Annotated in this window: 53 protein-coding genes and 2 pseudogenes (2 of these 55 running past the window's edge); 27 read left to right on the forward strand and 28 right to left on the reverse strand. The window is 66.7% G+C overall.

Annotated elements, in window-relative coordinates:
* The 4 genes in view from arnD to arnB are tightly spaced (at most 14 nt apart) and all read right to left on the reverse strand, a layout consistent with a single transcriptional unit that may run on beyond the window.
* On the reverse strand, positions 1-122 hold the start of the coding sequence (gene arnD / locus APT59_RS21345) for a 4-deoxy-4-formamido-L-arabinose-phosphoundecaprenol deformylase (RefSeq protein WP_059316968.1). The gene continues 760 nt to the left of window position 1, outside the view; 122 of the gene's 882 nt are visible here — the first part of the coding sequence; the start codon lies at positions 120-122; its stop codon lies beyond the left edge, outside the window.
* 11 nt (positions 123-133) lie between these two features.
* A complete protein-coding gene (gene arnA / locus APT59_RS21350; RefSeq protein ID WP_059316673.1) occupies positions 134-2,113 on the reverse strand; it encodes a bifunctional UDP-4-amino-4-deoxy-L-arabinose formyltransferase/UDP-glucuronic acid oxidase ArnA in 1,980 nt (659 codons plus the stop codon).
* Between the two features lie 14 nt (positions 2,114-2,127).
* A complete protein-coding gene (gene arnC, locus APT59_RS21355) occupies positions 2,128-3,117 on the reverse strand; it encodes an undecaprenyl-phosphate 4-deoxy-4-formamido-L-arabinose transferase (RefSeq protein ID WP_059316674.1) in 990 nt (329 codons plus the stop codon).
* Positions 3,114-4,262, reverse strand: coding sequence for a UDP-4-amino-4-deoxy-L-arabinose aminotransferase (arnB, locus tag APT59_RS21360; RefSeq protein ID WP_156429012.1), 1,149 nt, complete (start codon positions 4,260-4,262; stop codon positions 3,114-3,116). The genes arnC and arnB overlap by 4 nt, the downstream gene beginning before the upstream one ends.
* Positions 4,263-4,505: 243 nt before the next feature.
* On the opposite strand from arnB, the gene APT59_RS21365 reads away from it, so the two are divergent.
* The 5 genes from APT59_RS21365 to APT59_RS21385 all read left to right on the forward strand — a co-directional run bounded on the left by APT59_RS21365 (position 4,506) and on the right by APT59_RS21385 (position 8,840).
* Complete coding sequence (locus APT59_RS21365) at positions 4,506-4,835, forward strand: hypothetical protein (protein WP_237140551.1); 330 nt, start codon at positions 4,506-4,508, stop codon at positions 4,833-4,835.
* Positions 4,832-5,122, forward strand: a complete 291-nt coding sequence (gene zapA / locus APT59_RS21370; RefSeq protein WP_059316677.1) for a cell division protein ZapA — start codon at positions 4,832-4,834, stop codon at positions 5,120-5,122. Before APT59_RS21365 ends, zapA begins: the two co-directional genes overlap by 4 nt.
* A gap of 998 nt (positions 5,123-6,120) precedes the next feature.
* The gene (locus APT59_RS21375) at positions 6,121-6,678 is read left to right on the forward strand and encodes a chorismate mutase (RefSeq protein ID WP_059316678.1); all 558 of its coding nucleotides are present in this window, start codon (positions 6,121-6,123) and stop codon (positions 6,676-6,678) included.
* A gap of 93 nt (positions 6,679-6,771) precedes the next feature.
* Positions 6,772-7,449, forward strand: coding sequence for a response regulator transcription factor (locus tag APT59_RS21380; protein WP_059316679.1), 678 nt, complete (start codon positions 6,772-6,774; stop codon positions 7,447-7,449).
* Entirely contained in the window at positions 7,446-8,840 is a 1,395-nt protein-coding gene (locus tag APT59_RS21385; protein ID WP_059316680.1) for a sensor histidine kinase, read from the forward strand. The genes APT59_RS21380 and APT59_RS21385 overlap by 4 nt, the downstream gene beginning before the upstream one ends.
* A gap of 274 nt (positions 8,841-9,114) precedes the next feature.
* Here the strand turns inward: APT59_RS21385 and APT59_RS21390 are convergent, their stop codons facing one another.
* From APT59_RS21390 to APT59_RS21405, 4 genes are read right to left on the reverse strand one after another with little or no spacing between them, the layout of a single operon-like run.
* Positions 9,115-10,347, reverse strand: coding sequence for a thiolase family protein (locus APT59_RS21390; RefSeq protein WP_082696402.1), 1,233 nt, complete (start codon positions 10,345-10,347; stop codon positions 9,115-9,117).
* Positions 10,348-10,370: 23 nt separating this feature from the next.
* Positions 10,371-10,919, reverse strand: coding sequence for a DUF3237 domain-containing protein (locus APT59_RS21395; protein ID WP_059316682.1), 549 nt, complete (start codon positions 10,917-10,919; stop codon positions 10,371-10,373).
* Positions 10,912-12,144 (reverse strand): 3-(3-hydroxy-phenyl)propionate transporter MhpT, encoded by a 1,233-nt coding sequence (gene mhpT, locus APT59_RS21400; protein ID WP_082696403.1) that lies wholly within the window; start codon positions 12,142-12,144, stop codon positions 10,912-10,914. Before mhpT ends, APT59_RS21395 begins: the two co-directional genes overlap by 8 nt.
* A gap of 10 nt (positions 12,145-12,154) precedes the next feature.
* On the reverse strand, positions 12,155-13,615 hold the full coding sequence (locus tag APT59_RS21405) for an alginate export family protein (protein ID WP_082696404.1): 1,461 nt from the start codon (positions 13,613-13,615) through the stop codon (positions 12,155-12,157).
* A 391-nt stretch (positions 13,616-14,006) separates the two neighbouring features.
* On the opposite strand from APT59_RS21405, the gene APT59_RS21410 reads away from it, so the two are divergent.
* A complete protein-coding gene (locus APT59_RS21410; RefSeq protein ID WP_017639258.1) occupies positions 14,007-14,339 on the forward strand; it encodes an I78 family peptidase inhibitor in 333 nt (110 codons plus the stop codon).
* A 52-nt stretch (positions 14,340-14,391) separates the two neighbouring features.
* Here APT59_RS21410 and APT59_RS21415 read toward each other — a convergent pair whose 3' ends face one another.
* The gene (locus APT59_RS21415) at positions 14,392-15,039 is read right to left on the reverse strand and encodes an HAD-IA family hydrolase (protein ID WP_059316684.1); all 648 of its coding nucleotides are present in this window, start codon (positions 15,037-15,039) and stop codon (positions 14,392-14,394) included.
* Between the two features lie 97 nt (positions 15,040-15,136).
* On the opposite strand from APT59_RS21415, the gene APT59_RS21420 reads away from it, so the two are divergent.
* Positions 15,137-16,033, forward strand: coding sequence for an alpha/beta hydrolase (locus tag APT59_RS21420; RefSeq protein ID WP_059316685.1), 897 nt, complete (start codon positions 15,137-15,139; stop codon positions 16,031-16,033).
* On the opposite strand, the gene APT59_RS21425 is transcribed toward APT59_RS21420, so the two are convergent.
* Both APT59_RS21425 and APT59_RS21430 read right to left on the reverse strand, forming a co-directional pair.
* Complete coding sequence (locus APT59_RS21425) at positions 16,030-16,518, reverse strand: GNAT family N-acetyltransferase (protein ID WP_059316686.1); 489 nt, start codon at positions 16,516-16,518, stop codon at positions 16,030-16,032. The genes APT59_RS21420 and APT59_RS21425 overlap by 4 nt on opposite strands.
* A 37-nt stretch (positions 16,519-16,555) precedes the next feature.
* Positions 16,556-17,146 (reverse strand): TetR/AcrR family transcriptional regulator, encoded by a 591-nt coding sequence (locus APT59_RS21430; protein WP_059316687.1) that lies wholly within the window; start codon positions 17,144-17,146, stop codon positions 16,556-16,558.
* A gap of 76 nt (positions 17,147-17,222) precedes the next feature.
* Here APT59_RS21430 and APT59_RS21435 point away from each other — a divergent pair, with 76 nt between their 5' ends.
* From APT59_RS21435 to APT59_RS21450, 4 genes are all read left to right on the forward strand, one after another.
* A complete protein-coding gene (locus APT59_RS21435; RefSeq protein ID WP_059316688.1) occupies positions 17,223-17,858 on the forward strand; it encodes a glutathione S-transferase family protein in 636 nt (211 codons plus the stop codon).
* A 217-nt stretch (positions 17,859-18,075) separates the two neighbouring features.
* Positions 18,076-20,769, forward strand: a complete 2,694-nt coding sequence (gene mgtA, locus APT59_RS21440; RefSeq protein ID WP_059316689.1) for a magnesium-translocating P-type ATPase — start codon at positions 18,076-18,078, stop codon at positions 20,767-20,769.
* A 124-nt stretch (positions 20,770-20,893) separates the two neighbouring features.
* Positions 20,894-21,652, forward strand: coding sequence for an SDR family oxidoreductase (locus APT59_RS21445; protein ID WP_059316690.1), 759 nt, complete (start codon positions 20,894-20,896; stop codon positions 21,650-21,652).
* A 51-nt stretch (positions 21,653-21,703) separates the two neighbouring features.
* Positions 21,704-22,237 carry a DUF924 family protein gene (locus APT59_RS21450; RefSeq protein WP_059316691.1) on the forward strand — a complete coding sequence of 178 codons (534 nt, stop codon included), beginning with the start codon at positions 21,704-21,706 and terminating at the stop codon, positions 22,235-22,237.
* A gap of 70 nt (positions 22,238-22,307) precedes the next feature.
* Here APT59_RS21450 and APT59_RS21455 read toward each other — a convergent pair whose 3' ends face one another.
* Entirely contained in the window at positions 22,308-22,973 is a 666-nt protein-coding gene (locus APT59_RS21455) for a nucleoside/nucleotide kinase family protein (protein ID WP_059316692.1), read from the reverse strand.
* Positions 22,974-23,242: 269 nt separating this feature from the next.
* On the opposite strand from APT59_RS21455, the gene APT59_RS21460 reads away from it, so the two are divergent.
* A complete protein-coding gene (locus APT59_RS21460) occupies positions 23,243-24,703 on the forward strand; it encodes a YdgA family protein (protein ID WP_059316693.1) in 1,461 nt (486 codons plus the stop codon).
* Positions 24,704-24,757: 54 nt separating this feature from the next.
* On the opposite strand, the gene APT59_RS21465 is transcribed toward APT59_RS21460, so the two are convergent.
* The 5 genes from APT59_RS21465 to APT59_RS21485 all read right to left on the reverse strand — a co-directional run bounded on the left by APT59_RS21465 (position 24,758) and on the right by APT59_RS21485 (position 28,076).
* The gene (locus tag APT59_RS21465) at positions 24,758-26,719 is read right to left on the reverse strand and encodes a DUF4105 domain-containing protein (protein ID WP_059316694.1); all 1,962 of its coding nucleotides are present in this window, start codon (positions 26,717-26,719) and stop codon (positions 24,758-24,760) included.
* Positions 26,716-27,036, reverse strand: coding sequence for a DUF2388 domain-containing protein (locus APT59_RS21470; protein WP_059316695.1), 321 nt, complete (start codon positions 27,034-27,036; stop codon positions 26,716-26,718). Before APT59_RS21470 ends, APT59_RS21465 begins: the two co-directional genes overlap by 4 nt.
* Before the next feature lie 34 nt (positions 27,037-27,070).
* Positions 27,071-27,370, reverse strand: coding sequence for a DUF2388 domain-containing protein (locus tag APT59_RS21475; RefSeq protein ID WP_059316696.1), 300 nt, complete (start codon positions 27,368-27,370; stop codon positions 27,071-27,073).
* A gap of 102 nt (positions 27,371-27,472) precedes the next feature.
* Complete coding sequence (locus tag APT59_RS21480) at positions 27,473-27,793, reverse strand: DUF2388 domain-containing protein (RefSeq protein WP_059316697.1); 321 nt, start codon at positions 27,791-27,793, stop codon at positions 27,473-27,475.
* Between the two features lie 73 nt (positions 27,794-27,866).
* Entirely contained in the window at positions 27,867-28,076 is a 210-nt protein-coding gene (locus APT59_RS21485) for a DUF1127 domain-containing protein (RefSeq protein ID WP_059316698.1), read from the reverse strand.
* A 261-nt stretch (positions 28,077-28,337) separates the two neighbouring features.
* Between APT59_RS21485 and argC the strand changes: the two genes are divergently transcribed.
* The gene (gene argC, locus APT59_RS21490; protein ID WP_059316699.1) at positions 28,338-29,291 is read left to right on the forward strand and encodes an N-acetyl-gamma-glutamyl-phosphate reductase; all 954 of its coding nucleotides are present in this window, start codon (positions 28,338-28,340) and stop codon (positions 29,289-29,291) included.
* A gap of 189 nt (positions 29,292-29,480) precedes the next feature.
* On the opposite strand, the gene yihA is transcribed toward argC, so the two are convergent.
* Positions 29,481-30,119, reverse strand: coding sequence for a ribosome biogenesis GTP-binding protein YihA/YsxC (gene yihA / locus APT59_RS21495; protein WP_059316700.1), 639 nt, complete (start codon positions 30,117-30,119; stop codon positions 29,481-29,483).
* Between the two features lie 202 nt (positions 30,120-30,321).
* On the opposite strand from yihA, the gene APT59_RS21500 reads away from it, so the two are divergent.
* The 3 genes from APT59_RS21500 (at position 30,322) to APT59_RS21510 (ending at position 33,709) form a co-directional block, all read left to right on the forward strand.
* On the forward strand, positions 30,322-30,951 hold the full coding sequence (locus APT59_RS21500; protein ID WP_017639243.1) for a thiol:disulfide interchange protein DsbA/DsbL: 630 nt from the start codon (positions 30,322-30,324) through the stop codon (positions 30,949-30,951).
* 177 nt (positions 30,952-31,128) lie between these two features.
* On the forward strand, positions 31,129-32,898 hold the full coding sequence (locus APT59_RS21505; protein WP_059316701.1) for a GGDEF domain-containing protein: 1,770 nt from the start codon (positions 31,129-31,131) through the stop codon (positions 32,896-32,898).
* A 25-nt stretch (positions 32,899-32,923) separates the two neighbouring features.
* Positions 32,924-33,709 (forward strand): N-acetylmuramoyl-L-alanine amidase, encoded by a 786-nt coding sequence (locus APT59_RS21510; protein WP_059316702.1) that lies wholly within the window; start codon positions 32,924-32,926, stop codon positions 33,707-33,709.
* Positions 33,710-33,724: 15 nt separating this feature from the next.
* On the opposite strand, the gene APT59_RS21515 is transcribed toward APT59_RS21510, so the two are convergent.
* The gene (locus APT59_RS21515; RefSeq protein WP_017639240.1) at positions 33,725-34,822 is read right to left on the reverse strand and encodes a GlxA family transcriptional regulator; all 1,098 of its coding nucleotides are present in this window, start codon (positions 34,820-34,822) and stop codon (positions 33,725-33,727) included.
* A 465-nt stretch (positions 34,823-35,287) separates the two neighbouring features.
* Here APT59_RS21515 and choX point away from each other — a divergent pair, with 465 nt between their 5' ends.
* The 4 genes from choX to choV all read left to right on the forward strand — a co-directional run bounded on the left by choX (position 35,288) and on the right by choV (position 39,631).
* Positions 35,288-36,229 carry a choline ABC transporter substrate-binding protein gene (gene choX, locus APT59_RS21520; protein ID WP_059316703.1) on the forward strand — a complete coding sequence of 314 codons (942 nt, stop codon included), beginning with the start codon at positions 35,288-35,290 and terminating at the stop codon, positions 36,227-36,229.
* A gap of 268 nt (positions 36,230-36,497) precedes the next feature.
* Complete coding sequence (locus APT59_RS21525; protein ID WP_059316704.1) at positions 36,498-37,436, forward strand: choline ABC transporter substrate-binding protein; 939 nt, start codon at positions 36,498-36,500, stop codon at positions 37,434-37,436.
* Between the two features lie 116 nt (positions 37,437-37,552).
* Positions 37,553-38,395 (forward strand): choline ABC transporter permease subunit, encoded by an 843-nt coding sequence (choW, locus tag APT59_RS21530; protein WP_059316705.1) that lies wholly within the window; start codon positions 37,553-37,555, stop codon positions 38,393-38,395.
* A gap of 3 nt (positions 38,396-38,398) precedes the next feature.
* The gene (choV, locus tag APT59_RS21535) at positions 38,399-39,631 is read left to right on the forward strand and encodes a choline ABC transporter ATP-binding protein (RefSeq protein WP_059316706.1); all 1,233 of its coding nucleotides are present in this window, start codon (positions 38,399-38,401) and stop codon (positions 39,629-39,631) included.
* A 312-nt stretch (positions 39,632-39,943) separates the two neighbouring features.
* On the opposite strand, the gene APT59_RS21540 is transcribed toward choV, so the two are convergent.
* The 6 genes from APT59_RS21540 to glyA all read right to left on the reverse strand — a co-directional run bounded on the left by APT59_RS21540 (position 39,944) and on the right by glyA (position 47,459).
* A complete protein-coding gene (locus APT59_RS21540) occupies positions 39,944-40,801 on the reverse strand; it encodes a formyltetrahydrofolate deformylase (RefSeq protein WP_059316707.1) in 858 nt (285 codons plus the stop codon).
* 100 nt (positions 40,802-40,901) lie between these two features.
* Positions 40,902-41,531: a sarcosine oxidase subunit gamma gene (locus APT59_RS21545; RefSeq protein WP_059316708.1), complete on the reverse strand. Its 630-nt coding sequence runs from the start codon at positions 41,529-41,531 to the stop codon at positions 40,902-40,904.
* Between the two features lie 16 nt (positions 41,532-41,547).
* The gene (locus APT59_RS21550) at positions 41,548-44,568 is read right to left on the reverse strand and encodes a sarcosine oxidase subunit alpha (RefSeq protein WP_059316709.1); all 3,021 of its coding nucleotides are present in this window, start codon (positions 44,566-44,568) and stop codon (positions 41,548-41,550) included.
* Positions 44,565-44,864, reverse strand: coding sequence for a sarcosine oxidase subunit delta (locus APT59_RS21555; protein ID WP_059316710.1), 300 nt, complete (start codon positions 44,862-44,864; stop codon positions 44,565-44,567). Before APT59_RS21555 ends, APT59_RS21550 begins: the two co-directional genes overlap by 4 nt.
* A gap of 11 nt (positions 44,865-44,875) precedes the next feature.
* Positions 44,876-46,126 (reverse strand): sarcosine oxidase subunit beta family protein, encoded by a 1,251-nt coding sequence (locus tag APT59_RS21560; RefSeq protein ID WP_059316711.1) that lies wholly within the window; start codon positions 46,124-46,126, stop codon positions 44,876-44,878.
* Positions 46,127-46,205: 79 nt separating this feature from the next.
* The gene (gene glyA / locus APT59_RS21565) at positions 46,206-47,459 is read right to left on the reverse strand and encodes a serine hydroxymethyltransferase (RefSeq protein WP_059316712.1); all 1,254 of its coding nucleotides are present in this window, start codon (positions 47,457-47,459) and stop codon (positions 46,206-46,208) included.
* 306 nt (positions 47,460-47,765) lie between these two features.
* Here glyA and APT59_RS23075 point away from each other — a divergent pair.
* The 3 genes and pseudogenes from APT59_RS23075 to APT59_RS21575 form a co-directional block, all read left to right on the forward strand.
* Positions 47,766-48,398, forward strand: a pseudogene (locus tag APT59_RS23075) (PAS domain-containing protein); the annotation flags it as partial.
* Positions 48,399-48,557: 159 nt separating this feature from the next.
* A pseudogene (locus APT59_RS23080) lies at positions 48,558-49,034 on the forward strand (methyl-accepting chemotaxis protein); the annotation flags it as partial.
* A gap of 92 nt (positions 49,035-49,126) precedes the next feature.
* Positions 49,127-49,555 (forward strand): universal stress protein, encoded by a 429-nt coding sequence (locus APT59_RS21575; protein ID WP_059316714.1) that lies wholly within the window; start codon positions 49,127-49,129, stop codon positions 49,553-49,555.
* 57 nt (positions 49,556-49,612) lie between these two features.
* Here APT59_RS21575 and APT59_RS21580 read toward each other — a convergent pair whose 3' ends face one another.
* On the reverse strand, positions 49,613-50,392 hold the full coding sequence (locus APT59_RS21580) for an exodeoxyribonuclease III (RefSeq protein ID WP_007160046.1): 780 nt from the start codon (positions 50,390-50,392) through the stop codon (positions 49,613-49,615).
* Between the two features lie 80 nt (positions 50,393-50,472).
* Here APT59_RS21580 and pyrE point away from each other — a divergent pair, with 80 nt between their 5' ends.
* The 4 genes from pyrE to APT59_RS21600 all read left to right on the forward strand — a co-directional run bounded on the left by pyrE (position 50,473) and on the right by APT59_RS21600 (position 53,541).
* Complete coding sequence (pyrE, locus tag APT59_RS21585) at positions 50,473-51,114, forward strand: orotate phosphoribosyltransferase (RefSeq protein ID WP_059316715.1); 642 nt, start codon at positions 50,473-50,475, stop codon at positions 51,112-51,114.
* Between the two features lie 25 nt (positions 51,115-51,139).
* Positions 51,140-51,736: a hypothetical protein gene (locus APT59_RS21590; RefSeq protein ID WP_059316716.1), complete on the forward strand. Its 597-nt coding sequence runs from the start codon at positions 51,140-51,142 to the stop codon at positions 51,734-51,736.
* 272 nt (positions 51,737-52,008) lie between these two features.
* The gene (locus tag APT59_RS21595) at positions 52,009-52,674 is read left to right on the forward strand and encodes a GntR family transcriptional regulator (RefSeq protein ID WP_059316717.1); all 666 of its coding nucleotides are present in this window, start codon (positions 52,009-52,011) and stop codon (positions 52,672-52,674) included.
* 15 nt (positions 52,675-52,689) lie between these two features.
* Positions 52,690-53,541: an urea carboxylase-associated family protein gene (locus APT59_RS21600; RefSeq protein ID WP_059316718.1), complete on the forward strand. Its 852-nt coding sequence runs from the start codon at positions 52,690-52,692 to the stop codon at positions 53,539-53,541.
* Positions 53,542-53,601: 60 nt separating this feature from the next.
* Here APT59_RS21600 and argB read toward each other — a convergent pair whose 3' ends face one another.
* Together argB and algC are read right to left on the reverse strand one after the other, a co-directional pair.
* Positions 53,602-54,504, reverse strand: a complete 903-nt coding sequence (argB, locus tag APT59_RS21605; RefSeq protein WP_059316719.1) for an acetylglutamate kinase — start codon at positions 54,502-54,504, stop codon at positions 53,602-53,604.
* A 74-nt stretch (positions 54,505-54,578) separates the two neighbouring features.
* Positions 54,579-55,081, reverse strand: partial view of a phosphomannomutase/phosphoglucomutase gene (algC, locus tag APT59_RS22645; protein WP_217266002.1) — the 3' end only. Its footprint extends 892 nt past the window's final position; the window shows 503 of its 1,395 coding nt (coding positions 893-1,395); its start codon lies off the right edge, out of view; its stop codon occupies positions 54,579-54,581.

A 55,081-nucleotide genomic window follows, 5' to 3' on the forward strand; every position in this document is an offset into this window, starting at 1 on the left:
GGTCCGACGCTGAAGAAGAAGGTGGCCTTGACCCCGGCCTCGTCCAGCAGGTCGAGCAGCCGCGGTACCCCTTCGCGGGTGCCGCGATAGGTGTCCACGTCGATGCGCAGGCTGGCCGGGATCAAGGTGTTCATCAGGCCTCCCGCTGCGCCATGGCTTCGCGCAGGAAGAAGTCCAGCGTCTTGCCGACGGTGGCGGCCATGGCGGTGCTCGGCTGCCAGTCGATCAGGCGGCGGGCGTTCTCCACGCTGGGCTTGCGGTGGGCCACGTCCTGGTAACCGTCGCCATAGAAGCTCTTGCTCTCCACCTCGCGGAAGCCGGCGAAGGGCGGGAACTCGTGGCGCAGCGGATGGGCCTCGAACTGGGCCAGCAGCTCCTCGGCCAGCTCGCGAATGCTCGCTTCGTTGTCCGGGTTGCCGATGTTGATGATCTGGCCGTCACAGCGACCGCCCTGGTTCTCGATGATGCGGAACAGCGCCTCGATGCCGTCGTCGACGTCGGTGAAGCAGCGCTTCTGGGCGCCGCCGTCCACCAGCTTGATCGGGGTGCCTTCCACCAGGTTGAGGATCAGTTGGGTGATGGCTCGGGAGCTGCCGATGCGCGCCGAGTCCAGGCGATCCAGGCGCGGGCCCATCCAGTTGAACGGGCGGAACAGGGTGAATTTCAGGCCCTTGGCGCCATAGGCCCAGATGACCCGGTCGAGCAGCTGCTTAGAGACCGAGTAGATCCAGCGCTGCTTGTTGATCGGGCCGACCACCAGGTTGGAGCGGTCTTCGTCGAAGCGCTCGTCCTGGCACATGCCGTACACCTCGGAGGTGGACGGGAAGATCACGCGCTTTCCGTACTTCACGCAGTGGCGAACGATCTTGAGGTTTTCCTCGAAGTCCAGTTCGAACACGCGCAGCGGATTGCGGGTGTATTCGATGGGGGTGGCGATGGCCACCAGCGGCAGCACCACGTCGCACTTCTTGATGTGGTATTCCAGCCACTCGGTGTGGATGGAGATGTCGCCTTCCACATAGTGGAAATTCGGATCGACCTTGAGCCGCTCGATGGCGTCGGAGCCGATGTCCAGGCCATAGACCTCATACTCGCCGTCGGCCAGCAGGCGCTCGGAGAGGTGGTTGCCGATGAAACCGTTGACGCCCAGGATCAGCACCCGGGTACGGCGCTTGGCGCGGCGATCCTGGCGGTGCAGGCGGGCACCGGCCACCAGGCCGGCTTCGCGGGCCAGTTGCGGACCGGACAGATAGAGGCCGTTGTCGCCCAGCTGGCCGGCCTGGATTTCCAGGACGCCCTCGCCACAGGCGATGCGCAGGGGCTCCAGGCTCAGTACGCTGCCGGGGGCCTGGCCATGGGCTTCCTGGCGCGCCAGCGCGCTCCAGACGATCAGCTTGCGATCACCGATCCAGCCGAAGGCGCCCGGATAGGGTTGGGTCACGGCGCGCACCAGGTTGTTCAGCTCCACGGCCGGACGGCTCCACTCCAGCTCGCCATCGGCGGCGCTGCGGCGGCCATAGGTCGTGGCCTGGCTCTCGTCCTGCTCGCGCTCGGTCAGGCGGCCTTCGGCCAGGGCCGGCAGGGCGTCGCGCAAGAGCGTCTGGCTGGCTTCGCGCAGCTTGGCGTGCAGGGTCAGGGCGGTGTCGTCGGCGGCGATGGCGACGCGCTGCTGGGCGACGATGGCGCCGGCGTCGGCGCGCTGGACCATGCGGTGCAGGGTCACGCCGGTCTCGGTCTCGCCGTTGACCAGCACCCAGTTGGCCGGGGCGCGACCGCGATAGCGCGGCAGCAGCGAGCCGTGCAGGTTGTAGGCGCCGCGCGTGGCGCAGGCCAGGACGTCGTTGGACAGCAGGTTGCGGTAGTAGAAGGAGAAGATGAAATCCGGCTCCAGGGCGCGGATGCGCTCGACCCAGATCGGGTGGTTGACGTCTTCCGGGGCATGCACCGGGATACCGTGGCGGGCGCAGAGCTGGGCCACCGAACCAAAGAAGCGGTTCTCGCTCGGGTCATCCGGGTGGGTGAAGACGGCGGCGATGGGATAGCCGGCCTGGATCAGCGCGGCGAGGCCGGCGCAGCCGATGTCGTGGTAGGCGAAGACGATGGCGGTTTTCATCAGGGGCTTTCCTGTTACTGGACCTGGCGCAGCGGCGCCGGCGAAGGAGAAAGGGTGGCGGCGCGGATCACTTGTTCCACGTGGAACCGGGGCCGGGCACGGACGTCGTGGTACACCCGGCCGAGGTACTCGCCAAGCAGACCGAGGCCGACGAACTGGGCGCCGGTAAAGATGAACAGCACGGCGAACAGCGAGAACACGCCATCGGCCGCCCACTCGGCGCCGTGGGTGACGCGCAGGACCAGCAGCAGTGCGGCGAATAGGAAGCCGAAGACGGCCAGGCCGCCGCCGAACAGGCTGAGCATGCGCAGCGGGGTGGTGGTCATGCAGGTCAGCAGGTCGAACATCAGGTTGATCAGCTTGAGGAAGCCGTACTTGGAATCCCCGTGTTCGCGCTCGGCGTGGCCCACCTCGATCTCGGTGGTGTGGCGGGCGAAACTGTTGGCCAGGATCGGGATGAAGGTGCTGCGCTCGTGGCAGGCCAGCATCGACTGCACCACCTGGCGGCGGTAGGCGCGCAGCATGCAGCCGTAGTCGCGCATGGCGACGCCGGTAGAGCGCTGCACGGCGCGATTGATCAGCCGCGACGGCAGGGTGCGCAGGTAGGAATCCTGGCGCTGCTGGCGCACGGTGCCGACCACGTCGTAGCCCTGGGCGGCGGTGTGCACCAGGCGCGGGATCTCTTCCGGCGGGTTCTGCAGATCGGCGTCCAGGGTGATGATCAGATCGCCCCTGGCCTGCTCGAAGCCGGCGAGGATCGCCGAGTGCTGGCCGTAGTTGCGATTGAGCAGCACCGCCACGACGGGACTGTCCGGCTCGCTGGCGGCCTGCTGCAGCAGTTCGGCGCTGCGGTCGCGGCTGCCGTCGTCGACCAGGATGATCTCCACCTGGCAATCCAGCAGGCGGCAGGCGGCGCGGGTGCGGCGCAGCAGTTCCGGCAGGCTGGCTTCTTCGTTGTAGACGGGAATCACCACGGATACCCGGTCGATGGCATAGGGCTTCATGCGCCTTTCTCCAGCAGGTCTTCGATGGCGCCAACCACGCGGTCGACGTCGGCGAGGGTCATGTCGGGAAACAGCGGGATGGAGCACAGCCGTGCCGAATTCCATTCGCTGTTGGGCAGCGCCAGCGCCGGCCAGCGCTCGCGGTACCAGGGGTGCAGGTGGGTGGCGGTGAAATGGATGCCGGTGCCGATGCCGCGCGCCTTGAGGCCGGCCATGAAGGCTTCGCGCTCCAGCCCGCAACGCTCGGGGCAGATGCGCAGGATGTAGAGGTGCCAGGCGTGGGTCTGGGCGTAGTCGGGCAGCGCCAGAGGGGCGACCGGCAGATGCGCCAGGCGCTGGGTGTAGGCCTGGGCCAGCAGCCGCCGGCGGCTGTTGATGTCGCCCAGGCGATCCAGCTGCACCAGGGCCAGGGCGGCGTGGATGTCCGAGAGGTTGTACTTGAAGCCGGGCTCCTGCACCTGAGCCTGGGGCTTGCGGCCCAGGGCGTGGCGGTCGAAGGCATCCACCGCCAGGCCATGGAATTTCAGCCGACGCACGCGCTCGGCCAGGGTGGCGTCGTCGGTCACCAGCATGCCGCCTTCGGCGCAGGTCAGATTCTTGATGGCGTGAAAGCTGAAGATGGCGGTGCCGCGCTGGCCGATGGACTCGCCCTGGTAGCGGGTGCCAGCGGCGTGGGCGGCGTCTTCGATCAGCGCCACGCCATGCTCGCGGGCCAGGGCGCGCAGCGGGGTCAGGTCGCAGCTGGCACCGGCGTAATGCACCGGCACGATGGCCTTGGTGCGCGGGGTGATGGCGGCGGCCACCTGCTCGGCAGAGACCATCAGGGTGTCGCGGTCGACGTCGACGAACACCGGGGTGGCGCCGATCAGGGTGATCATGTTGGCGGTAGAAACCCAGGTCAGCGAGGGGGTGATCACCTCGTCGCCCGGGCCGATGTCCAGCGCCAGCAGGGTCACGTGCATGGCGGCGGTGGCCGAGCACAGGGCCACGGCATGGGCGGCGCCCACGGAATCGGCGAAACGCTCTTCCAGCAGGTTGGCCTGGGGGCCGGTGGTGATCCAGCCCGAGGTCAGCACCTTGCTCACCGCGGCCACTTCCTCGGCGCCGATGCTGGGACGGGAGAACGGCAGGAATGGCTCGTCCAGCAAACGCGAGGCGGGGCTCTGGGACAGATCGGTCATGGCGGCTCATCCGAAGCGAGGGGCGCCGGAACAGGACAGCCGACGCGATGAGCCCAGGCTAAGGCGCCTTGCCTTACGGCCCCCTTAGCGCAACCTGACAACTGCCTGACAGCCCGTCAGTTGCCTGGCCACCCCCGTGAACCCCTTGGCAAAACAAGGGCTTAGCCCGTGATGAATGGGGTGCCGGTGGTCGGCGAGAGGCCTAGAATGCACACCCTGCCCCCACCGGCAGCCCTGAACCTGACACGAGAGACGACCGCGCCCATGCTGGACAAGACCCTGAGCGAACTGGAAACCGCGATCCGCGACCTGCTGCAACGCAACCAGCGCCTGACCGCCCGCACCCACGAGCTGGAGCAGGCCCTGCAAGCCGCGCGCGAGGAAAACGACACCCTGCAACTGAGTCTGATGGAGCAGGAAGAACACGGCGCCAGCACCCGTCAGCGAGTGGAAGGCCTGCTGGCCCTGCTGTCGGCTCAGTCGGTCGAGCACCAGGCCGCGGCCGAGGTCGAGCAGCGCCACGTGGCCGTCGAGTGAAGACCGCCAACGCGGGCGCCGACGACGAGGTGGAGGTGCTCGGTCGCCGCTACCGCTTCAAGGTGGCCGAAGGTGACCGCGCCGCCCTGCAACAGGCCGCCGCCCGCCTGCGCGACGAACTGGTCGCCATCCAGGGCGACCGCCGCCGCGGCGATGCCATCGAACTGCTGGTGCTGGCCGCCTTGCGCCTGAGCCTGGACACCGCCGCCGATGCCGGCGCCCTGAACGCCCTCGACGCCCGCCTTCAGGCCCTGACCGCCGAGGTACGGGCGGCGCAGGAGGCTTAAGGCCTCTCCCCTCCCCTGATACGCTGATCCGCTCTCTCCTGAGGTGAGGGAAGGACGCCAGTCGCAGCCACGCCTTATGCTCGAATCCGCCTTGTTGGGCTTCGACGTTAGCGCCGTCTCAACCCAAGCTACGAGGAGTTCGTAGGTTGGGTTGAGCGCAGCGAAGCCCAACACTGGTGAGCACCTATGCTCAGGCACCCGCCCGGAAAACGCTGCGCGGTTTTCCACCCTACGCCTCCCTCACCTCCCACGCCGATCCGCTCCCTCTCCTGGGGTAAGGGAAGGACGCCAGTCGCGGTCACGCCCTGTGCTCAAATCCGCTTTGTTGGGCTTCGACGATAGCGCCGTCTCAACCCAACCTACGAGGAGTTCGTAGGTGGGGTTGAGCGTAGCGAAGCCCAACACTGGTGAGCACCTATGCGCAGGCACCCGCGTGTAAAACGCTGCGCGGTTTTCCACCCTACGCCTCCTCACCTCCCACGCCGATCCGCTCCCTCTCCTGGGGTGAGGGAAAGACACCGGTCGCGGCCACGCCCTGTGCTCGAATCCGCCTTGTTGGGCTTCGACGATAGCGCCGTCTCAACCCAACCTACGAGGAGTTCGTAGGTTGGGTTGAGCGCAGCGAAGCCCAACACTGGTGAGCACCTATGCACGGGCGCCCGCGCGGAAAACGCTGCGCGGTTTTCCACCCTACGCCTCCCTCACCTCCCACGCCGATCCGCTCCCTCTCCCGCCGGGAGAGGGCTGGGGTGAGGGAAGCCCGGTCGCGTTCCAGAACACCCGCCAGGTGGAGATGCGTAGGTGACGGCACTCGCGCACCTGAGCCTGATACGCACGCTACCTACCTCGGTTGGGAGCTGGAGGCTATCCAGGGTACTCCGCGCCGCACGAGCTGCTCTAGAATGCAGGTTTCAGGCCCACCCATCCTGGGTGACGAAACCACACCTTCACGTGCCCCCTGTAAATTTCACTCCCCGCGCCTGTTCCTGGAGATCGCCATGCGTCATCTACGTGTGCTCAGCCTGTCCTTGCTCTCTCTCGCCCTGAGTGGCCCATTGCACGCTGCGGCCAACCCCCTGCCGACGTTGATCGATGCCGTCAGCCAACGCCTGGCGATAGCCGACCAGGTCGCCCGCAGCAAGCTCGATACGGGCAAACCCGTGCTCGACGAGACTCGCGAGCAGCAGGTACTGCAGTCGGTGCAACGCGCGGCAGCCGCCCGGGGAGTTCCGACCGCCACGGCCCGGACCTTCTTCAGCATCCAGATGGAAGCCAACAAGCTGATCCAATACGGCCTGCTGGATGCCTGGCGGCGCCAGCACCATATTCCGCCGCCAGACAAACCGGACCTGAGCAAACTTCGCAGCCGCCTGGACGAGCTGCAGGGACGCCTGCTCGACGGCCTGGCCGCCACCGCGCCCCTGCGCCAGGACAAGGACTGCCAGGCCAAGGTCGATCAGGCGTTGACCCGCTACCAGCTCCAGCACTGGCAGGACAGCCTGCATCGCCTGGCCCAGGTGCGCGCCCTGGGCGACTTCTGCAACCTACCGGACTGAACGCGCCAGCGGGCAGCGGCGCGGTCTGCGACAGACCTCGGCGGCGGACGCTACACTCTGCGGCAGACCGTACTCACCGCTTGAGGAATGCCCATGCACATCCTGCTCGTCGAAGACGACGCCACCCTGGCCGACGGCATCCGCCGGGTCCTGGAAGGGCATGGCATGCAGGTCGATCTGCTGCGTAACGGCGCCGAGGCCGATGCCTGGCTGCGCACTACCCGCTTCGCCGTGGTGGTGCTGGACATCGGCCTGCCTGGCGGCCTGGACGGCTTCGAGGTGGTGCGGCGGCTGCGCCAGCGGGGCAGTGACCAGCCGGTGCTGCTGCTCACCGCCCGCGACGCCATCGACGACCGGGTGCACGGCTTCGAGGTGGGCGCCGACGACTATCTGGTCAAGCCCTTCGCCGTGCCCGAACTGGTGGCACGTATCAAGGCGCTGGTCCGCCGCGCCGGTGGCCAGAACAGCGCCGACCTCACCCTTGGCGCCCTGCGCCTGGACACCGCTGCTCACCAGACACGCGTCGGCGACACGCCGCTGGATCTCTCGGCACGCGAGTGGGCCGTACTCGAACACCTGCTGCGCCAGGCCGGCAAGGTGGTCTCCAAGCAGCAGATCATCGACGCCCTGGCGCCCTGGGGTAGCGAGGACCTGACCCACAACGCCGTGGAGGTCTATGTCTCGCGTCTGCGCTTGAAGCTGGCCGACTCGGGCGTCGGCATCCGCACCGTGCGCGGCTTCGGCTATCGCCTGGAGGAAGCCGCGCCATGACCGCCACCGCGCCCAGCCTGCGTCGGCGGCTGCTCAAGTGGCTGGTGCTGCCCGTACTGCTGGTCAACCTCGGCGGCGCAGTGGTCAGCTACCAGTTCGCCCGCAAGCCGGCGTTCAGCGCCCTGGACGGCGATCTCACCGACGCGGCGATCCTGCTGGTCGAGCAGCTGGAAATGGACGGCAATGGCCGCCTGTGGCTGCCGGCGGAGGCCGACTACCTGCTGCGGCACAACAGCCACGATCATGTCTGGCTGGCGGTGAGGAGCCTGGACGGTCAGCTGCTGTTCGGCGACGCCGCCATGCCGGTCCAGGAGATCACCGACGAGATGCGCGACGGCCACACCACCGCCCTGCGCACCCACATCAATGACCGCTCGGTGTTCATGGTCGGCCGGCTAGGCAACGTGGCGGGGCAGCCGGTGGTGGCCAGCGTGGCCCAGACCCTGAGTCGCCACACCGCCGCCCTGCAGCGCATGGTGCTGACCCTGGTGGCGGTGCAGATCCTGGTCGCCCTGCTGATCGCCGCCCAGCTGCTGTGGGCGGTACGTCGCGGCCTGAAGCCGCTGGAACGGCTGGAGCGCCAGCTCGACAGCCGCCACTACGATGACCTTGCCCCGCTGCGCGAAGAAGGGGCACCCCGCGAGCTGGGCACCTTCGTCACCGCGCTCAACGGTCTGCTGCTGCGCATCCGCGAGGGCGCGCGCAACCAGCGCGCCTTTCTCGACGACATGGCCCATCAGCTGCGCACCCCGCTGGCCGGCATCAGCACCCTGACCCAGTGGCTGCGCCAGCGGCACGCCGGCGATGCCGAGAGCGCCGCGGCCCTGGCGCAACTCCAGGCTGCCACCGAGCGCATGACCCGCCAGACCAACCAGTTGCTGACCCTGGCCCGCGCCGCCACCGCGCGCCTGGAGAGTCCGCCGCGCGAACCCCTGCGGCTGGACGAACTCATCGGCGAAGCCATGCCCAGCCAGCTGTCCCAGGCCGATTGCCACGGCATCGACCTGGGCTATGAACTGGAGCCGCAGACGGTACTGGGCAACGTCTTCCAGCTGCGCGACCTGCTCGACAACCTGGTGGACAACGCCCTGAGATATACCCCGCAGGGCGGTCAGGTCACGGTTCGGCTGCACGGTCAGGCCGGGGCGACGGTGCTGGAAGTGGAAGACGACGGCCCGGGCATCCCCGAGGCGGAACGCGAACGCATCTTCGAGCGCTTCTATCGCCTCGACCGCGGCATCCACGGCACGGGTCTGGGGCTGGCCATCGTCCGCGACATCGCCACCGCCCACGACGCCGGCATCGAACTGGCGACCGCGACCGGCGGCCAGGGTCTGCGGGTGGCCATCCATTTCCCGCCCCTGGCCTTGCCGCCAGCGGAGGCTTCGTAGGTTGGGTTGAAAGCTACCCTCTCCCCAACCCTCTCCCCAACACATCTGAGCCTATGCCCTCACCCCAACCCTCTCCCCGAGGGAGAGGGGGCTGTCCGGCACATCCTGCACCTTCGTAGGTTGGGCTGAGCGCAGCGAAGCCCAACACGCCGGAGCCTATCCCTCACCCCAGCCCTCTCCCCGCGGGAGAGGAGGCAATCCGGCACACCCTGCACCTCCGTAGGTTGGGCTGAGCCCCGCGAAGCTCAACACGCCCCGGCCAACCCCCTGCACCTCAAAGCCCCCGCCACCCCGGATTCTCCAGCAGCACCGCCATACCTTGCCCACCACCAATGCACACCGCCGCAATGCCATACCTGAGCCCCTCGGTACGCAGCTGGCGCGCCAGGGTGATGGCCAGACGCAGACCGGTGGCGGCCAGCGGATGGCCGAGGGCGATGGCGCCGCCGTGGACATTGAGATGCGCCGGATCCAGCTCCAAGGCGCGCTGTACCGCCAGCAGCTGGGCGCCCTGGGCTTCGTTGATCTCCAAGCGGTCGATGGCGTCCAGCGTCAGGCCGGCACGGTCGAGCAGGCCCTGGATGGCTGGCACCGGACCGCTGCCCATGAGGTCCGGCGGCACTCCGACCACGCAGCTACCCCGGACCCAGGCCAGTGCCCGTTCCGGTGCGGCGACCGCACCGCGCGTCAGCAGCACGGCGGCAGCGCCATCGGCCACCGCGCAGCTGTTGCCGGCGGTCTGGACCCCGCCCGTATGCACCGGCGTCAGCCGTGCCAGGGCTTCCCGCGAGGTTTCCCGTGGATGGCTGTCATGCTCGACCACCGCGCAGCCCCGCGGCAGGCGCAACTCCCGCGGCGCCAGGCCCTCGGCCTCGAAGCGCGCCGCCGCCACTGGCACGATCTCTTCCGCGAACCAGCCCTGACGTTGGGCGGCCAGAGCCCGCTCGAAACTGCGCAGGGCCCAGGCATCGACGTCTTCCCGCGTGACGCCATGGCGCTGCGCCAGCCGCTCGGCGGTGGCGATCATGTCCATCCCCGCCGCCGGGTCCTTGAGCGCCTCCCAGAGAAAGTCGTGGAATTCCACCGGCGCACCGAGGCGAAAGCCGCTGCGGTGGGTATAGGCGGCGATGGGATTGCGAGTCATGGACTCGGCCGCCACGCACAGCACCTGGCTGGCCTGGCCGCTCTGCAACTGATCGCCGGCCTGGCGCAGGAGTTCGAGGCCGGTGCCGCAGACCCGCTGCACCTGCAGCGCCGGCACCGCCTCGGGTACCCCGGCATAGAGGCCGATGTGGCGTGGCAGCAGATAGGCATCGAAGCTGGCCTGGGCCACCGACCCGGCCAGCACGGAATCCACCGCCCCAGCGTCGTGACCGCGCGCCAGCAGTGCGCGGGCCACGGCGATGCCCAGGTCGGTGGGCGATACCTGCCCCAGGGCGCCATTCAGATCGGTCCAGGGCGTGCGCACGCCATCCAGCAGCAGGACATCGTCGTAGAGCGCACTCATTCCGGTAGCCATCGGGTACTCCTCTATTGCAGCAGATAGGCGTCGTAGACCACCGCCTTGCCCAGGCGCATGGCGCTGCCCACGCCCAGGGCGCGGTTGAGCCAGGCATAGGCCGGGGCGGCGGTCTCGAAGGTCAGGGTGACGCGAAAGAAATAGCGCCGCGGGTCCACTGGTTTGCCTGCCGCCACCTCGCGCATCACCTCCGGCGGGCCATAGCGATAACCCTTGGTCTGCAGATAGATCAGGGCGCCGTCGTCGGTCTGGAGCAGATAGCGGGTGTCGATGATGGCCAGGCCATCGGCGGTCACCACCTGCCAGTCGGCGCCATCGTTGAGGATCCGTCCGTGCAGGCGCTGGCCGTCGAAGCGGCCACCGGTAATGGGGATGATGCGCCGCTTGCCCAGGTCGCTGGTCTGGCCCAGCTCCCACACCGGGGCGTCGAGGGCTACTTCGAAGCGCGCCAGGGGTTCGAGCTGCAGCGGCGGCGGCGTGGCGGTGGCCGGATCGCCGTCCGCCGTGGCCGCGCGGGCCAGGCCGGTCAGCAGCAGCATGACCAGCAGCAGGCTACGCATGACCGGGAGCCTCCACGCGGGCGGTAGCGGCCGGCGCCGGTGCCCGGCGTTGCAGCAGGGCCAGCACCGCGCCCGCCGCCACCAGTACCGCCGGGGTGGTGGCCACCACCAGGGTCGCCGCACCGCCGCCGACGGCCAACACCTGGCCGGCCAGCAAGGGGCCGGCCATGGCGCCCAGGCGCCCCACCGCCACCGCCGCACCGGTCCCGGTGGCCCGTACCGCCGCCGGATAGAGTTGCGGTGCCAGGGCATAGAGCACCAGTTGGCCGCCGACCACGAACAACCCGGCGGCGAAGCCGGCCAGGGCCACCAGCGGATAGTCCTTCGCCAGGCCCAGTCCGGCCAGGCCCAGCAGGATGCCCAGGTAGATGGCCAGCACCGTCAGGCGTGGCCGCCAGCGATCCATGAGCAGGCCGAACAGCACCGAGCCGATGCCGCCGCCCAGGTTGAAGAGAATCTGCACCCCCACCGCCTGGCCGCGGCTGAAGCCCTGGCCCACCAGCAGCGAGGGCAACCAGTTGAGCAGCATGTACATCACCGTGAGGGTGAAGAAGTAGCCCAGCCACAGCAGCAGGGTGGTCGACAGCGGCACCGCTCCCAGCCAGGCTCCGCGCCTGCTGCCTGCCTGAGCCGCTTCGTGGCCGCGGAGAAAACCGGCGGTCTCCGCCAGGTAACGTCCAAGCAGGGGCGCCACCAGCAGCGGCGCCAGACCGCCGACATAGAACACCGTCTGCCAGCGGCCGACATCCAGCAGCCCCACCACCGCCGCCAGGGCACCGCCCAGGGGCACGCCGCAGTACATCAGGCTGACCGCCGTGGCGCGGGCACGCTCGTCCACCGACTCGGCGGACAGGGCGATCAGGTTGGGCAGGGCACCGCCCAGGCCGATGCCGGTGAGCAGCCGCGCCAGCAAGAGGCTTTCCAGACTCCAGACATGGGCGGTGGCCACCGAAAAGACACCAAAGATCAGCACGCAGGCGATCAGCACCTTCTTGCGGCCGATACGGTCGGCACACCAGCCGCCAATGAAGGCGCCAGGCAGGAGGCCAAGGATGCTGGCGCTGAACACCAGGCCCATCTGCCCTGGCTGGAAGCCGAAGGTCTTGGCCATGGCCGGGGCGGCGATGCCCATGGCCTGGAGGTCCATGCCCTCCAGCAGGGCGACGATGAAGCACAGCATGAGGGTCAGGCGGGCCCCGGAGGGGGCGTTGGCGAACAGACGCATGGCGGATTCCTCAGAAACGGAAGGTGGTGGCGGCCGACAGGTAGCTCGTACTGTCGCCATCGGCCTGGCGGATCGCAGCGCCGGCCTGGAAGTAGCTGTATTCCAGGTCCAGGGTCAGGTAGGGCAAGGGGCGCCAGCGCAGGTTGTTGCGCCAGAGGTTGCCGGTCTTGCGCGCGCTGCTGGCGGCGGAGCCCGGCACCGTCACCATGCCCGGCAGATAGACGCCGTCGTTGGTGTTCTGCCGCCAGACGGCGAACAGCCCGCTCTCCAGCTGCAGCGTGGGTTGGGGCGCAAGGGTCAACAGCGGACCGACCAGGTAGAGGTTGGCCAAGGTGGTGAGGCCGGAGTTGCCGTAGACGCCGTTCTTCGGATACAGCGGATCGAAGGTACCGGCCCGGTCATCGCCGGGCCGGTCGTCACCGCTGGCGGCATCCAGGCGCATGGCCAGGCGCGGCTTCCAGGCGCCGGCAAGTCGGTAGCCGGTCTCGCTGCTCACCGCCCAGGCGCGGATCTGGGCACCATCGAGATGCCCTCCCTGCCCCATCAGATCCCAGCTCCAATCCCAGCCGTCGGCCTTGCCGAACAGCCGCACGCCGCCGGTGTAGCGCTGCTCCGCGCCGCTCAGGCCGTTCAGGCTGCGCTGATCCTTCTCCTGGCCGAAGCCATAGACGTCCAGCTGCAGCGATCCTGCCAGCGGCAGGGTGCCGTAGAGGCCATAGAACTTGACCGCGTTGTCGGAGCCGTCGTCGAAACTGTCCTCGCCGGTCACCACCGGCCGCAGGGCGAAGGCATCCAGGCGATAGCCGCCTGGCTGGTTCCAGGACAGGCGTAGGCCGTCGAAATTGATGCGGATGTTGGGGCCGTCGCGGTAGGTGACCAGGACCTGCTCGCCATAGCCCAGCTCCTGGCGGCCGATCCGGGTCATCAGTTTGCCGCCGGCCAGCGGCGTGTTGAGGTCGATGAAGGCCTGGTGCAGCTCGGTGCGACTCTGGTCGAAGGGGCCATAGATCGCCTTGTTCCAGGTCCGGGTGTTCTCCAGCTGGACGAAGGTACGCACCGCATCGTCGAACAGGTGCAGGTCGGCGTGCAGCTGCAGACGCTGCTGGATGTAGTGGTCGGTGTTCACCCCGCGCCGACCAAAGACCGGATCACGAAAGGTATCGAAGCGATAGCGCGCCTCGCCACCGGTCTGCAGCCAGGCCGACTCACTCAGGCGCTGGTAGCGCAGGCCATCGAAGGGATCGGTGCGCTTGGCGGGATCGTCGAGGAAGCGGTAGTCCTCGATCCAGCGCGGCGGACCGGGCGGTAGCGGCCGTTCCACCTCCAATCTGTTGAGCGGCTTTGGCGGTTGCTCCAGATTGAGCGAGGGTGCGGCGGCAATGCCTTGGCTGAAAAGCAAAGAAGCGAGAGAGGCAAATGCAAGGCACGAGCGGGCCCGTGCGCAGGCCTGGGGCGAGCGCGATGTCGACATGGTGTGAGTCCTGACGAAGGAAGCGGAAGCGCCTTGGGGCGCGAGGATCAGGGCCTAGCGGGCGCGGATCGGCTGATCGTCAGGAGGGAAAGCGGCGGGATAGCGAGCTGACATGGCGGGTGTTCCTTTCTTGTTGTTGTCATCACCGTAAGAGGCCGTATGGCCCTGGTTCGATGATGGTCGATGCCAAAAATGGATCAAGCCGTGCCACCCGAATTTGGCCGATTACCGAACGTTATATTTGTTAACTTTATCCCTGGGAGATGACTGGTCACCTGCGCCTATCAACGTCGCCTGACTCGCGATTTGTAACAATGCCCACCCCAGAGGGGTCCATGCAGAGGCCCGTACGGGTTAAGGTTCCTTCCCCCACGATCGAAAAGGCGAACTCATGAGCTCCAAGTCCCCTCTCCTGCTGGCCAGTGCCGCCCTCTTCACCCTGCTGGCCGGTTGCAGCTCGCATGAAACCCAGGACAGCCCGGCGGCCTCCTCGACCACGAGCGGCGCCGTCAGCAGCAGTGGCCGTTGCAACTCCGATGCGGTCCAGGACCTGGTTGGCAAGGCCCTCTCCCCGGCCCTGGCCGAGGAAGGCCGTCAGCGCGCCGGTGCCCAGGTCGTCCGCGTGGTCCGTCCGCAGGACCCCATGACCATGGACTTCAATTCCCAGCGCCTGACCATCACCACCAGCGCCAGTCTGGTAGTGCAGACCGCCACCTGCGGCTGATCCCCGCGCCCCTCGACCTGCCGGCCCAGGCCGCGCAGGTCGGCACACTCCACTAGAGGCCGAAACCCTGGCGCAGGGCTGCCACGCTGTGGAAGTGAAAGGCCGGGCGCTGGCGCTCCAGTTCTTCCCGGCTGCCGAAGCCATAGCCCAGGGCCACCGCCGCCACGCCGTTTTCACGTGCGGCGATCAGGTCGTGCTCGCGATCGCCCAGCATCAGGCAACTTTCCGGCGCCAGCCCTTCGGTTTCCAGCACGAAACGCAGCAGCTCGGTCTTGTCGGCGCGGGTGCCATCCAACTCGCTGCCATGCAGGGCGGTGAAGAACTCCGTCAGGGCGAAGTGCCTGAGGATCTCCACGGCGAACACCCGCGGCTTGGCCGTCACCAGATAGAGTCGCCGCCCGGCCGCCTGCAGATCGGCCAGCACGTCGCGGATGCCCGCGTAGACCTCGTTCTCATAGAGGCCGGTGGCGCGGAAATACACCCGATACGCCTCTACCGCGCGCCAGGCCCGCGCCTGGTCGAAGCCGTAGTGGGTCATGAAGCTCTGCAGCAGCGGCGGGCCAATAAAGACCTCCAGCCTGCGCAGATCGGGCTCCTCGATCCCCTCGGCGCGCAGCGCCACCTGGATCGCCCGCGTGATGCCCAGGCGCGAATCGGTCAGGGTGCCATCGAGATCGAACAGCAGATGGGGGTGATGCATGGGGTGTCCTGGCAACGGGAAATCCTGGCCAGTATGGCGAGCGGGAACAGAGATCGGTAGGCTCGACCGCTCTACTGGAAATGAGTCTTGTTCGCTGATGTCGCTTTCGCCACGTTTCGCCCGTCAGAGCGCCTGGCTGGCCCTGCCGCTGCTGCTCGCCCTCGCCGCTCCCGGCCAGGCCCGCCCCATTGATCAGCCCATGGACGCCCAGGTGCTCCAGCAACCGGGCCACGGCTATGCCTTCAGCGAGCTCAAGCTGGATTCCGTCGATGGCGCCCGCCACTACCAGGTATGGATCGCCCGACCCGCCACTCCGGCACCGGCTGCCGGCTATCCGGTGCTCTATCTGCTCGACGGCAACGCTGCCCTAGGCGGCCTGAACGCCGAGTTGCTCGACACCCTGGCCAAGCGGCCTAATCCGCCCGTGCTGGTCGCGGTGGGTTACACGGGCGGTAAGCGCATCGACGGCCCCGGACGGGCCTACGATTACACGCCGTCAGCGCCTACCAGCGAACGCTTTCGCGAGATGGCCACTGGCGGCGCCGACGTCTTTCTCGCCTGGCTGCTGGAGCGCCTGGAGCCGGCAGTTGGCCGTCAGGTGCCGTTGGATCCCGGCCAGCGCGCGCTCTGGGGTCACTCCCTGGGCGGGCTGTTCGTCCTCCACGCCCTGCTCACCCGGCCGGACGCCTTCGCCCAGGGCTACGCCGTGAGCCCCTCGCTGTGGTGGAGCCCTACCGTGCTGCCCCAGAGTGACGAGCAGCTCAAGGAGCGCTTCAGGGCACACCCGGCCCACCTGGTGCTGCTGCAGGGCGGCGCCGAACGCGAGCTGCCCGCGCATTTCCAGAGCGAGGTCCCCGCCGACGCCACCCGGCGCCTGGCCGATCGCCTCGACCAGATCCCTGGCATCCAGGTGCGCTACGAGGTCCTTGAAGGCCTTGGCCACGGACCCATGCTGCCGGCCTCGCTGAAAGCCGTGCTGAGCGAGTGGCGCTAGTCCGCCAGCCAGCGATACATAACCAGGCAATCCACCAGCCCCAGGCTGGCATGGCGATAGGCCCTGGGCAGGGTGCCGACGATCTCGAAGCCATGCTTTTGCCAGAGCCGCACCGCTACCTGATTGCTGGCCACCACCGAGTTGAATTGCATGGCCTGGAAGCCGAGTTCGCGGCCCACCTGCAAGGAGTGCTCGCAAAGGGCGCCGGCCACGCCCTGGCCGCGGGCGGCGGGGGCGACCATGTAACCGCAGTTGCAGACATGATCGCCCGGGCCCATGGCATTGGCCTTGAGGTAGTAGCTGCCGAGAATCTGGCCATCGCGTTCGGCGACGAAGGTTGCCCGGGGCAATTCCACCCAGAGCCGCCAGGCGTCGTCGCGGCTCATGTCCGGATCGTAGGCGTAGGTTTCCCGGGCCTGGGCAACCTGCTGGATCAGCGGCCAGACCTGGTCGAAATCGGCGGCTTCGAGGGGACGAATCTGCATGGGTGACTCCGGCGGACAAGAGAGGCGCCAGTGTCGCCTAGCCGGCCGCCGCTGCCAAATCCTCGCCCGCGTCCAATAGCCCCTGACCGCCCTGGCGACAGGCCGCCAGCAATTCCTCGGCGAGCCCCTCGTCATCCAGCGCCCGCGCCAGGGCCACGCCGCCGATCAGGGTGGTGGCCAGTTGCAGCGCCTGGGTACGCCGTTGCGCCGGCGGCCCTGGTAGATCCTGTTCCAGACGGGCGACGAAGCGCGCGAAGAAACGGGTATAGCTGCTACGGATGGCGGCCTCCCGATGGGTGACGTCGGCCGCCAGAAAGGCCAGGGGACAGCGTAGCGACTCGCCCTCGGCGTGCGCGCGACTCAGGTAATGCTCGACCAGCTGGCCAAGGCCCTCGCCACCCAGGCTGTCGAGCCGGGCGCTGCCTACCTGGGCGGCATGGGCGATAGCCTGGTCATAGAGCTCGGTCTTGGTGCGGAAGTGGTGGTAGAAGGCACCTCGGGTGAGACCGGCGTCGGTCATCAGTTCGTCGAGCCCGACGGCGTCGAAGCCCTTCAGCGCGAACAGGCGGGCGGCGCTGTCGAGGATGCGCTGGCGGGTCTGCGCGCGCTGATCAAGGGGCCAGGCCATGAAAACTCCAGATTATGTTCTTGAACATAAGGTCCCCTTTGCCAGCATCAGGCCTTCTTTGCAAGGAGCCTGATCCATGACGCCCTATCTCTTCGGTCCCGCCTTCAGCACCCTGGTACGCAGCGTACGCCTTCATGCCCTGGAAGGAGGCCTTGAACTACCCTGCGGCCTGGCCCCCGGTAGTCAGGCCGTCGCCTGGCGCAGCGAGGCCCATCTGGCACTGCATCCCTTCGGCCAGGTCCCCGTACTGCTGCATGGCGAGCAGCGGGTCTTCGAGACCCTCGCCATCTGCCGGTATCTCGACCGTCAGCTGCTACCGCCCCGTGAGGCGGTCGACGACCCGGAGCAGGACGCCTGGGCCAGTGCCCTGCTGACCACCGTGGACACCCGCCTGATCCGCCACTATCTGCTGCGCGTGGCCGGCCCTCGTCCTCGTCCCTACCAGACGCCGGAAGAACAGCAGCGGGCCGTGGCCGAGGTCGACGCGACCCTGGCGGTGCTCGATCGCCAGCTGGGTGACAGGGGCTTTCTCTGCGGTTCCCGCTTCGGCCTGAACGATGCCCTGCTGGCACCGATGCTGGACTACCTGGAGCGCCTGCCGGAGCCGCGCTGGCTGGCTACCTGGCCGCGCCTGGACGCCTACCTCGCCCGCCTGCGCGCGCGGCCATCCGGCCAGGCGATCCTGGTGGCAACCGACTTCGCCCTGCGTTAAGCCAGTCTTAACCCACCTCTGGTGCAATCGCCCCGCGCCACCGGCCTGCCCGGTGCGCACCCCCTTTCCAGACGGAGGCCACCGCGCCTGATGAACCCCGACCCTAGTCCGTTACTCAGCGCCAGGTAGCCCCGTACGGCCGCCTGGCTTGCCAGGCGGCCGCGACTCTCGCGTGCCGCAGCCCGCTTATCGTGGCCCCGGCCACGGGGAGTTCGCCATGTTCAAAACCCTGACCCAACCCCTGCTGGAGTTCTTCAGCCAGCGCCTCGACCACCGCCTGTTCCGCCGCCCCGTCCTCTGGCAACACCTGCCCACGGGCCACGGCCGCAGCGAACCCCAGGCCGACTTCAGCCGCCGCCTGCACGAGGCCGCCAGCCTCGCCGAAGGCGACCTGTTGCGCCGCCATCGCAGCAGCCCCCTGGGCCTGTCCGCGGCCGAGGCCGCCGAGCGCCGCGGCAGCGACGGCTACAACGAGGTCGAGCAGGACCAGAAGCTCAGCGCCTGGCGTCACCTCTGGCTGAGCTATCGCAATCCCTTCAACCTGCTGCTGACCCTGCTGGCCATCGTCTCGGCGCTTACCGACGACCTGCCCGGCGCCACCGTGATCGGCACCATGGTGCTGGTGTCCACGGTGCTGCGTTTCGTCCAGGAATCGCGCTCCAACCGCGCCGCCGAGCGGCTCAAGGCGCTGGTCAGCACCACCGCCACGGTACTGCGGCCGGAGGCCGGCAATCCCTTCGGCGTCGAGGTACCGATCCGCGAACTGGTGCCGGGCGACGTGGTGCGCCTGGCCGCCGGCGACATGATCCCGGCAGACCTGCGCCTGCTCAGCGCCCGCGACCTCTTCGTCGGCCAGGCCGCCCTCACCGGCGAATCCCTGCCGGTGGAAAAGCGCGCCCTCACCCTGACCGCCGCCGGCAGCGCGCTGGAGCTGGACAACCTCTGCTTCATGGGCACCAACGTGGTCAGCGGCGCTGCCACCGCCGTGGTCATCGGCACCGGTGTCGGTACCTATTTCGGTAGCCTGGCCGAGCGGGTGACCCGCGTCACCGAGGAACCCAACGCCTTCCAGCAGGGGGTCAACAAGGTCAGCTGGCTGCTGATCCGCTTCATGCTGGTGATGGCCCCGCTGGTGCTGCTGATCAACGGCCTGACCAAGGGTGACTGGCTGGAAGCGGCACTGTTCGCCCTCTCGGTGGCGGTCGGCCTGACCCCCGAGATGCTGCCGATGATCGTCACCTCCACCCTGGCCAAGGGTGCGGTGGTGCTGGCCCGGCAGAAGGTGGTGGTCAAGCGCCTGGACGCCATCCAGAACTTCGGTGCCATGCAGGTGCTGTGCACCGACAAGACCGGCACCCTGACCCAGGACCGCATCGTCCTGGAACGCCATACCGATGCCCGCGGCCGGCCCAGCGATGCCGTGCTGGAGTACGCCTATCTCAACAGCCACTACCAGACCGGGCTGAAGAACCTGCTCGACGTGGCGGTGCTGCAGCACGCTGAACTGCGTGGCCTGAGCCTGGCCTATCGCAAGGTGGACGAACTGCCCTTCGACTTCGAGCGCCGGCGCATGTCGGTGGTGGTGGCCGACGGTCAGCGCCATCTGCTGGTGTGCAAGGGCGCCCTGGAGGAGATGCTCGCCGCCTGCACCCGGGTCCGCGAAGACGGCGTCGACCTGCCACTCACCGCCGAGCGCCTGGCGCACATCCGCACGCTCACCGCCGAACTCAATGACGAAGGCCTGCGCGTGGTGGCCGTGGGAATTCGCGAACTGCCCGGCGCCAGCCTCGACTACAGCGTCGCCGACGAGCGCGATCTGGTGTTGATCGGCTACATCGCCTTTCTCGATCCGCCCAAGGAGACCGCGGTGGCCGCCCTGCGCGCCCTCGCCGCCCAGGGCGTCGCGGTCAAGGTGCTCACCGGCGACAACGAGCGCGTGACCCGGCGTGTCTGCCAAGAGGTCGGCCTGGAGGTGGACGGCCTGCTCACCGGCGCCGAGATCGAGACGCTGGACGACCGCGCCCTCACCGCGCGGCTGGCCACCACCACGGTCTTCGCCCGCCTCACCCCGGCGCACAAGGAGCGCCTGGTCCGGCTGCTGCGTGACCAGGGCCTGGTGGTGGGCTTTCTCGGCGACGGCATCAACGACGCCCCGGCGCTGCGTGCGGCCGACATCGGCATCTCGGTGGATTCGGCGGTGGACATCGCCAAGGAAGCCGCCGACATCATCCTGCTGGAGAAGAGCCTGCTGGTGCTGGAAGAAGGCGTGCTGCAAGGCCGCAAGACCTTCGCCAACATGCTCAAGTACATCAAGATGACCGCCAGCTCCAACTTCGGCAACGTCTTCAGCGTGCTGGCGGCGAGTGCCTTCCTGCCCTTTCTGCCGATGCTGCCGCTGCACCTGCTGGTGCAGAACCTGCTGTACGACCTGTCGCAGACCGCCATTCCCTTCGACCACGTCGATGACGACCTGCTGACCCGCCCGCAGCGCTGGAAGGTGGAGGACATCGGCCGCTTCATGCTGTTCTTCGGCCCGCTGAGCTCCATCTTCGACATCCTGACCTTTTTGGTCATGTGGCACGTCTTCGGCGCCAACACCCCAGCCCACGAGACGCTGTTCCAGACCGGCTGGTTCGTCGAAGGCCTGTTGTCCCAGACCCTGGTGGTGCACCTGATCCGCACCCGCCGCCTGCCCTTCGTGCAGAGCCGCGCCGCGGCCCCGCTGCTGATCATGACCGGCGTCATCGTCGCCATCGGCCTGCTGCTGCCTTTCTCGCCGCTGGCCGGCTACTTCCGCCTGCAGCCGTTACCGCTGGGCTACTTCCCCTGCCTGGTGCTCCTGCTGGCAGGCTACGCCCTGGTGGTCCAGGGCATGAAGGGCTGGTTCATCCGGCGCTACGGCTGGCAGTAGGGGACGCGGCCAAGGCTCCCACCCGCGCCCTCTCCTGCGGGGAGAGAGCTGGGCAAGGGGCGCCCACCACCCCGGCGCGCGACCTGCTAGCCTTGAGGCACCCTTTCCGCCCCAAGGATCGCCCATGACCACCACCCGCCCCATCGCCCTCGTCACCGGTGCCTCCCAGGGTATCGGCCGCGCCGTCGCCCTCGGCCTGCTCGCGGACGGTTTCCGCGTGGTCCTCGCAGCGCGCCGCGCCGAGCCCTTGGAAGCCCTGGTGGAAGAAGCCCGGCAGCAGGGTGGCGAAGCCCTGGCGGTCCCCTGCGACGTCACCGACGCCGCCAGCGTCGAGGCGCTCTTCGCCCGGATTCGGGACACCTATGGCCGTCTCGATCTGCTGTTCAACAACGCCGGCGTCGGCGCCCCGGCGGTGCCCATCGACGAGCTGGAACTGGATGCCTGGCACCGGGCAGTCAACACCAACCTCACCGGCGTCTTCCTCTGCAGCCGCGCCGCCTTCGCCCTGATGCGCGAGCAGTCGCCGCGTGGCGGGCGGATCATCAACAACGGCTCCATCTCGGCCCATACCCCGCGTCCCTTCAGCGCGCCCTATACCGCCACCAAGCACGCCGTGGCCGGTCTGACCAAGGCCCTGGCCCTGGATGGCCGCGCCTTCGACATCGCCTGCGGCCAGATCGACATCGGCAACGCCGCTACCGAGATGACCGAGCGCATGGCCAACGGCGTGCTCCAGGCCGACGGCAGTACCGCCGTGGAACCGCGCATGGACGTCAGGCACGTCGCCGACGCCGTCCGCTACATGGCCAGCCTGCCGCTGGACGCCAACGTCCAGACGCTGACGGTGATGGCGACCAAGATGCCCTACGTCGGTCGCGGCTGAGCGGTTCCACGTGGAACCCGATCAGGCCAACTCTTACCCGAGGAGTGCGACATGACCCCAGCGGACATGGTCACCTTCTGGCGCACCGCCGGGCGCCACCAATGGTTCAACGGTGGCGCCGCCTTCGACGCCAGCTGCCGTGCACGTTTCCAGGCAGCGCACCTTGCCGCCAGTCGCCGCGAGTTCGATGACTGGGCCACCAGCGCCGAAGGCGCCCTGGCCCTGTGCCTGTTGCTCGATCAGATCCCGCGCAACATCTTTCGTCACAGCGGCCATGCCTTCGCCACCGACGGCCTGGCCCTGAGCCATGCCCGGCAGGCGATCGAGGCCGGTCTGGACCTGCAGGTCGAACCCGAACTGCGAGCCTTCTGCTACCTGCCGTTCGAGCACTCCGAGGTGCTGGCCGACCAGCAGCGCTCGCTCGAATTGTTCGCGGCCCTGGGCATCGAGCACTACCTTCGCTACGCAAAGGCGCATCTGGAGGTGATCGTCCGCTTCGGTCGCTTTCCCCATCGCAATCGGGCGCTGGGCCGCATCAATACGCCGGACGAACAGGCCTGGCTGGATGCTGGTGGCGGTTTCTAACCAGGCCCTTACGGACGAGGCCCGCAACCCTGTCGGTCGGCAGGGAAGCAGACCTTTCGTCCTTGCCGGACTATAGGGCCGCCGCCCCGTCGCGCCACTCCACCACCAGATCCGCCCGTGCCCGATCGCCGTCGATCAGCTGTGCATTGGGCTCGTCGGTGCTGGCCACCCAGGCTTCGGCGTCTGCCCGGCTCCGGCCGAAGTGCATGTGCCGGGCGACCAGGCGTTCGCGACGCTCCTCGGGGTCGACGCGAACGTACCAGCACTCGTCGAACACCTCGGCGACATCGCTCCAGGGCGCCTGGGTCAGCAACAGGTAATTGCCCTCGCTGATCACCAGCTGGGTCTCGGCCGGCACTGGAATGGCGTTGGCGATAGGCTCCTCGATCTCGCGATTGAACAGCGGCGCATAGACGATTTCCCCGGCTACCGGCGTCTTGAGTCGCTTCAGCAGGGCGCGATAGCCCCGGGCGTCGAAGGTGTCCGGCGCCCCTTTGCGCTGAGCGCGTCCCAGGCGGGCCAACTCACGATTAGCCAGATGGTAGCCGTCCATGGGCACCACCACGGCGCGCTCGCCCAGCGCCGCCGCCAGCAGCTCGGCCACGGTCGACTTGCCCGCACCCGGGGTGCCGGCGATGCCCAGCAGGCGGCGTCCGCCCTGGGCCAGCAGCGCCTCGGCGCGGGCCAGGAGTTCGGCGGGTAGTTGCAAGCCCGCTACCGGACGCTGACTGCTCATGCTGGCACCCCCGGCAGCAAGACGGTAGCGAAGACAGGCAGGCATGGGAGAGCAGTCATGGCGGATGTTCCGGCAATGGGGATCGCGGCACGCTAGCACCCACCGGAGCGGCCGTCGACTCGGGGGATGCGCCGGCGGAAAGCGATCACAGTCGGCACCCCATTCGACCGGATGGCCGAGTGCCCCCTCGGCATCCGCCCAAGGCTCTCGTACACTCCGCCTCCACTCGGCGCGGGTTGCTGCGCTACCTACAAAGGGATTTGGTCTCCATGAAGAAGCCGCTACTTACCACCCTCGCCGGACTGGTCCTGGTCGCCGTCGGCACCGCCGTGGGGGGCGCCTGGTACACCGGCACCCGGCTGGAAAGCGAATTGCGCCAGGCCGCGAGCCAGGCCCAGGTGGCCCTGCAGGCGCAACTGCCCGAGTACCCCTTGCAGCTCCAGCTGGTCGAGCTGCAGCGCGGTGTGTTCAGCAGCACCGCCACCTTCAGCCTGACGGTGCAGGCCGAGGATCGACCGCCGGTGGAGGTGCTGCGGCTGCAGGACGACATCCAGCATGGCCCCTTCCCGCTGACCCGCCTCAAGTCCCTGCAGCTGGCGCCGGTCATGGCGGTCAACCGCTTCACCCTGGCGCGCACGCCGGTCACGGCCGATCTCTTCACCCTGGCCAAGGGCGCCGAACCCGTACAGCTCGACGCCACCCTGGGCTACGACCGCGGGGTGGACGGCGGCCTGACCCTGGCCGCCCTGCACCTGGACCAGCCCCAGGGCGCGGTGGCCTTCTCCGGCCTGAACGCTACCTTCCACACCGACATGGAGGCCAGCCGGCTACGCCTGGACAGTTCAGTGGGGCAATTCAGCCTCAACGTCCGCACCCCCGACGGCTGGGCCAAGCTAGAGACCGAAGGCTTCGCCCTGACCGGCGACAATCGCCGCAATGCCGATGGCTTCTGGCTAGGCCCAGGCCAGCTGCGGCTGACACGCCTGTTGCTGGCCATGCCCGGCAAGCCGGCGGTCGAACTGCAGGATCTGCAGCTGCGTGGCGATACCCAGCAACAGGGCCAGCAGCTGTCCGGGACAATCGACGCCAGCCTCGGCCGGCTCGACGTCGCCGGCCAGACCCTGGGCAAGGCGACCCTGAGCGGGCGCTACACCAACCTCGACAGCCCCGCCCTGGCCCAGCTCAACGCCTTGCTGCAGCACCTGCAGCTGGATGCCGAAGAGGGTCTCGATCCCACCACCCAGGCCACGCTGCGGCAGCACCTCAATGATGTGCTCGCGGCTCGGCCGCACCTGGTGGTGGATGATCTGCGCCTCCACACCCCCAGCGGCAGCAGCCATCTGCGCCTGGACCTGACCCTGGACAAGCCGACGACCTTCGATCTGCCACCGGAGCAGCTCACTGCCCAGCTGCTGTCTCGGCTTGATGCTCGCCTGTCGGTCGCACGCGGTAGCCTGGTGGATGGCGTCCTCTTTCAGGCCGGTGCTCAGCGCACGCAGCCGGCGATGCAGCAACAGGCCCAGGCCACTGCCGAAGCCCTGGCCGGCATCGGCCTGAACAGCGGCCTGCTCAAGGCCGAAGGCGACGACCTGGTGGCTACCCTGGCCTATGCCGCGGGCCGCTTGACGCTCAACGGCCAGGAGGTGCCACCGGAACAGCTGCTGGCCCTGCTGGAGCGCCCGCAGCCGGCGGCCCCGACGCCACCCCAGGGCAAGACACCGAAGCGATAAGCGCGGCAGGTAGGTTGGGTTGAGCGCAGCGAAGCCCAACAGGCCCCAACCGCCCTACTTCAGCTCCAGCCCACCGCTGGCCTTGTTCAGCTCGCGCAAGTGCTTGCCGAGCAGATCCAGGTTGGCTTCGGTCAGGTCCAGGCCGTCGCGGGCCTCCGGCGAGAGCAGCTGCCGGACCTCGTTGTTGAGCGTATCCCTGAGGCTGCGCAGATGGGCCTGGCGCTTCTGGCTCTCGGCAGTCAGCTGTTCCCACTCGCCCGGTTGCGGCAGGCCGTAGCCGTCGGTGCCCAGCAGCTCGGCCGGGCGGCTCAGGTAGCCGCTGTCCTTGAGGATCTGCTCCAGGGCGCCACCGGCCTTGCCGAAGCGCGCCTTGTCCACGGCATCCTGACCCAGGTAGCGATCCTTGAGCTCGGTCTGCGCCTGCAGCAGCGCCCGGCGATAGGCCGCTTGCTCCAGCAGCAGCAAGGCGGCGCTGGCGCGCAGGTCGGCGCGCTGGAATTGCTCGCGACGCTGCTGCGGGGTCTGCGCCAGCCAGGCCTCGACGTCCGCCTGGGGCAGGTTCAGGCGCTCCCTGGCCACCTTGAACATGGCCTGGAAGCGTTCGCGGAAGCTGTCGAAGCGATAGCCCAGCCGCAGCGCCTCGCGCGGATCATCCAGCACCGAGGTGTCCACCAGGTCCTTGAACCTGAGCGCATCCATGAGTCCGGTGGGGGTGATGACATCGAGCTGGGCATCGGCCAGACGCGGCACGCCGTCGTGCAACAGCTTGAAGGTTTCCACCGCGCAGTTGTTAGTGACGAAGTAGTACTGGCCGTCATAGCTCCAGTGCACCTGGGCGGTGCGTTCGAGAAAATCGGCGATCTCCGGGCGGGTCAGCTTGAGCGGCACCGATTGCAGGCCGCGCAGCTCCACCTTGGTGTACTCGTCCACCACCTGGGCCAGCGGCAGCACGAACAGCCGCGAGGGGTAGGAGCCGGTCAGGCCACGCCAGCTGGAGAGCTGGACGTCGTTGACGAAGGCCCGGAACGACAGCACCAGGTGGTATTGCAGGTCCAGCCGGCAATCCGGGCCGCGTGGCCGACCGGGGGCGCAGACCACCAAGCGCAGCATGCTGTGGCCCCAGCGGCTCATGACTTTTTCGTTGCCCTCGGCCAGCAGGTAGTCGACCGCATAGACCCGCTCCGGATCGAGCCAACCCAGGGGCGCCTCGCCGAAGTCGTTGCCGGCGTTGAGATAGGGATAGCGACCCGGACAGGCATCGTGCGCCGGTGACCAGCCGAAGTGCTCGGCGAAGTAGCGCTGCAGCGCCGGCCGGCGACAGGCGTAGCTGGGATCGAGCAGGAAATACTCCATGTTCACCGCCACGAATTCCTTCGGGTTGGTGACTTCATAGAGATCGGGACTGCGCGCGATAAAGAGGTTCTTCGACTCGCGATTGCCGTGCTTGCGCGTCTTCACCTGCCAGCCGGCCAGGTCCAGCAACCGTGGATCATCGGACAGGGTATAGCTGCGCCCGGCCTGGCCCTGGCATTTCACCGGCAACTGGTCGGAAGTCAGCCCCAGGCCGCCGCAGGACAGGATCAGCTGGCGCTGCTCGGGCGTCCAGACGCGCTCGCGGTCATAGAAGTGGGTCAGCTCATGCAGCACCGTGGCCAGCAGCTCGCGGTGCTGGGTGCCATGGGGTCGACCGGTCTGGATGCGGGTGTCGCTGCCGTCCACCAGACTGGGCAGCAGGCGGCGATTGAGCAGCAGATTGCGCCGATCCGCCTCGCCATAGGCTTCTTTCAGCAGCTCGCTGCTCCAGCGCACCGGAATGCGTTCGTCGAGCGCCGCCTTGAATTTGGGTGGCAGCAACGCCTGGGCCTCATCCAGCAACTGCTGGGTGGCCTGGATCTGCGCGGGCGTCAGGCCCTGGGTGTCGAGTTCGAGGTGCAGGGCGGCCTGAGCCCCACCGAGGGCCAGGCCGGCCGCGAGGCCAGCCAGCCACTGCCGCAGCCGGCCGGCGCGGTTCTTCACAGCGCCAGGATGGCCTGAGCCAGCTGCAGGTCGTTGGCCTGACGCGCGGCCGGGAACTGGTCGCGCAGGCTGCGGAAGGCTTCTTCCAGCTGCACGCCGCGGATGTCGCCGTCGGTGGCGACAAAGCTGGCGGCATCGCCACGGGCAGCCTGGACCACCTTGGCGTCACGGATGGAGGTGGTGGTGTCGGAAGTGAAGTCGATGCTGCGCTGCAGCGCCCGCACCACGATGTTACTGGTGGCCACCAGGGTCTGGGCCTGAGCCAGGCTCGAAACGCCCAAGGTCAGGGCAGCGGCGATAAGCAGGGAACGGCGCATGGATACTCCAGGGATGTCACGGAATTGAAACGGACTACTGACTCAGAATGGCCTGGGCGAGTTCCCGGTCGGAAGCGTGCAACCCAGGATCGGCCGCGCGCAGGGCTCTTAAGGTTTCTTCCAGCTGAGCGCCGCGCAGGGCGCCGTCGGTGGCGACGAAAGCCGCGGCATCGTCACGGGCCGCCAGGACCAGTTTGTTCTGGAAGGGGCCGGTGGTGAGCTGGCTGGTGCCGTAGATGGTCTTGACCAGACCTTCGGTGGTGGAGTCGAACGCCAGAACCGGCGTGGCAAGACAGAGCCCGAGCAACAGCCCGGCAGAACGGCGGAAATACATGGATGACGACCCTCCGGTGGCAGATGGTCGCCAAGGCTAACGCAGCCCCCCGCTCCGGGCTAGCAGACAGGCGGCGCAGGGGGTATTTCGTGGTGTTGCGGTCTAGATCGCCAGGATCGCCTGAGCCAGCTGGTCGTCGCTGGCCTGACGCAGTTCTGGCGCCTGGCTGCGCAGGTGGTCCAGCGCCGCTTCCAAACGTACACCGCGGATGTCACCGGAGCTGCCGACGAAGCTGGCCGCATCGTCGCGGGCGTCCAGCACCAGCTTGTCGTTCTTGAAGGACCCGGTGATGGACGACGTCGTATCAGAGGTCGCATCGATGGCGTTGACGATGATGTCGGTGGTGACATAGAAGCTCGACGCCGACGCGGCGGTGGACAGGCAGAACAGCGCCGCAGCGGCGCTCAGGTGCAAGGTTTTCATGGGTGGCTCCCGTCTGGATATGCCTGAGTGAGACTACTGCCAGCCGGCGGAAGTCTCACCTCGCCGCATAATTTCACTCCTGCCAGAAGGACTTGCTTCCTTCCCGATACTGATCGGCCAGGTTCAAGCCCAGATCGCCCAGCGCTCGGGGATCCAGCCGCTGCAGTTGGCGACGGCCGATCGATCGTCGCCGCCAGCGGGCGAAGAGCTGCAACAGTCGGCGAAAGCCGCGACAGCAGACCAGAGACCGCACGGGGGCAGAACTGAAGGTCAGGGGATCCATGGCGCATTCCGGTGTAGTGGCAGGAAGACTCCAGCTTCGCCGCCACAGGCAGAGCAGACCACTTACAGCTATGGAACACTGTATCCGTACAAAACTTGCCAATTTGGATCTGTACCTCTATCAATCAGGGAGAGGACGCTGGCGCGTCCGGCTGCGCTGGTCTGACAGGCCCTGGCTGTAACCCTGACCTCCGGCGTATGCCTGCTGTGCCCGAGTCGCTACAATCGATGCTTTCAGCGCCCATCCGCGAGAGGCACCGCCATGAGCTTCAAAGTTTTCGTCGACGGCCAGGAAGGCACCACCGGCCTGCGCCTGCTGGACTATCTGACCGGCCGTTCGGATATCGAGCTGCTGCGCATCGACGAGAGCAAGCGCAAGGACCCGGCCGAGCGTGCGCGCTTCCTCAATGCCGCCGATGTGGCCTTCCTCTGCCTGCCCGATGCCGCCTCCCGGGAAGCGGTCAGCCTGGTGACCAATCCGAACACCTGCATCATCGACGCCAGCACCGCCTTCCGCACCGACAGCGGCTGGACCTACGGCCTGCCCGAACTCGCTCCCGGGCAACGCGAGGCGCTGCGCGCCAGCAAGCGCATCGCCAACCCGGGCTGCCACGCCAGCGCCTTCATCCTGCTGGCTCGCCCGCTGGTGGATGCCGGCCTGCTGGCCCCGGAAACCCCGCTGTCGGCCTTTTCCCTGACCGGCTACAGCGGCGGCGGCAAGCAGATGATCGCCGCCTACGAAGCCGGCGGCGATGCACGCCTGCAGAGCCCGCGTCCCTATGCCATGGGCCAGGGCCACAAGCACCTGCCGGAAATGCGCGTGCAGAGCGGCCTGGCCGCCGCGCCGGTGTTCAGCCCCATCGTCGGTCCCTTCCTCAAGGGCCTGGCAGTCACTATCCCCCTGCACGCCAGCCAGTTGCGTCCCGGCACCACGGCGGCCGACCTGCAGGCGGCGCTGGCCCGGCACTATGATGGCGAAGCCTTCATTCGCGTGGCGTCGGTAGCGGCCGAGGAGGAACTGGACAATGGCTTCTTCGACGTCCAGGCCAGCAACGACACCAACCGCGCCGATCTTTTCGTCTATGGCAATGCCGAGCGGATGACGCTGGTAGCGCGCCTCGACAACCTGGGCAAGGGCGCGGCCGGTGCCGCCGTTCAGTGCATGAACGTACACCTAGGGGTCGACGAGGGCCTGGGACTCGCCAGCGGCCGCTAGTCAGGGCGCCGGCTTTCTTCCCGGGTAGGGCGAACCTTTCTCAAGGCGCCCCGTCTGAATTGCTGAACGGTTCGGATAACCGTTCAGCTCCTTTGCTGTTTAGTGTTGGCAGATGCTGGACCCCTGCTTTGGCGGTCCAGTCTTGAACTCCGGACTTCTCCCCTCCCCCGATGGAAGTCCGGAGTTTTTTTATGCCTCGGCGACGGGCTCGTCGAGCCCCAGCCAGCCGGCCAGCACCCGCTGCGCATCTTCCACGCCCTGGCGCTTGGGCGCCGAGAACAGCTGGATACTGGCGGTATCGCCCCAGCCCTGACGTATTTCACGTTGCACCTTGAGCAGGGCATTCTTCTGCGCGCCGAAGGCCAGCTTGTCGGCCTTGGTCAGCAGGATGTGCAGCGGCATGGAGCTGGCCTGGGCCCAGTCCAGCATCAGGCGGTCGAACTCGGTCAGCGGATGGCGGATGTCCATCATCAGCACCACGCCACTGAGCGAATTGCGGCTGCTCAGATAGGCCTCCAGGTGCTCCTGCCAGTGCTGCTTGAGCGGGATCGGTACCTTGGCGTAGCCATAGCCGGGCAGGTCCACCAGGCGCCGCTCCTCGTCGAGGCTGAAGAAGTTGAGCAGCTGGGTGCGCCCCGGCGTCTTGGAGGTACGCGCCAGGTTGGCATGGGTCAGGGTGTTGAGCGCGCTGGACTTGCCGGCGTTGGAGCGACCGGCGAAGGCCACTTCCAGGCCGCTGTCGAACGGGCACTGATCGACCTTGGCGGCGCTGATGAGAAAGGACGCCTGCTGGCACAGACCGACGATGGGATTCTTGAAGCTGGACATGGGGGTACTCGCGAGCGCGCGGCAAAGCCAGCAGTATATCGGATGCGCCGGACGAGAGCCTTGCCCGCCGGCAACCTGAACGAAGCCTGAACATGGCCGGCCTCGGCCGCTCTGGCGACTAGGCGCGGCGATGCACCCGGCTACAATGCCCGCAATCCGTCATGCCCGGTTGGTGGGCGTGCCTTCTTCCAGGAGTAGTCCCATGCGCAACCTGCTTTTCTCCGCCGTGTTCGCCGCCGCCAGTCTGTTCGGCGCGGCCGCCCATGCCGACGACATCCAGGCCGGCAAGCAGTACACCGAACTGAGCAGTCCGGTTCCGGTGTCCGAGCCCGGCAAGATCGAAGTGGTTGAGCTGTTCTGGTACGGCTGCCCGCACTGCTACGCCTTCGAACCCACCCTCAACGCCTGGTCCAAGAAGCTGCCCGACGACGTTACCTTCAAGCGCGTGCCGGCCATGTTCGGTGGCGTCTGGAACGTCCACGGTCAGCTGTTCGTGACCCTGGAAGCCATGGGCGTGGAAGCCAAGGTGCATGACGCCGTCTTCGCCGCCATCCACAAGGAACACAAGAAGCTCGCCACCCCCGAAGAGATGGCCGACTTCCTCGCCACCCAGGGCGTGGATCGCGACAAGTTCCTTAGCACCTACAATTCCTTCGCCGTGAAGGGTCAGGTGGAAAAGGACAAGAAACTGGCCATGGCCTATCAGATCACCGGCGTGCCGACCATGGTGGTCAATGGCAAGTACCGCTTCGACCTGGGCTCCTCGGGTGGTCCGGACGAGACCCTGAAGGTCGCCGACTTCCTGATCCAGAAAGAACGCGCCGCCAAGTAATACCCCGCCGCCGCCGCGTCCTGCGGCGGCGGCTCCTCAGTTCGTCCCTCTCAAGCGGCCTCCGGTCGTCCTGCTCAAACTTTCGCCGAAACCGCCGATACCCTAGCGACTATCAAGTGGGCTGGCCGCCTTGTCGCGCCTGCCTGCTGGCCACCCTCAAGCCTCTGGAGCAGGCGGATGGAGCGCGCGGACGTCGAACGCTGGAAAAGCAAATACCTGGAAAGCCTCGAGAACCTCGAACGCCTGGAAAGCCGGTGGGAAAACCGCCTGGATCTGGTGCGTCGTGGTCTCGTGCGCAGCAGCCTGGCCGCCGAAGGCAACGACGCGGCGGTGGACGCCTGCCTGGTGGAATTGCGTGACATCCTCCGCCGTGACGACAGCGACGCCGACCTCGCCAAGCTGATTCCGCGCCTGGAGCGCACCGTACTCGATTCCGAGCAGCGTCGGGAACTGCGTGCACGCCAAGTGGCCGACGCCTTCGCCGAACTCTGCCGCCTGTTGCAGACCCTGGAGCTGCCGCGCGATCTGCGCAAGGCCCTCAAGAGCTTCGCCAAGCGCGCCCAGGCCGCTGCCGGCCAACCGGGCGAACTGCCCGCGCTGCTGGGAGAGTTCAGCCGTCTGCAGCAACAGGCCCTGAACCAGCTGCACCCCGAGCAGCCCGCCCGCGCCGGCTTCCTGCAGCGGCTGCTGGGCGGTCGGGGCGAGTCCGCGGAAGAAGCGCCACGGGCGCCGAGTCCGATAGCGGAAGAGCCCCCGGCAGCAGCGACGCCAGAAGCCCTGGCAACGCCCGAACACTTGCCGCCGGTCGAGGTTGTGCCCGCTGCACCGTCTGCAACCGCCATCGAGCCCCTGGCGACCCAGGCCGATCCGGCCTATGCCCTGCCTCCCGTTCCCGAGCCGGGCTACAGCGCCATCGCCCCGCACCTGGAAGCCACCCTGCTACGGCTGCTCGACGATCTGGCCCTGCCCGATAGCCACAAGCCCCAGGCCGAACACCTGCGCCAGCGGATCCAGGGCAGCCTGAACTGGTACGAACTCGTCCCGGTGCTCGACGACCTGTCGGTGCTGGTGCTGGCCCTCAACCATTCCGGGCAGAGCGAATTCCAGCTCTACCTGCGCCGCCTCAACGAACGTCTCGCCGCCTTTCAGAGCGGCCTGCAGGACGTCCACGAGCAGCGTCAGGACGGCCAGACCCAGGAGCGCGCCTTTGGCGAAGTCCTGCGCGGTCAGGTCAACGACCTGCAGAGCGAGGTGCAGGACGCCACCGACCTGGACAGCCTCAAGCTGTCTCTGGATAGTCGCCTGGAAGGCCTGCTGGCCAGCCTGGCCGAGCAGCAGACCCAGCGCGAGACTCGTGAACAGGAGGCCAGCGACCAGCTCAGCGCCCTCACCGAGCGCGTCGCCGGCATGGAACGCGAAGCCAAGCAGTATCGCGGCCACCTGGAAGAACAGCGGCTGAAGGCCCTCTGCGACCCGCTCACGGGGCTGCCCAACCGCGCCGCCTGGAGCGAGCGCCTGGACCTGGAGGTAGCCCGCTGGCAACGCCATGGCGGCGACCTGCTCATGGCCGTGCTCGACGTCGATCTGTTCAAGCGCATCAACGACGGATACGGCCACCTGGCTGGCGACAAGGTGCTCAAGATCATCGCCAACGAATTGCAACGCCGCCTGCGCAAGACCGACTTCATCGCCCGCTTCGGGGGCGAGGAGTTCGTCGTGCTACTGGGCGCCACGCCCCTTGCCGGCGGGGTCACCCTGATCGAGCAACTCCGCGCCGCGGTCGCGGCCTGCCCCTTCCATTTCAAGGGTGAACGGGTGGTGGTCACCCTGTCCGCCGGTCTTGCCGCCTTTGCGCCAGGCGAGGATGCCGATACCGTATTCGAACGTGCCGACCAGGCGCTCTACCGCGCCAAGCGCGCCGGACGCGATCGCCTGGACGTGGCCTGACCCTTCCGCCGTTCGCGAGGTAACCGTGCGAAATCCCTTCAAGCTCCTTCCCTGGCTGCTCTGCGGCCTGCTCCTGGCCGGCTGCTCCAGCGGTCCGCGCATCAATGACGACTACACCGCTCGCGACCAGGACAGCCGGGTGCAATACATCGTGCTGCACTACACCGCGGCCGGCTCGCAGCAATCGCTCAAGCTGCTGACCCAGGCCGGCGTCAGTGCCCACTACCTGATCGACACCGATGGCACCATCTATCGCCTGGTGGACGAAAATCGCCGCGCCTGGCACGCCGGCGTCAGCGAATGGGAGGGGCGGACCTGGCTCAACTCCACCTCCATCGGCATCGAGATGGTCAACCTGGGCTTTCGCGACACCCCGGCCGGACGCCAGTGGTATCCCTTCAGCGAAGCCCAGATCAAGGCACTGATTCCGCTGCTCAAGGACATCGAACAACGCCATGGACTGGATCGCCGCGCTATCGTCGGGCACAGCGACATCGCTCCTGGGCGCAAGCAGGATCCGGGTCCGCTGTTTCCCTGGGCTCGTCTGGCCGCGGCGGGCCTGATCAACTGGCCGGATCAGAACGTGGTCGCTCAGCGCCAGGCCAGCCTGGGCGGCGTGTTGCCGCCTCCGGCCTGGTTCCAGGATCAACTGGCACGAATTGGTTACGCGGTACCCCGCACTGGCGTGCTCGACCAGGGCACCCGCGATGTCATCGGCGCCTTCCAGATGAAGTACCGGCCAGGCCGTTTCGACGGCCAGCCGGATCTGCAGACGGCGGCGTTGCTGCTCAGCCTGCCCAGCGGTCGCTAGGCGCTGTGAGGCGGCTTACAGCCGCACGCTGGCAAAGGTGGATTCGCCCTGGGCCTGGCTCAGGGCGGCCAGTGCCGAAGACGCCGGCATCAGCGACAGCTCCTGGGACAGCGGCATCAGCGCGATGGGCTGCTGGATGGTCGGTCCCTGACGCTCGTCGCGCGGCGGAATGCCGAAGTACTCGCGGTAGCACTTGGAGAAGTGCGGGGTGGAGACGAAGCCGCACACCGAGGCCACCTCGATGATCGACAGGGTGGTCTGCTTGAGCAGCTGCCGGGCGCGGATCAGGCGCAGCTTGAGGTAGTAGCGCGACGGCGAGCAGTGCAGGTACTTCTGGAACAGGCGCTCCAGCTGGCGCCGGGACACATCCACATAGACCGCCAGCTCGTCGAGATCGATGGGCTCTTCGAGATTAGCCTCCATCAGCGCCACGATCTCCTGCAGCTTGGGCTGGTTGGTGCCCAGCATGTGCTTGAGCGGGACGCGCTGGTGATCCTGCTCGTTGCGGATGCGCTCGTAGATGAACATTTCCGAGATCGCCGCCGACAGCTCACGACCATGCTCGCGACCGATCAGGTGCAGCATCATGTCCATCGGCGCCGTGCCGCCCGAAGCGGTGCAGCGGTTGCGGTCGATGGTGAACAGGCGGGTGCTGAGCACCACGCGCGGATAGGCTTCCTGCAGCGCTGCCAGGGTTTCCCAGTGCACGCTGCAATCGTAACCGTCGAGCAGGCCGGCGCGGGCCAGGGCCCAGCTGCCAGTACAGACCGCGCCCAGTTTGCGACCTTGACGCGCCTGGCTCTGCAGCCAGGTGCAGTGTTCGCGAGACACGCTGCGCTGGATGCCCACGCCGCCACAGACGATCACCATGTCCATTGCCGGGGCGGCGCTCACGGCGCTGTCCGGGGTGATCTGCAAGCCGTCGCTCGCCCGCACCGGCCGACCGTCCAGGCTCAGGGTGCACCAGCGATAGAGTTCCCGTCCTGACAGCTGATTGGCCATGCGCAGCGGCTCCACGACCGAAGCCAGGGAGATGAGCGTGAAATTATCCAGTAGCAGAAAGCCGATGGACTGGATCGCACGGGCCTGTGACGAGGTGGGAATGGGCGACATGGTTTGAATCTCCTTCACGCAGGCTAAGGCCCTTGGCTGGGCTCTAATGAGGTGCGGCAGACGACTGTGGGCGAAGAATGTGTCGCGGACGCATAAGTCATGTCGCAATTCCCATGCCGAAAATAGGTGAACCCAGTGACGACGAGGCTGTCTGGGCCGAATAACCCATTCAGCAGCAGCCAATAGCCTTGATTAGATAGGTTTTTTAATTACGACCCTTCTGATCCGAGACCGACCTCTGGGCAGTAGCACTTCGCCGCATGTATTCCATTGGTAACACCAGGACGTAACCGGCCCGCGCCAAAATGTGGCATGGCGACTCAGTGGGCACAGTCGTAGGTCAGCCGATCGACCGTTTGTCGCCCCTCTGGTGACACATGGCGAAAAGCCAGTAAAGCCCGGGCTAGACGGACCGGTACGTGCAACGGTCAGGCCCCTCACCGTCGCGATCCGTTGGAGTCCAGGATGAAGATCTCCCAAGCGCTGTGGCTGTCCGGCCTGTTGCTGTGCTCGGCTGCGCAGGCAACAAGCGAACCCGAAAGCTGCCATGAGGTACGTCTGGCCGATGTCGGCTGGTCGGATCTCAATGTCACCAACGCCATGACCCGCTATCTGCTCAGCGCCTTGGGTTACGAGACCGAGGTGCTGCGACTTTCCCTGCCGCAGACCTACGAAGCCCTGGCCAGGAACGAGGCCGATGTCTTCCTTGGCAACTGGATGCCCGCCCAGACCAAACTCAGCCAGGCCTATATCGATGGCGGCACGCTCGAACGCCTGCACGCCAACCTGGAAGGTGCTCGCTACACCCTGGCCGTGCCCCAGTACGTCTATGACGCCGGGGTGAAGAACGTCGCCGATATCGCCCGCTACGCTAATCGCTTCGGCCACACCCTCTACGGCATCGAGCCGGGCAACGATGGCAATGCCCTGCTCAAGAAGATGATCGCCAACAACGCCTTTGGCCTGGGCGGCTTCACCCTCGACGAATCCAGCGAACAGGGCATGCTGGCCCAGGTGCGGATGAAAGAGCTGCTGGACCGGCAGTGGATCGTCTTTCTCGGCTGGGAACCGCACCCGATGAACATCCGGCACAAGCTGGCCTATCTCGATGGCGGTGACGACTACTTCGGCCCCCATCAGGGCGGTGCCACGGTCTACACGGTGGTGCGCAAGGGCTATGCCCAGCAGTGCCCCAACGTGGCCCGGCTGCTGGGCAACCTGGTGTTTTCCCTGGACATGGAAAACCAGCTGATGGACAGGGTGCTCAACGAAAAGGACAACCCGCGCCGCGCCGCGCGCCTTTGGCTACAGCGCAATCCCGAGCAGCTCGAAACCTGGCTCAAGGGCGTTGTCACCCGCGGCGGAACTCCTGGCAACCTGGCGATCAAGGCCAGTCTGGCCCAGTGACCATCCACCTTGGAACGCTCGCCAACACCTCTGGCCTGGGTTTTACCGCACGAGCCCGTGTAGCCGGCGGACCAACCGATGCGCTCTGCCGCAACCGCCGCGAAAGCGCCCTGGACCCCATGCTGGATACGACATTTCCGCTTCTGGTTACGACGCCGCGTACACTGGTAGCGACGCAGGCGGTAGGCGCGCCTGGGGGGATGAGTTACAGATAAATACACGTGGGGCGCACCGAAAGGTACCCCACCAAACGCAAGGAGATGTGTCCATGAAAGGTTGTTCCCGTTGGCTCTGGAGTGCCGCCCTGCTGGCGCCACTTTTTGTTCAGGCAGCCGAGCCGGCCTCTTGTGCCAAGGTACGCTTCGCGGATGTCGGCTGGACCGACATCACGGTAACCACGGCCGTGACCAGCGAGGTGCTGCACGCCCTGGGCTACCAGACCACGACCAACATGATCTCCGTACCGGTCACCTATAAGTCCTTGCAGAACAAGGACATAGACGTCTTTCTCGGCAACTGGATGCCGAGCATGGCAGCGGACATCAAGCCCTATGCGGACAATGGCAGCGTCGAGACCGTACGCGCCAACCTGGAGGGCGCCAAGTACACCCTGGCCGTCCCCCAGTACGTCTATGACGCCGGGGTCAAGAGCTTCGCCGACATCGCCAAGAATGCCGACAAGTTCGACGGCAAGATCTACGGCATAGAGCCGGGCAACGACGGCAACCGCCTGATCCAGGGCATGATCGACAAGAATGCCTTCGACCTGGGCAAGTTCAAGCTGGTGGAGTCCAGCGAGGCCGGGATGCTGTCGCAGATCCAGCGCGCCGAGCGACGCAAGCAGTGGGTGGTATTCCTCGGCTGGGAACCCCATCCGATGAACACCCGCTTCAAGATGGCCTACCTCCAGGGCGGCGACGACGTCTTCGGCCCCAACTACGGCGGCGCCACCATCTACACCAATGTGCGCAAGGGCTACGTCCAGGAATGCTCCAACGTGGGCAAGCTGCTGACCAACCTGTCCTTTACCCTGGACATGGAAAACCAGCTGATGGACAAGGTCCTCAACGAAAAACAATCCGCGAGCGCGGCCGCCAAGGTGTGGCTCAAGGCGCATCCGCAGGTGCTCGACCAGTGGCTGGCCGGCGTGACCACACGCGACGGCAAGCCTGCGCTAGAAGCGGCCAAAGCCGCCTTGGCACCCTGACGGAACAATAACATTCGACTGTCCCGCGCCACTTCGGGCGGGTACTGCCACAGCCGAAGCACGAATCAGCGTTTCTCGTGCTTCGACCTGTCCACTCCTACCTGACGGGCACCGTTATGTTAATAACAGACCACAAACTCCCTCTCGGTCAGCAGATCGCCGACTTCATCGACTGGTTGACGCTGCATGGCGCCAGCGTCTTCGACAAGATCTCCGATGTGCTGTCCGGCCTTATCCATGGCCTCACCGCCGGCCTGATGTGGTTCAACCCGCTGGCCTTCATCGCGCTGGTGGCGGTGGGCGTCTATCTGCTGCAACGCAGCATCGGCCTGGTGATCTTCGCCCTCATCTCCCTGCTGCTGATCCTCAATCTGGGGTACTGGCAGGAAACCATGGAAACCCTGGCCCAGGTGGTCTTCGCCACCCTGGTCTGCATCGCCGTCGGCGTGCCGCTGGGCATCATCGCCGCGCACAAACCCTGGTTCTACACCGGCCTGCGCCCGGTCCTGGACCTGATGCAGACGGTCCCCACCTTCGTCTATCTGATTCCGACCCTGACTCTGTTCGGCCTGGGCGTAGTGCCCGGACTGATCTCCACGGTGGTATTCGCCGTGGCCGCGCCGATCCGCCTGACCTGCCTGGGCATCCAGGACGTTCCCGCCGAGCTGATGGACGCCGGCAAGGCCTTCGGCTGCTCGCGCTGGCAGCTGCTGACCCGCATCGAACTGCCCCACGCCATGCCCAGCATCGGCGCCGGTATCACCCAGTGCATCATGCTGTCGCTGTCCATGGTGGTGATCGCTGCCCTGGTGGGCGCCGACGGCCTCGGCAAGCCAGTGGTGAACGCCCTCAACACCGCGGACATCGCCCTGGGCTTCGAGGCGGGACTGTCCATCGTCCTGATCGCCATCCTGCTCGACCGGGTGTGCAAGCAACCCGCCCCACGCGAGGTTAAATAAGTCATGACCGCCATTCGTTTCGAACATGTCGACGTCATCTTCGGCAAGCAGAACAAGCGCGCCCTGGAAATGCTCGACCAGGGCAAGGGCCGCAGCGATATCCTCCAGGAAACCGGCCAGGTGCTGGGCGTCGAGGACGCCTGCCTGGAGGTCCAGAAGGGCGAGATCTGCGTGCTGATGGGCCTGTCCGGCTCAGGCAAGTCCAGCCTGCTGCGCTGCATCAACGGCCTCAATACCGTGAGTCGCGGCAAGCTGCTGATCGAGCACAAAGGCAGCGAAGTGGACATCGCCAACTGCTCGCCCGCGGTACTCAAGGACATGCGTACCACCCGCATCGCCATGGTGTTCCAGAAGTTCGCCCTGATGCCCTGGCTGACCGTGGCCGAGAACGTCGGCTTCGGTCTTGAGATGCAGGGTCGCTCGGCCGCCGAGCGCAAGAAGCTGGTTGACGAGAAGCTGGAACTGGTCGGCCTGACCCAGTGGCGCAACAAGAAGCCCGACTCCCTCTCCGGCGGCATGCAGCAGCGCGTGGGCCTGGCTCGCGCCCTGGCCATGGATGCCGACATCCTGTTGATGGACGAACCCTTCTCCGCCCTCGACCCGCTCATTCGCCAGCAGCTGCAGGACGAATTGCTGCAGCTGCAGGCCAAGGTCAACAAGACCATCGTCTTCGTCAGTCACGACCTGGACGAAGCCCTCAAGATCGGCACCAACATCGCCATCATGAAGGACGGCCGCATCATCCAGCACGGCCGCCCCGAGGACATCGTGCTCAATCCGGCGGACGAATACGTACGCACCTTCGTCGCCCACACCAATCCGCTCAACGTGCTCAGCGGCTATAGCCTGATGCGTGGCCTGGACAAGTGCGGTCGTGAAGGCAACGAGATCTGCCTGGAGCGCAGCCACGACATCTGGCTGGCCCTGGAAAACCAGACGGTCAAGGCCCTGCGCCGCGGCGGCGAAAGCCTGGCCCTGCAACGCTGGACCCCGGGTATGCCGGTCACCAGCCTGCAGCGTCAACCGACCCTGGCACCGGCCGACATCCGTATGCGCGATGCCCTGGAGATCCGCTACCACACCGGGCACAAGCTGGTACTGGAGACCGATGGCCGTGCCGTGGGCATCCTCGGTGACAAGGAGCTCTACCACGCCTTGCTGGGCAAGAACCTGGAGAAGGCCGGCGAAGACGTCGCCCCGCCCGCCGTGCGCTCCACCCTGTCCCAGGCGGGCTGATCGCCTGCCCCGCCGCCCGCCTCCCCCCTGCGGAGGCGGGTGCGCCCCGCCCTCCTGCTCCCCCCGCCGGCAGAGCCAGCCAGGCTCCCTTCCCGGCCCCCTCTCCTCATCCATAGCTACCTCTCTATCCCGGCCATCACCCAGCCTGACGCTGTTCGTCTGGTACGGCCAAAGGACGCGCGAACGTCTCCGGGCAGCGCCTGATAGGTGCGCTGCCGAGCTGATAGGAAAGATGATCGAGGTGGCGCAGGCCAGGCAGGCTGCGAACGCCTTGGCGATCTCGCAGCCTGCCAGGAGGGATAGCGAGAAGGGTTAGAGCACCACCGTCCGCCCGGCATTGAGGAAGACGCGGCGCTCCAGGTGATAGCCCACCCCGCGCGCCAGGGTCAGGCACTCGATGTCACGGCCGCGGGCCACCAGGTCCTCGGCATAGTGGGCATGGTCCACGGACTCGACGCCCTGGGCGATGATGGGGCCCTCATCGAGGTCGTTGTTGATGTAGTGCGCGGTGGCGCCCACCAGCTTGACGCCCTTGGCGTAGGCCTGGTGATAGGGCCGCGCGCCCTTGAAGCCCGGCAGCAGGGAGTGGTGGATGTTGATCGCCCAGCCATCGAGGCGGCGGCAGAGTTCGGGCGACAGCACCTGCATGTAGCGGGCGAGGATCACCAGTTCCGCACCGGTTTCCTGCAGCACCTGCCAGACCTTGGCCTCCTGGGCCGGCTTGTCCTGGGGATCCAGGGGGAAATGGTGATAGGGAATGCCGTGCCAGGCCGCCAGGGGCTCCAGGTCGGGGTGGTTGGAGATCACCGCCACCACGTCCATGGGCAACTGGCCGATGCGCTGGCGATAGAGCAGGTCGTTCAGGCAGTGGTCCGCCTTGGAGACCATGATGGCGACCTTGGCCCGATAGGCCGGCGGGGTCAGCTCGAAGGTCATGTCGAAGGGGGTGAAGCGCAGGTCGAGGCCGACGCGGAACAGCCCCTCGTTGAAATCGCCGGGCACCTGGAATTCCACCCGGATGAAGAAGCGTTGGGCTTCGCGATCATCGAAGCTGTGGTGCTGGGTGACATAGCAGCCCTGCTCGAAGAGATAGCGAGTGACCACGTCCACGGTGCCGAGGCGACTCGGGCTCTGGGCGGTGAGAATCCAGGTATCGGGCGTGCGGCTCATGTTGAATTCCTTTGCATAGAGATGAAGCCAAAACCACAAAACCCGACCTGCGCGTCACGCAGGTCGGGTTCGCTAGAACGGGACTGAACGTAGGCCGTGATCAGGCCTCGATGCGCAGTCCGTACTCGGCACTCGCGTCCTGCAGCCACAGCCAGACGTAGTCGGCGAAGCTCCGGCGCACCACCAGCTCCCAGGTGTCCTCCGCGGTGTGGCGGATGATCAGCTGGGACTTGGCGAATACCGTCCCCACTGCCTTGCCTACCGGGAAGTTGTCCGGATGGACATCGTAGGACGTGGACTTCATCAGCACTTCACGCACCTTGGGTCCCTTGAGCTCGACCAGCGTCTGGCCGCCACCGACGTTGACGATGGCGACGTGGCGCTCGCCCAGGGCCTGGCGCAGCGCCTGCTCGGTGGCGAATTCGCTGCCACCGGGCACGACCAGCAGCCATTCGTCCGGACCGAGCCACTGCAGCGAGCTCTCGCCCTTCTGGGTGATCGCCAGCGGACCGGGCACTTCCAGGCCGACCACGCTCTGCACGGCGCCGGTGAAGCCTTCGTCATGGGCATCGCCACGGAGCACCAGGTGACCTAGCAGGGCCCGCTCGCGCAGGGTTACCCCGGCGGTGGCCGGGCCCCGTCCGGCGAGCTTGCTCAGCTCGGCATGGAACAGCGGGGATTCGGCGCGCGCCTTGGCGGAGTATTGGTCGTACACATTGATGTTGTTCATGGGGGCGCTATCCTCGTTAGGCGACGTTCTGCCGCTCACCCTTGGGGTCGTAGAACACCGGCGAGACGATCTCGGCAGCGATGTAGCGGCCGTCGGCCAGCGGGGCGTAGACGGTCTGCCCCATGCGGCCCAGACCACCCTTGACCATGGCCATGGCGAAGCCGTAGCCCAGGGTCGCGCTGTAGTAGCTGGAGGTCACGTGGCCCACCATGTCCATGGGGATCGGCTGGTTGCGTTCGAACACCAGCTGCGTACCCTCCGGCAGGACATCGCGTGCATCCAGCGGCTTGAGGCCGACCAGTTGCTTGCGATTCTCGCGGACGCAGTCCTGGCGATGCATGCCGCGCTTGCCAACGAAGGAGAAGCTCTTGTTCAGGCTGACCGCCCAGCCCATGCCCAGGTCCTGCGGCGTGACCGAACCGTCGGTATCCTGGCCGATGATGATGAAGCCCTTCTCCGCCCGCAGTACGTGCATGGTCTCGGTGCCGTAGGGGGTGAGGTCGAACTCCTTGCCCGCGGCGACCACCTGCTCCAGTACGCCCATGGCGTAGTTGGCCGGCACGTTGATCTCGTAGGACAGTTCACCGGTGAAGGAGATACGGAACACCCGTGCCGGCACCCCACCCACCTGGCCTTCCTTCCAGGCCATGAAGGGGAAGGCGGCGTTGTCCAGATCGATGTCGGTCAGCTTGGCCAACAGCTTGCGGCTGTTGGGACCGGACAGCGTCAGGGTCGCCCAATGGTCGGTGACCGAGGTGAAGTACACCTCCAGCTCCGGCCATTCGGTCTGGTGGTAGAGCTCCAGCCATTCGAAGACGCGTGCGGCGCCGCCGGTGGTGGTGGTCATCAGGAAGTGGTTGTCGCCGAGACAGGCGGTGACGCCGTCGTCGAAGACCATGCCGTCTTCCTTGCACATCAGGCCGTAACGGGCCTTGCCGATGTCCAGCTTGGTCCAGGCGTTGGTGTAGACGCGATTGAGGAACTCGCGCGCATCCTTGCCCTGGATGTCGATCTTGCCCAGGGTGGAGGCGTCGAGCAGACCGACGCTACGGCGCACGGCCAGGCACTCGCGGTTGACCGCGGCATGCAGGTCCTCGCCCGCCTTGGGGAAGTACCAGGGACGCTTCCACTGGCCGACGTCCTCGAACAGGGCGCCCTGCTTGAGGTGCCAGGCGTGCAGCGCGGTGTAGCGCTTGGGCTCGAACAGGTGGCCGCAATGCCGTCCGGCGATGGCGCCGAAGGTGATGGGCGTGTAGTTCGGGCGGAACATGGTGGTGCCGACTTCCGGGATGGCCTTGCTCTGCACGCGGGCGGCGATGGCCAGGCCGTTGATGTTGCCCAGCTTGCCCTGGTCGGTACCGAAGCCCATGGCGGTGTAGCGCTTGACGTGCTCGATGGACTCGAAGCCCTCGCGGCAGGCCAGCTCGATACCAGCGGCGGTCACGTCGTTCTGCAGGTCGACGAACTGCTTGGGAGCCCGCGACGACGGCTTGTCGTGGGGCACCTGGAACAGCGCCAGACTCGGCTCTTCCTGGCGGAATTCGGCCTGGGGCAGTTCACCACTGACGACCTTGGCACCCGCTTCAGCCGCCGCGGTAGCGCCGGCCTCGAAACCATCGGCGAGGACGTCACCCAGGGCGAAGACCCCGTTCACCCCACCGGCGCAGACACGCTTCTGCGGGGCCGGGCCGGGTACGAAGGCCTGGATGTCATCGCGCCACAGCGGACGACCGCCCAGGTGCGAGGCCAGGTGGACCACCGGGCTGTAGCCGCCGGAGGTGGCGATCAGGTCGCAGTCGAGCCACTCGCCGCCACCCAGGGTACGGAAGGCAGTCAGGTCGATGGTGGCGATCTTGGCGCCGGTCACGCGGGTGTTGCCGCGGGCTTCGCTCACGGCCGTTCCGCCCATGACGCGCACGCCACGCTTGCGCACTTCCTCGACCCAGGCACCGCGCGGATTGGGACGCGCGTCGGCCACGGCCACCACCTGGCGACCGGCTTCGAGCCAGTCCAGCGCCACGCGGTAGGCATAATCGTTGTTGGTGGACAGCACCAGCCGCTGGCCCGGGGCCACGGCATAGCGGCGGATGTAGGTGGAGACGGCGCCGGCCACCATGTTGCCCGGCAGGTCGTTGTTGCCGTACACCAGCGGCCGCTCGTGGGCGCCGGTCGCCAGTACCACGCGAGTGGCGCGGACACGGTGCAAGCGCTGACGCACCTGGCCATGGGGCGCGCGATCACCCAGGTGATCGGTCAGCCGCTCGTGAATGGTGAGGAAGTTGTGGTCGTGATAGCCGTTGACCGTGGCACGCGGCAGCAGCACCACGTTGTCCAGGCCCTGCAGTTCGGCGACCGCCTTGGCCGCCCAGTCGGCAGCCGGGGCGCCGTCGAGACGCTCGCGGCTGTCCAGCAGGCTGCCACCGAATTCTTCCTGCTCGTCGGCCAGGATCACCCGGGCACCGCTACGACCGGCGGCCAGGGCCGCAGCCAGACCGGCGGCGCCACCGCCCACCACCAGCACATCGCAGTGCTGGTTGAAGTTGTCATAGGTGTCGGGATCGACCTGGGTCGGCGCACGCCCGAGGCCAGCGGCCTTGCGGATGTACTTCTCGTAGGTCATCCACAGGTTCTGCGGATACATGAAGGTCTTGTAGTAGAACCCGGGCGGCATCATCTTGCCGCCGACCTTGCCGAGAATGCCCATGAGGTCGTTGTTGACGCTCGGCCAGCCATTGGTGCTGGCGGAAACCAGACCCTGGTACAGCGCCTGCTGGGTCGCCCGCACGTTGGGCACCTGGGTGGCCTCGGTGGCGCCGATCTGCATGATGGCGTTGGGCTCTTCGGCACCGGCGGCGACGATGCCGCGGGGGCGGGAGTACTTGAAGCTGCGACCGATCACGTCCACGCCGTTGGCCAGCAGTGCCGAGGCCAGGGTGTCACCCTTGAAGCCCTGGTAGGTCTGACCGTTGAAGGTGAAGGTGATGGCCTGGCTGCGGTCCAGGCGACCGCCCTGGGTGAGTCGATGGACCTGGCTCATTTGCGCTCTCCTCGCTCGGCGGTGAAGCGGGGCTGCTCGCCGATCGGATAGGTTTCGAGAATTTCGTAGGTCTCGGTGTTACGGGTCGCGTTGAAGTACTGGCGGCAACCCGACGCGTGGACCCACAGCTCGTGACGCAGACCGCGCGGATTGTCGCGGAAGAACATGTAATCGCCCCACTCCGCGTCGCTGCAGGCCTCGGGATCCAGCGGACGCGGGATGTGCGCCTCGCCAGCGGCGTGGAATTCTTCTTCGGAGCGCAATTCCCCGCAGTGGGGGCAATGGATGTACAACATGCTCGGGCTCCTTAGTGCGCGACGGCCGCTGCGCCGTGTTCGTCGATCAGCGCGCCAGTGTGGAAACGGTCGATGGAGAAAGGCTTGGCCAGCGGATGCATCTCGCCGGAGGCCAGGGACGCCGCGAAGACGTTGCCCGAGCCGGGAGTGGCCTTGAAGCCGCCGGTACCCCAACCGCAGTTGAAGAACAGGTTTTCCACCGGGGTCTTGGAAATGATCGGGCAGGCATCCGGCGAGGTGTCGACGATGCCGCCCCACTGACGGTTCATGCGTACCCGCGAGAGGATCGGGAACATCTCGACGATGGCCTGCAGGGTATGCTCGATCACCGGGTAGGAGCCGCGCTGGCCGTAGCCGACCCAGCTGTCGATACCGGCGCCGATCACCAGGTCGCCCTTGTCGGACTGGCTGATGTAGCCGTGTACCGCGTTGGACATGATGACGCTGTCGATGATGGGCTTGATCGGTTCGGAGACCAGCGCCTGCAGCGGGTGGGATTCCAGCGGCAGGCGGAAGCCCGCGAGCTTGGCCATGTGCCCGGAGTTGCCCGCGGTGACCACGCCGACGCGCCGGGCGCCGATGAAGCCGCGATTGGTTTCCACGCCGATCACCTTGCCGTCCTGCTTGCGGAAGCCAGTGACTTCGGTCTGCTGGATCAGGTCCACGCCCAGGGCGTCGGCGGCGCGGGCGAAGCCCCAGGCCACGGCGTCGTGACGGGCCACACCACCACGACGCTGCACGGTGGCACCGAAGATCGGGTAGCGGGTGTTCTTGCTGCAGTCCAGGTAGGGAATCTCCTCGGCCACCTGGCGGGTGTCGAGCAGCTCGCCGTCCACGCCATTGAGGCGGTTGGCACTGACCCGGCGCTCGGAATCGCGCATGTCCTGCAGGGTATGGCAGAGGTTGTAGACGCCGCGCTGGGAGAACATGACGTTGTAGTTCAGGTCCTGGGACAGGCCTTCCCACAGCTTCATGGCGTGCTCATAGAGGTGCGCCGACTCGTCCCACAGATAGTTGGAGCGAACGATGGTGGTGTTGCGTGCGGTGTTGCCGCCGCCCAGCCAGCCTTTCTCGATCACCGCGACGTTCTTCACGCCGAATTGCTTGGCGAGGTAATAGGCGGTAGCCAGACCGTGACCGCCACCGCCGACGATGACCACGTCGTATGCCGGCTTGGGCGTCGGAGTGCGCCACATCCGCTGCCAGTTCTCGTGATGGCTCAGGGAGTGCTTGAAGAGGCCGAAGCCGGAATAGCGTTGCATCTGGAGACTCCTGCAGACGACGCCCCTTTCCGCTAAGAGGGAAAGGGGTTGGATAGGGGTTGCGTCAGGATTGCAGCGATTAGCGGTAAACCGGATAGTCGCGGCACAGCGCAGCCACCTGGCGCGCCACCTGGGCTTCCACATCGGCATCGCCGAGGTGGTCGAGGATGTCGCAGATCCAGCCGGCGACGCGCTCGCTTTCGCTGACGCCCAGACCACGGGTGGTCAGGGCCGGGGTGCCGATGCGCAGACCCGAGGTCACGAAGGGCGACTGGGGATCGTTGGGCACGGCGTTCTTGTTCACGGTGATGCAGGCGCGACCCAGGGCGGCGTCCGCGTCCTTGCCGGTGATGCCCTGCTTGATCAGGCTGACCAGGAACAGGTGGTTATCGGTACCGCCGGACACCACGTCGAAGCCGCGTGCCTTGAACACGCCGGCCATGGCCTGGGCGTTCTTGATCACCTGCTGCTGGTAGGTCTTGAAGCCCGGCTCCAGGGCTTCCTTGAAGCACACGGCCTTGCCGGCGATGACGTGCATCAGCGGGCCACCCTGGGCACCCGGGAACACCGCGGCGCTGAGCTTCTTCTCGATGTCGGCGTTGGCCTTGCACAGGATCAGGCCGCCACGGGGGCCGCGCAGGGTCTTGTGGGTGGTGGTGGTCACCACGTCGGCGAAGGGCACCGGGTTCGGATAGACACCGGCAGCGACCAGACCGGCCACGTGGGCCATGTCGACGAACAGCAGGGCGCCCACGCTATCGGCGATGTCGCGGAAGCGCTGGAAGTCCAGGGTCTTGGAGTAGGCGGAGAAGCCCGCCACGATCATCTTGGGCTTGTGCTCTTCGGCCAGACGCTGGATCTCGTCATAGTCGATCAGCCCGGTGTCGGTGTTGATGCCGTACTGCACCGCGTTGTACAGCTTGCCGGAGGAGCTGACCTTGGCGCCGTGGGTCAGGTGACCGCCATGGGCCAGGCTCATGCCCAGGATGGTGTCGCCGGGTTGCAGCAGTGCCAGGTAGACGGCCGAGTTGGCCTGGGAGCCGGAGTGCGGCTGGACGTTGGCGTAGTCGGCGCCGAACAGCTGCTTGGCGCGCTCGATGGCCAGCTGCTCGACCTTGTCGACGTGCTCGCAGCCACCGTAGTAACGCTTGCCCGGATAGCCTTCGGCGTACTTGTTGGTCAGCACGCTGCCCTGGGCTTCCATGACGCGCTGGCTGGTGTAGTTTTCGGATGCGATCAGTTCCAGGTGATGCTCCTGGCGCCGCGCTTCCTCGCCCATGGCGGCGAACAACGCATCATCGTAGCCCTGGATTTGGTCCTGCTTGCTGAACATCGCGGCGCTCCTAAAGTCTGTGGCGGTGAAAACCACCCCCTTGGCCGCGATGGTAGGCCCGGCCCCAGACCCCAAGATGCCTGTTTACGCCCCGGGCCGGCGCGTTTGCGACAGCCGTCCAGACGCCGTGTTCCACCGCTCGCCGGGTCCCGTCAAGTCGGCTCGCTTGGAGCCGATAGGCTGGCTACGTCTTTATCCCAGCCAGCGAGTTCTGCCATGTTCAATGCGCATCTAAAGAAGACCATCGCTCGGCTGGAAGCCGAGGCGAACGCCAACCAGGGCCTGACCCAGGCACTGGAGCGTTCCATGGCGGTGATCGAGTTCGATCTCGACGGCGTGATCCTGCGCGCCAACGACAACTTCCTCCGACTGACCGGCTACCGGGCCGACGTCCTGATCGGCCAGCATCATCGTCGCCTCTGCCCTCCCGCCGTGGTCCAGAGCCGCGACTACGGCGATTTCTGGGCCCGCCTGAAGCGCGGCGAGTACGTCTCCGGCGCCTTCCAGCGTCTCGACGCCCAGGGCCGTACCCTCTGGCTCGAAGCCAGCTACAACCCGGTCCCCGACGGCAACGGCAAGATCGCCAGGGTGGTGAAATACGCCCTCGACGTCACCGAGCAGGTCGAGCGCGACAGCGAAGCCCAGAGCAAGCTCAAGGCCCTGGACCGCGCCATGGCCCGGATCGAATTCGACCTGGACGGGCGCATCCTGACCGCCAACGACAACTTCCTGGCCACCCTGGGCTACAGCCTGAAGGAGCTCCAGGGCCAGCATCACCGCCTGTTCTGTGAGCCCGACCTGGTCAACAGCAACGAATACGGCGACTTCTGGCGTCGCCTCAACGCCGGCGAATTCTTCCGCGGCCAGTTCAAGCGCCTGGGCAAGCACGGCCGGGTGATCTGGCTTGAAGCGAGTTACAACCCCGTGTACGACGCCACCGGCCGGCTATATAAGGTGGTCAAGTACGCCAGTGACATCAGCGAGCGGGTGGAAAAGCACGAAAGCGACGGCCGCAGCGCCTCGCGGGCCTATCACATCTCCGCGGAGACCGAAAAAGTCGCCGAGCAGGGCACCCGGATCATCCAGGCCGCGGCAGGCGAGATGCGCGAGATCGCGCAGAACGTCAGCCAGTCCGCCGAGGTGATCGGCCAGCTGGGCCAGCGCTCCGAGCAGATCACCGCCATCGTCAACACCATCCGCGGCATCGCCGACCAGACCAACCTGCTGGCGCTCAACGCGGCCATCGAGGCCGCCCGCGCCGGCGATCAGGGCCGCGGCTTCGCCGTGGTCGCCGACGAGGTCCGCCAGCTGGCGGGGCGTACCAGCAGCGCCACGGCGGAAATCGCCGAGATGATCGGTCGAATCCTCAGCGAAACCCAGCAGGCCGTCGCCAGCATGGAAAGCACCCAGGGCCGGGCGGTCAAGGGCGTCGAGCTCGCGGATCAGGCCGGTGCGGTGATCGTGCAGATTCGTGATGGTGCCAGTGAGGCCGTGGACGCCGTGAGCATGTTCGCCAGCAAGCTGGACGAATCCGAGGTGGTGTCCAAGACCGCTCGCAACGGGGTGGGTCGCTGATGTCGCCGGCGCTAGGAGCGCTTGATCCGGATCAAGCGCTCCTAGCGTCGGCGGTCTAGCATGAAGGCATACCCCTTTCGTGGAGATGCCCCATGCACAATGTCCTGGTCGCCTACGACGGTTCACCCAGCGCCGACAACGCCCTGCGCTACGTCCTTGATCTAGTGAAGGCCGGCCTGTCGCTGGACCTGCACCTGCTCAATGTCCAGAACGAGCCAGAAATCTACGGCGCGCCCTTCGATGACCGCATCCTGCGCGAATGGCGGGGCAGCCTGCAGGACAAGGCCGAAGACATCCTGGTCAGGGCGCGCCCGGCCCTGCTGGAAGCCGGTATCGAGGCCCAGACCCATGTGGGCTTCGGCAGCATCGCCGAGACCATCGGCGAAACGGCACGGCGACTGGAGGTGGACACCGTGGTGATGGGCACCCGCGGCCTGGGTTCGCTCAGCGGCCTGCTGCTCGGCTCGGTGGCCCACCGCGTGGTGCACCAGGTACCGCTGCCGGTGATCCTGGTGAAATAGGCACCCAACAAAAAACCAGCCCGTGGGCTGGTTTTTTCGTTTCAGGCACCGGGCGGATCAGATGCTCAGCGTCCAGTCATAGTCGACGATCAGCGGCGCGTGCTCGGAGAAGCGTGGTTGCCGCGGCAGCCGAGCCGAGCGCACGAAGCGGCGCAGCCCCGGAGTGAGGATGTTGTAGTCGAAGCGCCAGCCCAGATTCAGGTGCTCGGCCTGGTCGCTATCGGGCCACCAGCTGAACTGGTCGCCTTCGCGGCTCACTTCGCGCAGGGCATCCACATAGCCCATGTTGCCGATCACCTCGTCCATCCAGGCCCGCTCGGGGGCGAGGAAGCCAGGGATCTGCTGGCAGTCGCGCCAGTTCTTCACGTCCTGCTTCTGATGCGCCACATACAGCGAGCCGCAATAGATGTACTCGCGGCGCTTGCGGCGCTGCTTGTTCAGGTAGTGGGTGAAGTCGTCCATGAACTTGAATTTCATGTTCAGATCCTCATCACCACGCTTACCCGAGGGCAACAGCAGGCTGGCGATGCTGACCTTGTCGAAGTCCGCCTGCAGATAGCGGCCGAAGCGATCGCAGGACTCGAAGCCCAGGCCGCTGATCACCGCTTTCGGCTGGACCCGGGTATAGAGCGCGACCCCGCCCTGGGACGGCACTTCGGCGTCGCAGGCATAGAGGATGTAACCCTCCAGCGCATAGGCCGGATCGTCCATGTCATAAGAAGAGGCGCGGGTATCCTGCAAGCAGATCACGTCGGCATTCTGCGCCTTAAGCCAGGGCAACAGGCCCCGCTCCACAGCGTCCTGAATACCATTGACGTTCAAGCTGATGATCCGCATAAATGGCCCCCAAAAAATCGTGGATGTATGATACCCGAGCTAAACCGGTTTAGCTAAATACAAGCCGCGCAAGGACTTATATGCAGGCGTATCAGCGTAATTTCATTCGTTTCGCCATCGAGCGCGGAGTTCTGCGTTTTGGCGAATTCACTCTGAAATCGGGACGCGTCAGCCCCTATTTCTTCAACGCAGGCCTGTTCCACAGCGGTTCGGCGCTGGCCCACCTCGGGCGCTGCTATGCCGATGCGCTGGTCGCGGCCAACCTGCCCTTCGATGTGCTCTTCGGCCCGGCCTACAAAGGCATCCCCCTGGCAGCCGCCACGGCGGTGGCCCTGGTCGAGCACCACGGCCGCGACACGCCCTGGTGCTTCAACCGCAAGGAAGCCAAGGATCACGGCGAAGGCGGCCTGCTGGTGGGCGCACCCTTGACCGGCCGGGCGCTGATCATCGACGACGTCATCACCGCCGGCACCGCCATCCGCGAGGTCATGCAGATCATCGAGGCGCAGGGCGCCAGCGCGGCCGGTGTACTCATCGCCCTGGACCGCCAGGAACGCGGGCGCGGCGAGCTGTCGGCCATCCAGGAAGTCGAGCGTGACTATGGCATCCCGGTGCTGAGTATCGTGGCTCTGGATCAGGTGCTCGAATACCTGGCCGAGGACGCCGAGCTCAAGCGTCACCTGCCCGCCGTCCAGGACTATCGCGCTCAATACGGCATCTAGCCGCCAGCCCCCAGGAGAGACGGTCATGCTCGTACGTCGCGCCGCTGCCAGCCTGTTGCTCATCGCCCTGCCGCTGGCCGGCCAGGCGGCCGAGCTGTATCGCTATCTGGACCGTAACGGCACCCTGGTCATCGATCGCCAGGGTGTGCCACCGGAGTACGCTGGCAAGGGCTACGACGTCCTCAACGAACAGGGCCGGGTGATCCGCAAGGTCGCCCCGGCCCTGCCCGCCGCGGAACTCGACCGCCAGGCGCAAGCGCGCCAGCAGGCGCTGGTCGACGGCCAACTGCGCAAGCTCTACAGCAATGTCGAGGATGTCGACCGCGCCAAGGCGCGCAAGCTGGCGGAGCTGGATGGCCTGATGCAGATCAAGAAGGCCACCCTGGACTCCGTGCGCCAGCAGCAGAGCCAACTGATGGAGCAGGCGGCGGTGTACCAGCGCAATGGCCAGGCACTCCCTGCGGACCTGCAGGCCCGCCTCGACGCCATGGCAGCCGATCAGATCCGCCTGCGGGCCGATCTGCAGCGCTACGCCGAGCTGCGCATCACTACCAGCGCCGCCTTCGATGCCGATCGTGCGCGCATGCAGCGGCTGGAAGCGACCCAGGACACGGACCAGTAAGTCGGCTGACGCCACTTCACCGACGATCCCTCGACCTTCCCGTGACGGCGCCCGTTCGCTCACGTGGTAATGGCTGTGCGCTCTCCACTCAGCGGCCCCTTCCCCTCCATCGCCTGCCCAGCGATACCGCTAGCTCCTCCTGTCTTGGCACACAGTGTGCAGTCTCGACCTCAGCCTATTGTTGAACAATCGGATGCACGCCTGGTGATGGTTGGAAACGGCTCAGCGTTGGACTGAGACCGATACCGTCACGGGTTGGTGAGGAGCCCGCCATGAATGGCAAAGACGCGAGCGGACTACCGCTAGGGATTCAGCTGCTCCAGGAGATGCGCGAAGACATCATCGGCGGCCGCCTGCTGCCCGGTACGGCGCTGGTCGAGAGCGAGCTGGTGCGGGCCTACAACGCCTCGCGCAACACCATCCGCGAAGCCCTGCACCAGCTGGATCGCGAGGGCCTGGCCACCTATGTGCGCCACAAGGGCGTGATGGTGCGCCGCCTGGGCCTGGCCGAGGTACGCGACATCTTTCAGGTGCGCCGTACCCTGGAGGTGCAGGCCATCCTCTCCAGCCGACCGCTGCGCGAGTACCAGTCCGATCGCATGCTGGACGCGCTGGAGGCCGCCGACCTGGCGCAGTCGCGCGAAGACTGGCGCGCCTTCGGTACCCACGGCCTGCATTTCCATCAGCACATCGTCGGCCTGCTGGGCAGTCCGCTGTTCGATGAATTCTTCGCCAACGTCGCCGCGCAGATGCGCCTGCTGTTTTCCATCGCTCCCGACGAAGAACACTTCCAGCGCCCCTGGCTGGCGCGCGACCGCCAGATCCATGACCTGCTCGGCGCCGGTCGCCTGCAGGCGGCGGCGGAGGCCATGGCCAGCTATCTCGACGATTCCGAAAACCGGCTGCTGGACCTGCTCAGCGCCGCCAAGCCGCACTGACCGAGGAGACCGCCCATGTACAAGGACTACCCCGCCGCCTACCAGGCCACCCAGGGTTCCGCCCTGCAGGTCGATCAGGCCTTCTATGATCGCCTGCGCGAAAGGAAGGAAGCGCGCACCCTGATCGAGCAGTTCGAGATCCCGATCCGCACCGGCCGCGCCTGGAAGGTGCCGGCGGGCCATCTGTTCTGCGTCACCACTCCGCACGGTCCCCAGGTCGGCGACTTCAACGTCTGGAACGCCGAGGACCCACGCGAGCGGATGTGGGCCGCGCGCACCCGGCAACTGCAGGGTGCCCATGTCAGCACCTACGATCGTCTCTGGTCGAACCTGCCCTTCCTGCGCCCCCTGCTGACCATCACCGACGACAGCCTGGCTGGTTATGGCATCGACGAACACGGCGGCCGCCTGCATGACCTGCTGGGCACCCGCTGCGATCCCTACGTCAACAAGATGCTCACCGGCGAGGACTTCCACCACCACTGCCACTCGAATCTGACCCGCGCGGTGCTGCCCCATGGCCTCACCGAATTCGACGTGCACGACGTGCTGAACATCTTCCAGTGCACCGGCCTGAATCACGACGACCTGTACTTCATGAAGGCCTGTCCGGCCAAGCCCGGCGACTACCTGGAGTTCTTCGCCGAGATCGACGTGCTCTGCGCCCTGTCCACCTGCCCGGGTGGCGATCTGTCCCTGGCGATGTGGGGGCCCGAGGCCGAGGACCCGCTCAAGGTCTGTCGTCCACTGGGGGTGGAGATCTACCGGGTCGAGGAGGCGCTGCTGGAGGGTTGGGAATCACCCAAGCGAGCCGCCTACAACGGCCAGCACGGGCTGACGCTGCCCACGCCCAGCTGGGAGCAGTGAGTCCGGGCCAGCAATGAAAACGGCGCCCTGGGGCGCCGTTTTCGTCCGACCGCAGCGCGATCAGCGCTTGCGGTTGGAGATCAGGGTACCGACGCCGACGTCGGTGAAGATTTCCAGCAGCACCGCGTTGGGCACCCGGCCATCGATGATGTGGGCGCTCTCTACGCCCCCCTGCACCGCTTCCAGCGCACAGCGGATCTTTGGCAGCATGCCGCCGTAGATGGTGCCGTCGGCGATCAGTGAATCGACCTGCTCGGTGGACAGCCCGGTGAGCACCTGGCCCTGCTTGTCCATCAGGCCGGCGATGTTGGTCAGCAGCATCAGCTTCTCGGCCTTGAGCGCCTCGGCCACCTTGCCCGCCACCAGGTCGGCGTTGATATTGTAGGACTCGCCGTCCGGACCCACGCCGATAGGCGCGATGACCGGGATGAAATCGCCCCGCACCAGCATGTTGATCAGGTCGACGTTGACCCCGGTGACCTCGCCCACATGGCCGATGTCGATGATCTCGGGCTTGGTCATCTCCGGCGTCTGCCGGCTGACCTTGAGCTTGGTGGCGCGGATCAGACCCGCGTCCTTGCCGGTCAGGCCGATGGCCTTGCCGCCATGGCGGTTGATCAGGTTGACGATGTCCTTGTTGACCTGGCCACCGAGCACCATTTCCACCACATCCATGGTCTGGGCATCGGTGACGCGCATGCCGTCGATGAAGTGGCTTTCAATGGACAGGCGCTTGAGCAGGTCGCCGATCTGCGGACCGCCGCCGTGCACCACCACCGGGTTGATGCCCACCGCCTTCATCAGCACGATGTCACGGGCGAAACCGGCCTTGAGCTCGTCGCTCTCCATGGCGTTGCCGCCGTACTTGATCACCAGCGTCTTGCCGACGAACCGGCGGATATAGGGCAGCGCCTCGGACAGCACCTCGGCGACGTGCGAGGCATCCTCGCGGCTCAGGGTCATGGCTCACCTCTCAAGGTCGACAAAGAAAAGACAAAGGGCGCCTAGGCGCCCTCTGTGCTACCGCTGACCTGAGGTCAGAACGGCAGGTTCAGATCCGGCTGCACCGCCAGCAACTGCTTGCGGAACACCGTCTTGATGCGCTCCAGCTCCTCGAGGGTTTCCGCCTCGAAACGCAGCACCAGCACCGGCGTGGTGTTGGATGCACGCACCAGGCCCCAACCGTGCTGGTAATCGACGCGGACGCCGTCCAGGGTGGTGATCTGGGCATCGCCCCACTGGGCGTCGCGCTGCAGGGTTTCGATGATGCCGAACTTGTTCTCTTCGGTCACCTGGATATTGATCTCCGGGGTGGAGATGTCTACCGGGAAGGTATCGAACACCTGTTGGGCGCTGCTCTTCTCCTGGCTGAGGATCTCCAGCAGACGCACGGCGCTGTAGATGCCGTCGTCGAAACCGAACCAGCGCTCCTTGAAGAACACGTGGCCGCTCATCTCGCCGGCCAGCAGGGCGCCGGTTTCCTTCATCTTCTTCTTGATCAGCGAGTGGCCGGTCTTCCACATGATGGGACGACCGCCGT

It is taken from the genome of Pseudomonas oryzihabitans (assembly GCF_001518815.1).
In the GTDB taxonomy this organism is placed as follows: Bacteria; Pseudomonadota; Gammaproteobacteria; order Pseudomonadales; family Pseudomonadaceae; genus Chryseomonas; species Chryseomonas oryzihabitans_E.

Coding starts and splice junctions, on each gene's coding strand:
- arnA (WP_059316673.1), bottom strand. CDS start 2,113: ATGAAAACCGCCATCGTCTTCGCCTACCACGACATCGGCTGCGCCGGC.
- arnC (WP_059316674.1), bottom strand. CDS start 3,117: ATGAAGCCCTATGCCATCGACCGGGTATCCGTGGTGATTCCCGTCTAC.
- APT59_RS21365 (WP_237140551.1), top strand. CDS start 4,506: ATGCACACCCTGCCCCCACCGGCAGCCCTGAACCTGACACGAGAGACG.
- APT59_RS21375 (WP_059316678.1), top strand. CDS start 6,121: ATGCGTCATCTACGTGTGCTCAGCCTGTCCTTGCTCTCTCTCGCCCTG.
- APT59_RS21380 (WP_059316679.1), top strand. CDS start 6,772: ATGCACATCCTGCTCGTCGAAGACGACGCCACCCTGGCCGACGGCATC.
- APT59_RS21385 (WP_059316680.1), top strand. CDS start 7,446: ATGACCGCCACCGCGCCCAGCCTGCGTCGGCGGCTGCTCAAGTGGCTG.
- APT59_RS21390 (WP_082696402.1), bottom strand. CDS start 10,347: ATGAGTGCGCTCTACGACGATGTCCTGCTGCTGGATGGCGTGCGCACG.
- APT59_RS21395 (WP_059316682.1), bottom strand. CDS start 10,919: ATGCGTAGCCTGCTGCTGGTCATGCTGCTGCTGACCGGCCTGGCCCGC.
- mhpT (WP_082696403.1), bottom strand. CDS start 12,144: ATGCGTCTGTTCGCCAACGCCCCCTCCGGGGCCCGCCTGACCCTCATG.
- APT59_RS21405 (WP_082696404.1), bottom strand. CDS start 13,615: ATGTCGACATCGCGCTCGCCCCAGGCCTGCGCACGGGCCCGCTCGTGC.
- APT59_RS21410 (WP_017639258.1), top strand. CDS start 14,007: ATGAGCTCCAAGTCCCCTCTCCTGCTGGCCAGTGCCGCCCTCTTCACC.
- APT59_RS21415 (WP_059316684.1), bottom strand. CDS start 15,039: ATGCATCACCCCCATCTGCTGTTCGATCTCGATGGCACCCTGACCGAT.
- APT59_RS21420 (WP_059316685.1), top strand. CDS start 15,137: ATGTCGCTTTCGCCACGTTTCGCCCGTCAGAGCGCCTGGCTGGCCCTG.
- APT59_RS21425 (WP_059316686.1), bottom strand. CDS start 16,518: ATGCAGATTCGTCCCCTCGAAGCCGCCGATTTCGACCAGGTCTGGCCG.
- APT59_RS21430 (WP_059316687.1), bottom strand. CDS start 17,146: ATGGCCTGGCCCCTTGATCAGCGCGCGCAGACCCGCCAGCGCATCCTC.
- APT59_RS21435 (WP_059316688.1), top strand. CDS start 17,223: ATGACGCCCTATCTCTTCGGTCCCGCCTTCAGCACCCTGGTACGCAGC.
- mgtA (WP_059316689.1), top strand. CDS start 18,076: ATGTTCAAAACCCTGACCCAACCCCTGCTGGAGTTCTTCAGCCAGCGC.
- APT59_RS21445 (WP_059316690.1), top strand. CDS start 20,894: ATGACCACCACCCGCCCCATCGCCCTCGTCACCGGTGCCTCCCAGGGT.
- APT59_RS21450 (WP_059316691.1), top strand. CDS start 21,704: ATGACCCCAGCGGACATGGTCACCTTCTGGCGCACCGCCGGGCGCCAC.
- APT59_RS21455 (WP_059316692.1), bottom strand. CDS start 22,973: ATGAGCAGTCAGCGTCCGGTAGCGGGCTTGCAACTACCCGCCGAACTC.
- APT59_RS21460 (WP_059316693.1), top strand. CDS start 23,243: ATGAAGAAGCCGCTACTTACCACCCTCGCCGGACTGGTCCTGGTCGCC.
- APT59_RS21470 (WP_059316695.1), bottom strand. CDS start 27,036: ATGCGCCGTTCCCTGCTTATCGCCGCTGCCCTGACCTTGGGCGTTTCG.
- APT59_RS21475 (WP_059316696.1), bottom strand. CDS start 27,370: ATGTATTTCCGCCGTTCTGCCGGGCTGTTGCTCGGGCTCTGTCTTGCC.
- APT59_RS21480 (WP_059316697.1), bottom strand. CDS start 27,793: ATGAAAACCTTGCACCTGAGCGCCGCTGCGGCGCTGTTCTGCCTGTCC.
- APT59_RS21485 (WP_059316698.1), bottom strand. CDS start 28,076: ATGGATCCCCTGACCTTCAGTTCTGCCCCCGTGCGGTCTCTGGTCTGC.
- argC (WP_059316699.1), top strand. CDS start 28,338: ATGAGCTTCAAAGTTTTCGTCGACGGCCAGGAAGGCACCACCGGCCTG.
- yihA (WP_059316700.1), bottom strand. CDS start 30,119: ATGTCCAGCTTCAAGAATCCCATCGTCGGTCTGTGCCAGCAGGCGTCC.
- APT59_RS21500 (WP_017639243.1), top strand. CDS start 30,322: ATGCGCAACCTGCTTTTCTCCGCCGTGTTCGCCGCCGCCAGTCTGTTC.
- APT59_RS21505 (WP_059316701.1), top strand. CDS start 31,129: ATGGAGCGCGCGGACGTCGAACGCTGGAAAAGCAAATACCTGGAAAGC.
- APT59_RS21515 (WP_017639240.1), bottom strand. CDS start 34,822: ATGTCGCCCATTCCCACCTCGTCACAGGCCCGTGCGATCCAGTCCATC.
- choX (WP_059316703.1), top strand. CDS start 35,288: ATGAAGATCTCCCAAGCGCTGTGGCTGTCCGGCCTGTTGCTGTGCTCG.
- APT59_RS21525 (WP_059316704.1), top strand. CDS start 36,498: ATGAAAGGTTGTTCCCGTTGGCTCTGGAGTGCCGCCCTGCTGGCGCCA.
- choW (WP_059316705.1), top strand. CDS start 37,553: ATGTTAATAACAGACCACAAACTCCCTCTCGGTCAGCAGATCGCCGAC.
- choV (WP_059316706.1), top strand. CDS start 38,399: ATGACCGCCATTCGTTTCGAACATGTCGACGTCATCTTCGGCAAGCAG.
- APT59_RS21540 (WP_059316707.1), bottom strand. CDS start 40,801: ATGAGCCGCACGCCCGATACCTGGATTCTCACCGCCCAGAGCCCGAGT.
- APT59_RS21545 (WP_059316708.1), bottom strand. CDS start 41,531: ATGAACAACATCAATGTGTACGACCAATACTCCGCCAAGGCGCGCGCC.
- APT59_RS21550 (WP_059316709.1), bottom strand. CDS start 44,568: ATGAGCCAGGTCCATCGACTCACCCAGGGCGGTCGCCTGGACCGCAGC.
- APT59_RS21555 (WP_059316710.1), bottom strand. CDS start 44,864: ATGTTGTACATCCATTGCCCCCACTGCGGGGAATTGCGCTCCGAAGAA.
- APT59_RS21560 (WP_059316711.1), bottom strand. CDS start 46,126: ATGCAACGCTATTCCGGCTTCGGCCTCTTCAAGCACTCCCTGAGCCAT.
- glyA (WP_059316712.1), bottom strand. CDS start 47,459: ATGTTCAGCAAGCAGGACCAAATCCAGGGCTACGATGATGCGTTGTTC.
- APT59_RS21575 (WP_059316714.1), top strand. CDS start 49,127: ATGCACAATGTCCTGGTCGCCTACGACGGTTCACCCAGCGCCGACAAC.
- APT59_RS21580 (WP_007160046.1), bottom strand. CDS start 50,392: ATGCGGATCATCAGCTTGAACGTCAATGGTATTCAGGACGCTGTGGAG.
- pyrE (WP_059316715.1), top strand. CDS start 50,473: ATGCAGGCGTATCAGCGTAATTTCATTCGTTTCGCCATCGAGCGCGGA.
- APT59_RS21590 (WP_059316716.1), top strand. CDS start 51,140: ATGCTCGTACGTCGCGCCGCTGCCAGCCTGTTGCTCATCGCCCTGCCG.
- APT59_RS21595 (WP_059316717.1), top strand. CDS start 52,009: ATGAATGGCAAAGACGCGAGCGGACTACCGCTAGGGATTCAGCTGCTC.
- APT59_RS21600 (WP_059316718.1), top strand. CDS start 52,690: ATGTACAAGGACTACCCCGCCGCCTACCAGGCCACCCAGGGTTCCGCC.
- argB (WP_059316719.1), bottom strand. CDS start 54,504: ATGACCCTGAGCCGCGAGGATGCCTCGCACGTCGCCGAGGTGCTGTCC.